We start from the raw sequence: 57,671 nt of genomic DNA, 5'->3' as shown, positions 1-57,671 counted from the left end.
GGCGAGCCTGCTGGTGCCGTCCCTCAGCGCCAGCGCGGCCATCCTGCTGGTCGGAATCCTCATGATCGGATATGTCGTGTTTGGCGGCATGACCGCGGCGACCTATGTGCAGATCGTTAAAGCTGTGTTGATCTGGTGCGCCGCAACACTTCTATTATTCTTCGCACTTCGGCATTTTTCATTCAGCCTAAACCTGTTATTAGGACAAGCGCGCCAAACCGCGAGGCATCCGGAGACCTATCTCGCTCCAGGCGCCTATTTTTCCAACCGATTCGACACGCTGTCCCTGGCTCTCGCCCTAGCTCTCGGCACAGCGGGCCTACCGCACGTCATGATGCGCTTCTATACCGTGCCCACTGCGGCTGCAGCCCGAAATTCGGCGAAGGTCGCGCTGATGGTGATCACCACATTCGCGGTGACCAGTTCGCTGTTAGGGTTCTGCGCCGCGGCAATGGTCGGCTACAGTACTATTCTCAAAGCCAACCCCGCTGGAAACAGCGCAGTCGTGCTGCTTTCAGCCGCCGTCGGCGGCGGTCAAGGGACTCTGGGCGGCGAGATCGTATTGGCCTGTGTCTCGGCAATCGCCTTCGCAACGATCCTCGCCGTCGTTTCCGGCATCATGATTTCGTCTGCCTCGGTCATCGCCCATGATATTTTGGCAAGCGTGGTCTTCGCACACAAAGGCAAAACCACCGACCAAGTCAAACTCGCCCGTATCGCCACGATCCTATTCGGTGCCATCGCGATCGCTCTAGCGTTGCTCGTCCAATCGCTCAACGTGGCGTTTCTGGTCGGGCTAGCCTTTGCCGTCTCTGCCAGTTCAAATCTGCCCGTGATTCTTTATACGCTATTCTGGGAGCGTTTCAACAATACCGGAGCAATTGCAACCGTAGTCACGGGGGTTGCCAGTTCGATCATCTTAGTCGCGTTGGGTCCGGCGGTAATCGGCCCCAAGGGCCTACTGTTGCACAACCTGCAGCCACTGGTGCAACTGGCCAATCCGGGGATCATCAGTATCCCCTGCGGATTCCTCGCCGGCTGGGTGGGTACCCTGCTAGGAGGATCACATAAGATCGACAGCACTGCATTCCAGAGCCACAAGCTGCGCATGCTAAGCGGCCACGGTGCCGAAGCGGCAGTCCAGGAACATTGAAAGAAAGAACGGAAGGGGCCAACCTTGCCGGGGCCTCACCAAGTCACAGCAGGAGGGACACCCCGGTTTTCTCCTTCATCTCGGCCGACGAAACGCCCGGTGCCAACTCGACCAGGCGCAGGCCATCTTCGGTGACGTCGATCACGCCCAGTTCAGTGATGATGCGATCGACCACTCCGACACCTGTGAGTGGCAGCGAGCACTCCGGTAGGATCTTGAACTCCCCTCCTTTAGCAGTATGCTCCATCAGCACGACCACACGCTTTACGCCGGCAACGAGATCCATTGCTCCGCCCATGCCTTTCACCATCTTGCCAGGGACCATCCAATTGGCCAGATCGCCTTTTTCCGATACCTGCATGGCACCGAGGATGGACAGATTGATGTGGCCACCGCGGATCATGGCGAAAGAATCGGCGCTGCTAAAAAAAGAGCTGCCGGGCACGGTGGTGATAGTCTGTTTGCCGGCGTTGATCAGATCGGCGTCGACGTCATCCTCCTTCGGAAACGGGCCGATACCGAGCAGGCCGTTCTCGGATTGCAGCCACACATCCATCCCTTCGGGAATGTAGTTAGCGACCAACGTCGGCAATCCGATGCCGAGATTCACATAAAAGCCATCCCGCAGTTCCTTAGCCGCGCGAAACGCCATTTCATCACGAGTCCAAGACATTGCTATTTCCTCACGGTGCGCTGCTCGATGCGCTTTTCGGGTACGGGATTGTGCACCAGCCGATTAACGTAGATGCCCGGCGTGTGGATTTGGTCCGGATCAAGCTCACCCACTTCGACCACGATCTCGACCTCGGCCACGCAAAATGCGCCAGCTGCTGCGATCATCGGGTTGAAGTTCCTCGCCGTGCGGCGATAGACGAGGTTACCAGCCGTGTCGGCCTTCCAGGCCTTTACCAGCGACACATCAGTCCGGATCCCCCGCTCCATGACGTACCACTCCAGGGCGCCATCCTGGGCCGGAAATTGGCGAGTTTCCTTACCAGTTGCGACGATGGTCCCGTAGCCGGTCTTGGTATAGAAGGCTGGGATGCCGGCTCCGCCGGCGCGCAGCTTCTCGGCCAGCGTACCCTGGGGCGTGAATTCTAGCTCAAGCTCGCCAGCGAGATACTGGCGTTCGAACTCTCGGTTCTCGCCGACGTAGGACGAAATCATCTTTTTGATCTGGCGCGTCGTCAGCAACTTTCCCAGGCCGAAGCCGTCGATACCAGCATTATTGCTTACGACCGTCAGATCCTTCTTGCCGGACGCCTGCAACGCATCTATCAGAGATTCCGGGATACCGCATAGGCCGAAGCCACCAACAGCCAGCACCATGCCATCTTTGATTTGGCCTTCGATTGCGGCCGTAGCGTTAGGGAACAGTTTGTTCAAGAGGACTCCATTCCAGTTATTTCGATTCTGCGAGTTGCATACTCAACCAAAAAAGGCCGGCTCGATGTAGAGCCGGCCTGAACGCGATGCGCACAAGGAGGGAGGAGACAAACATGCACACGCGGCTCTGCTTTAAATCATTACAACAGCACAGCAATAAAACAGGATCCAGGGCCCCTAATCTTTATGGCACTCCATTAGGCAGCCCGATTCGATTCCACCACCTTCAGTTCGGGCGCGCTAAACTCCTGCGACGAACTCGTCGGCTTCTTCCCCAATGTCGAGTCGAAGAGCAGTGCGCCAGATTCCACCGCTGACTCGATCTCAGCCTGGCTCATGCCCATCTCGGCAAAGACTGTGCGATTGTGTTCGCCGCGAAACGCTGGGTCACCGATCGGCACCAATGCGTCCTTGGAGAAGCGCCACGGACGACCTGGCAGGCGGTACGTTCCGCCGTTGCGATCAGAGACTTCCTGCGTAGCCCCCCAGTACTCCGACCACTCGGAATCGGCGAGTGCATTGACGCCGCGCAGACGCCCCATCGCGATCTTCGCCTCGTCGAGCTGAGCATCGAGGTCTGCCAGGCTTCGGAACGTAAGCATCCACTTCTGGATGATTGCGTGAAGCTCCTTGATGTGCTTCTTGCGCAGAGACGCCGAGCGGAAACGAGGGTCATCGCCGATGTCGAAGCGGCGCATGGCTTGCAGATAAAGAGGGAAGGTAATCGAACCAACCAGACTCATCGACAGGACGAACTGCTCGCCCTCTGGCCCGACGAAGAACGGGGCATCTGTCGCGCCAAGAATGGCCGGCTCATCGCCAAGATCGAAGTTGTTGAGATCTACGTGAGCCCGTTCATTGATGGCCAGCAGCGTCGCCGCCATGGACACATCGACGTACTGGCCCTCACTCGTCACCGAACGGCGATTCAGCGCCGCGAGCACCGCGATGACCGCCTGCATGCCGGTGTAGACATCAGCATGGGACAGGCTATCCGTTCGTGGCTCGACCAGAGCGTCGCCAAAGTGGCGCAAGGAGTTGGCGGTAAATCCGCCCTCCGCCTGTACCGTCGGAGCGTAGGCCATGCGTCCCCGCCAGGGACCACCTTGACCATAACCGGTAATTGAGACATAGACCAACTTGGGGTTACGCTTGCTGAGCGTTTCGTAATCCAGGCCGAAGAACCTAAGAGTTCCGGCGCGGAAGTTCTCGACAATCACGTCAGCTTGATCGCAAAGTTTCAGCACCATGTCCCGCGCACCGGGAACATTGAGGTCGACACTGACGTTACGCTTGCCAGCGTTCTGCTGGGCGTAGTAGCCCGACATCCCCTCGTTGAACGGAAATGCCGAACGCGACAAATCCGGATTCGGTGGCTCGATTTTGACGACGTCGGCACCGAGGTCCAAGAGAGTGCGGGCGCAAAGCGGACCCGCTAGTACGCGGGAGAAGTCCACCACGCGAATTCCAGCCAGCGGACCGCTCATGTCAGCACCCCTCAAATTTTGCCGCGCCGACTCCAGTCTGCCGGTACGCGATCAGGCCGGTTTTGAGATCCTGTGATGCCCAGATCGACTTCTGGATATCCGTCATCGCCTTGTCTGCGGCGTCGACTCCCTGGTTCACCGCCACATGCGCGAGCTTCTTGGTAGCAATATGGGCCACCGTCGGACCATGGGCCAACTCCTCGGCAATCGTAAAGGCGGTCTGGTCCAAGTCAGCATCAGGCACGACTAGGTTGATCAAGCCCCAGCGCTCGAGGGTCACCGGATCGTAACGTCGGCCCAGCAACGCCATCTCCTTGGCACGCAGAATGCCAGCGCGCTGCGTGGTGCGCTGGATAGCACCCATCAGGGGATGCAACCCCAAAGTAGCCTCAACGGAGCCGATCTTTGACGACGCCGCAGCGACAATGTAGTCACACGCCAGCGCCACCTCGAAGCCGCCACCCACGCAGACGCCGTGGATACTGGCCACAATCGGCAGCGGAAAAGTCTCGAACTCGTGCAGAAACTGCACAAAGTCGCAAGGCAACTCGGCGCCATCGTTGACCACCGCTTCGAACATCTCAATCTCGGCGCCGGCGGAGAAGTGGCGCAGGCTGCTCCTGAGCACGATCGCGGTCGAACCAGAATCGTTGGCCTTCTTTAGAGCGGCGATGAGTTCCTTGAGGAGCGTCGGTCCAAGAAGGTTGTGCGGACGGTAGTTCATAGACAGGACCGACACACGGCCCTGCTTGGTATGCTCGATGATTTCCTGCTGTGCCATGATTGTTCTCCTCAGCCCTTTTAGCGAATGGTCAGATATCGACGTTGGCGGCGCCCTTGAGGCCCAAAATGGAGCGCGCCTCGTCGGGCGTCGCGATTTCCAGCCCCATGGTCTCAATCAAGCCGCGCACCAACACGACCTGCTCGGCGCAAGAAGTGGCCAGCCTGCCCTTCTTGAGCCACAGTGAATCCTCAAGGCCGACGCGAACATTGCCCCCCAGGGTAATGGCTTGAGTAGCGACGGGAATCTGGTTGCGGCCGGCGCCGAGAACCGACCAGACGTAGGTATCGCGGCCGAACAGACGATCGGCGGTGCGGCGCATGTACATGACGTCTTCCGGATCACCACCGATGCCGCCGAGAATACCGAACACCGACTGGATGAAAAGCGGTGCTTTGATGAGGCCGCGATCGACGAAGTGCGAGAGCGTATATAGATGCCCGATGTCGTAGCATTCAATCTCGAAGCGGGTGCCGTACTCGGCGCAGCCGCGGAGGATGTATTCGATATCGGCGAACGTATTGCGAAAGATCCGGCCACGCGATCCTTCAAGGTACTCGTATTCCCAGTCGTATTTGTATTCCTTGAAGCGCCCCATCATGGGGTACAGGCCGAAGTTCATCGAACCCATGTTGAGTGAGGCGATTTCAGGCTTGAAGCGGAAAGCAGGCCGGGCGCGGTCTTCGATCGACATCGCGGGTGAGCCACCAGTGGTCAGATTCATGACTACATTCGAGCGGCTGCGAATTTCCTTCAAGAATGGTTCGAACAGCTCAGGCGACTGATCCGGGCGCCCATCCTTAGGATTGCGGGCATGCAGGTGGACGATCGCGGCGCCCGCTTTGGCGGCGTCGATGGCATTCGCAGCGATCTGCTCGGCGGTGACGGGAAGATACGGCGACATCGTCGGCGTATGAATCGAGCCGGTCACTGCGCAGGTAATGATGACTTTACGTTCTTTGGACATGATGTTTCCAATCGATCGGCTGACCGAAGCCGGCTTTTAGGTGCCGACGTTCGCTGCCCTTTGTTATTCCCGTCTCCTGAATCGGATGCAACGCAGGACACTTCGATCTACCCCCACGACCGGCCGGGATCAGCCGTTCGTTCAGGTGCGGCCGACGCTTGATAGCGCCGCGTTGTATTCCTCGAATGAGTCTTTCTATCGCCCGACTACAGCATGTGGATGGAGCTTACAGGCCAAATTTTGATAAATGAAACTCTTTCTTTTTATTCAGCCTATCAATTGCGTATATGCAAGCTTCTTGAGCAATCCAGCTTTTCGCAGGATTGCCATTTTGATCGCTTTTCGGGAACCGCGAGATGTCCGCTGGTTGCCATTTCACATCTCATGCAAGCAATATCGCGGACTGAGTCATTTGCCAAGTTCCCTGAAAAGCTCGCCAGCGACTCGGATGGCGTCCATTGCAGCCGGCGCTCCGCAATAAGCCGCGACCTGCAGAAATACTTCGCTGATTTCCTGCTTGCTAACTCCGTTGTTGAGAGCGCCGCGTAGGTGAATCTTCAGTTCATGCGGACGGTTCAGGGCGGCGAGCATCGCCAGATTGAGAAGGCTACGCGTCCTAAGCTCTAAGCCTGGCCGGTTCCACACGTCGCCCCAGCAATATTTCGTAACGTATTCCTGCAACGGCTGGCTAAACTCGTCCGCTCCCTTCAAGACCGAATCAACATACGCGTCACCTAGCACTTTCCGGCGCATGGCGAGACCTTTCTCGAACATTTCTTCGGACATATATGCAATTCCCCACATATTCGGCAGAAAAATCCCGCTGGTTAATATTCAGGGGCTGAAATGAAGTGTCTATTGAATAAGATCAGTCCAGTACAGAATCGAGCCGCTTGGCATCGGCTTCTCATCCGAAGGGATCCAGGCGATCACATCTCGAAGTGCCAGCGGATCGATGTCTGAATCTGGGTTGTCAGGGGCAGGGAATAGGCGAGTCATCCCAGCTTCGTTGACGTATAGACGCATAAGTACAAAGCGGACCATATCGGAGGGAAACTCGATCCCACTTGCCAGCACGCCGGGCGACCACACCGGGCCCGCCGGCAGCTGTCCTTCGAGGCAGTCCAGAACATAGCGGACGTGCAGAGCCATCCCCACCAGGATGCCGCCGGAACTTTCCGGTAGGACCATCAATGCGCTAGAGCCTTTAGTACCGAATGAGATCGAGGAACCTGGCGTGTGTTCGATGCCTCTGAAGATCAACTTGACCCCGACGCCTTGCGCCGAGGTCAGAAGTGCATCGTGGGCGCCGTTTAAGGTGCCGCTGGAGATAATGACAAGATCGGCTTTCCGCATCGAATCATCCAGCAGGTTCTCCAATAAAGATTCGCCGTCGGCGACGTGGGTGACAGCAGGCGGCTCGTAGCCCCACTTCTGCAGCATCGCGGCGATCATCACACCGTTACTTGATCGCACCTGTTCCCACCGAACTGAATCCCTTTGCGGCTGCGACACGTTGCCGACGGCGATGACCCGGATCTTTGGACGGCGTACGACCTCGACCAAAGCCAAGCCGGCGTCGATGATCTCCCGTAGCTTGTCGGAAGTTAGCCGGCAACCTGGTCGAGTCAGCGCGGCGCCCCTCTTCAAGGCCATGGGCTTGCTCAGAGAAACGGGCATAACTTCGGCAGAGAGCCATGAATAACTGTCCATTCCGTATCGAGAGACTTGTGGCACATCGCAGACAGCACGCACGGTCTCACTAACCACTCGAGTGATCGCCATATCGATGGGAACAGATTCCACTGACAGCGAGCATAAAATCTCGCGGTACGTGGCATAGGCCTGCTCAAGCGTCGTCATGCATTCCGATGGTGCGGAAAGCGGAACGGCCGCTTGGTTGCCGACATGTCTGGCGTCGACGCTAGGCAACCAGCCTGATCAATCGCTTGCCGGCGTTATCCCCGCGATAGAGGTCCCGAATTGATCCGGGGGCGCCCTCCAGACCATCAAGAATGTCCTCGCGATGTTTCAGGCGGCCCTTATAGAGCCAGTTTTTCAGGCAGATGACAGCCTCGTTGTAACGGTGCTCGTAATCCATTGCAAGAAAGCCCTGCATGCGCGCCCGTTTCACCAACAGATGCCGCTCAACCCGAGGTCCCATGGGCCAGGGCGTCCAGCTGGAAACCGAGGCTGTGCCGCAGACCACAACACTTGCACCGTTCGCCAGCAGAGGCATCACCGCATCGGAAATGGCACCGCAAGTATTGTCGAAAAAGACGTTCACTCCATTCGGGCAGAGCGCAGCGAGCTGAGAACTGAAACCGGCTCGTTTATAGTCCACCGCGTCATCGAAGCCGATGTCCTTGCACCAGCGGACCTTTTCCGCTCCACCTGCAATTCCGATCACACGGCACCCCTTGATCTTGGCGATCTGTCCCACCGCAGATCCAACCGCTCCGGCAGCCGTGGACACTACGACGACGTCGCCGTCCTTCGGCGCGCCAATGTCGATCAGACCGAAATACGCCGTGAACCCATTCAGCCCGAGGATGCCTAAGGACAGCGACAACGGCTCGTCCTTGTCCTGAATTCTTCGCTTGATTTCAGAGCCATTGCAGACGGCGAATTCCTGCCACCCCAGCATGCCCATGACGCGTGATCCGACTTCATAATCGGGGTGGTGCGAAAGAACGATCTCGCCCGAGGCGTAGGAAGGCATCACCGCACCAAGTGGAACTGGGGTCGAGTAGTTGCCAACGGCGCTGACCCACCCGCGCATCGCGGGATCGACGGACAGGTAGTGGTTTCTGACCAAGAATTGTCCCTCCGACAGTTCCGGCATCGGCACGGTGCGGATACCAAAATGCTCCGGCTGCGGAATGCCATCCGGACGCTGCCGGAGAAAAATCTGACGATATTGCGAAGGAACTGCGGGGAGCACGCTTATACCTCGGTCCGGAATGATTGATGTCATCTGACCCGGCATACGCGGCAGCGAAGTCACGCTCCGGATACTTTATTTTGACTGCGTCGCACCAAGCGCCGGGCCAGATCGCTTGTGCCCCTAAGAACAGCGCCGTCCCTCCCTGTGGAGAAGGACGGCGCCCGTGCTCGACTTTACACCTGGCCCAGGCGCTGAATCGCTTCCTGGGTGCAGTACTTCTGGTAGATCGCCATTGGGTCGGCTTCGAGCTGACTCTTATGACCACCGGTCACCTGCGGCTTGTACTCGATAAGGCTAATGCGGCCGGTCTGCACATCGTAGATATGCACGTACTGCCACGACCACTCGGTGTTGCCGTGGGAATCCTTCCAGACCGTGGAACCGTCAACCATCTGGCCGGAACCCAGCTCAAAGTTCACCCACGGCTTGCCCTGGCGATCGAAGCGGCCGCAGTTGAAGTAATTGCCGGTACGCGCATCAATCCACGCCCGTTTCTTGCTCACCGGAGCACGCGGATAACCGGTCGGCTCGAAATCTACCACCAGCATTTCGGGCACCATTTCCCACTCCGCATCAAAGAACTGGGTGCCCTTCGGCCCGCCGTGCACTGGATGATCCCAATTCGGCTTGGATCCCGTCCAGTTGCCTTGGAACGGACCGAGCATCGGCTTGCGCTCGACGATCTTGAAGTTGCCCCAGGTCAGCATGGGGTCGCCTGCCCCCCACGGATCTGTCAGCTGCCAAACCACACCCGGCACCAGCGGTTCGAAACGCTGGTTGGTCGGGAACTGCCGCACGCGGCGAAACTGAGGCAGATAGCCGTACAGGTCGTTGAACTTGCGTTGGTCGTAGTGCCAGATGTCGAGGAACGACGTGCCAGCCTGCTCCGACGGCGAGGCAAAGGCGAATACGTGATAGCGCAGCAGATCATTCTTGTTCTGGAATATCTGGCCGTCAAGACGTGCCGTAACCTGCAACTCGACCTTGATGAATTCGTAGCTGTAGTCGACGTCGCCAGCCGGCGAGACAGACCGCTCATGAATGGCATGACCCGAGTAGTCGTGCTTGCACCAGCACAACGACATATTGGCAAGCGCTTCGGCACCTGTGCGAATCTCAGGAAATGGCTGACCGCCAGTCCAAGTCTTGCCGTCCTTGGTGTAGACGTTACCGTCCGGTCCGAAGACCGCCTGGCCCTTGCTAGCGATGGTCTTCTCAAGCCACTTCACCGGATAATACTTGGTGAGGTCCTTGGTCGGGGCACGCAGCTTGATCTTGCGACCCTGGGTAGTAATCTGATGATAAGTGAAAGGATCGAGTAGCTCCTTGACGATCTCGACGGTGTTCACGTCGATCATGTCGCCCGGTTTGAGCTTGCCCTTGGTGAACATCTCGATCGACGTCAATTCGTCGGGATAGGCCTTGGTTGAGTCCGCAGCGTCGGCGACCATGGGCCAGATCGGAGCGAGCACACCGGCAGCTGCGGTGCCCTTCACCACCTTCTCCATCAACGCCCTTCGGCCGTAGTTGAAATCGTACTTTCTAATACGCATCTTTGGCTCCTGTTCCCGCACGTGCCCTTATACGGAAGGGCGACACCGGTATTGCATACAAACGTCAAGCGATTCTTTCTGCCACTAGAAATCCACCAGCCTGGCCTTCATCGGCACGGCGCCGTACTCCAGAACGCCGATGTGGCTCGAATGGATTAACCCTATACGGGTATCTTTTTGATGGATCGATTCAACGGCAATGGATGCAGCTCGATCCACTAAATACTGGCGATAGTCGCGTTCTCACTCCTGTTGCAGTGAACCTGTGCGATCCGGTTTCTGCTAATCAACTGTCGATTGCCGGATCTCAGTGACACCGGCATCGTAGTCGTCCTTACTCGCATCATAGGAAGACGCGCTCCATAACTCCAATCGATTGTGTTTATCCATTTCAACAGTGTCGCTTATAGTTAAAGAAGCTGTCCGGTGCGCTAACTACATGCCGCTTTCGGGGAACTCACTTCGATCAGGCGGAGGCGCCCCCGAGGCGCATGAGGGCCTGTTGCGTCATGTAGGTCTCGTAGATCTTCGGGTCGTTGGCCTGACTCCTGTATACCATCTCCAGCACTTGCACCTGCTGCAGACGTGTAATCGCACCGGTCTGGATATCCGATGCGGTGACGTGCATCCAACTCCAATATGGATGCTGTCCATCCTTGACTACGGCCTTGCCATCGTCGTACACGCCGTACGCACCATCGAAAGAGCGGAATGGCAGTCCCTTACGATCGAATGTGACCATACCGAGTACGACCTGGTTGCGCGCATCGAACCAGACGCGCTTTTTTGAAATGGGCGCACGCGGGAACTTGAGCGGTTCGGCCTCAACGATGATCGCCTCCGGGACAAGTTCCACGGTGCAATCCCAGAAGCAGGCACCATGGGTACCACCGTGGGTCTTGTGCTCCCAGTTCGGCGACGCGGAGTTCCAGTTGTCAGATAGGCCGGCCAGGAATGGACCGCGGCCGACAATTTTATAGTTGCCCCACGTATAAAGAGGGTCTCCAGCGGCCCAGGCATCGGACAGGTATAGACACGAACCCGGCACCAGAGACTCGAAGCGTTGGTCGGTGGGATATTGGCGCACGCGGCGGTATTGCGGCAGGTAGCCGTACAGCTGTGGCAGATTGTTCTGATCGTAATCCCAGACATTCAAGAAAGAAGTGCCACGGACGTCGCTGGATTCCAGAAAGAACACCGTCTGGTAGCGCAGCTTATCCTTGTGCTCGGGCCAGTATGGCTTCGGATTCAGGACAGTGCGCGCGACAGGGGACAGTTCGGCCCAGCAACCCGTATAGGAGAATGGTACGGATCCATCCGGCGCAACTTCATCCTCCTTGAAGGCGTAGAAGGATGCATCGTGACGCCCCCAGTTGAGGGTTTGCGCTGCAAACAGTTCTATCGCAGTCTTTGGGTCAGGAAACGGACTGCCGCCAATCCAGGGTTGACCGTCCGACTTGTTAACGATGTTGCCCTTGGCATCGAATCCTGCCTTGCCGGCGTTCTTTAGCGTGGCCTCGATATATTCCCAGGGTGACAGGCGCATGACGTCGTGAGTCGACTTGCCGACCTTGAGACGCCGTCCCATCTTCAGAATCTGCTCGTAACGCACCGGCTCAAGCAGATCCTTGACGAATTCAACATTGTTGGCGTCGATATAGTCCCCGGTCTTAATCTTCCCCCTGGTATATCCTTCGATCGACAGAAGCTCTTCCGGGTACGCCTTTTCGCTGCTACCGCTCTGAGCCATCGCCTCCCACACTGGCATCAGCACGCCCGTGGCCAGGATTCCGCGAGCGGCGTCCTGCATGAACTTGCGGCGCGAGTAGCCACGATCGAAGCGAGTGATATACATGCCCGCGCACCCTCCATATCTTCCGAAGATTCCATGCGTAGCATGGACGGAACGGCTTACCCGATACGATCTCAAACAGGCTGGATTGGGACGCCCACCTGAAAATGACGCTTTCCATCGACGAAGAAATCCTCCTTCCAGATAGGAACTGATTTCTTGATCGTATCGACCACCCAGCGGCAGGCATCAAATGATTCTCCACGATGACCGCCTTGGACATGTACGAGGAGACTTGCTTCACCGACCTCCAGATGTCCAACCGCATGTGCCACCATCGCCTCAACCCCAAAGTTCTTAGCGGCCGTGGATTCAATGTCTGCTAAGAGCTTTTCCGCCAACGCAATATGTGCGTGGTAGCGAATTGCAGCGACCTTCCTGCCATCTTGGTTGTCACGAACAATTCCGACAAAGACGACGAAGGCCCCATTTGATGGCGCCGCCGGGACATGGCCCCACTCATCCAGTTCGATAGGACGATGCTTAAGCCGGGTACGTACAGTCATCTTCGACTCCGTGATCGGCGGCATGAATCTGCTTCCAATACGTTGGACAACAAACACCGGAAACAAAATGCGGGAGAGGGCGTCCTGCGACACCAACTCCCGCCAACGTCTCGGTAAAACTGGACTTCAGAATTTGTAGGTTAGTCTCAAATTGACGTCATTGGTGTAGCCGTACGAGGAGAAGAGATTGTTGCCTTCCCCGTTATACAGGTGACCGTTGACGTAGTTATAGAACGCCTCCACCGTGATGTGGCCGGAAGGATGCCAGCGGCCTGTGGGCTGCGCCAACAGGCCGCCACCAGTGTCGATCAGCGTCGCAAATTCGAGCTCATAAACTTTGTTCGGAAATGGCTGGCTGAAGCCGAACACGACGTAGGTAGCATTAGAGCGCTTGCCCGGGGTGTCACGATCAGTAGAGACACCGTAGCCCTTCAGGACGCGCCCGGTCAGGTCGCTGCGATTCTTGGTTTCGACCTCGAGAACTAGGTAGGTCGCCGGAATGCTTTCCCAGAAACGATGCCACTTATCCATTGTCGCAGTAATCGTGTATTCGTCTTCCTGCTGGAAGTTGACGTTCAGATCGGCGGCGGTGAACACGCGATGCGGTGTGTATTGGCCCTCGAGGTTGAAGATCATCTCGTTCAGGAAGTTGTTTTCGCTTTCGATGGTGTAAGTGCCACCCAGCATGAATAGATTTTCCTGGAAGTAGTCGCGGGCGATGTGGCCCCGCAGGCTTCCGCCGCTAACAATAAAGTCAGTATTGAGTTCCGCCTTCAGTTCATCCATGGTTTCTACTGGTGTTTGATAGACGTCAGCCAAGGCCGGGAAGTCCTTCACAGCAGCATTCCAGGTGCCGATCGCCGTCAGCCGGTCAAGTTCGCCGTACTTCTTCCACTCATCGAAGGTATAAATGCCGGCCGGAGCCACTTCAAACGGCGTGTGCGAGAAGGCTTCGCCGGTGTTCGCGTATTGACGGCACAGGGTCGGGTTGGTGCAGCCCGGTAGTTTGAGGGCGTACAGAGTATTCACGACCGAGCCAAGGCTGAGCGGCGCAGGGTTGAAGCTCTTGACGACCCCGGACTCGGTCCAACGAAAAGCGCCGTCCGGGTTGAAACGCCGCACGAATGCGGCTTGCCAGCCCCACTGGCCATGTTCGTCCTTCAAGCGGATACCGTAGTCGAGCTTGTTCCAACTGTCATAGCCGTTCTTGGAGTACAGATCGTGGATCGTAAACTGAGACGCGATTACGTTGTACGGAGTATTCGGGTTGGGGTAGACCGTCGGCTGGAATTTCGAAACGAAGCCGTCGATCAGCATCGTATCGGTAAGCTGATCTGTGGCACGGATAGAAAGCTGCGGAATACGCTTATCCGAGAACTCCTCCAGTGCGCGGTCAGTGATCAAATGGCGACGGAAGTCCAAACCATTTGGCACGTCGAAGGTACGCAGGTAGATTTCCTGGCCCCACGCAATCTGCTGATTACCGGCACGCACGTCCAGGTCGCCGATGTGATATTCGGCGAATAGGGCCGGAAAATACAGCTGATAGTTACGGCCGGACCATTCCAGCGGATTCGGATTCCGCTTGCCCTCGACTTCGTAGCCCATATAGTTGGGCTTGCCGTGATAGAGGCTCGGAATGCCGCCGGTGATGCCGCCCTGTTGCTGATCGCCGACGGACGAGGCGTTGAAGTCGTCGTAAACGTCGGGCTGGTAGATGCCGCGCAAGCGCCCCGTGATGTTGAATTGTTCACCGAACTTGACCGCAAACTCTGTTTCGGAGCGTAGGATTTCGTAGTTCATTCGATTGCCGGACGTCGGCACAAAGTCCCCACGACGCACCGTGTCCCCATACGGCAACGGTACTTCGCCCCACTTCACCAGATTGACACCCAAAGTCGGCGGCAGGAATGCCTGGCGGGCAACCGTTTGGTCCTGGAACACATTGGTATTCTGATTGTATGGATTGCCGGTTGGGTTGGTCCGATACGCCGTTTCCTCGCGGAGCATCTGGCCAAATGCAAAATCGACTCCGCTCAACCAGCCCGTACCAATTGGCGAACCGTTATCCTGTGCGTCAGCAAAGGGAGCAAATCCCAGCAGCATGCCGGCGACTAGGGCTCCCGTTCCCACAGTCTTGAACTTCATTCTTCTATCTCCAGATATCTTGGCTTGGTCCAACCGCACCAGCCGGCGCACCTTTAACCGGCTGGCCCCACCCCCAACCGCTAAGGATTGACGCGTAAAATCGTCCCCGCACGGCCCACGACGATGCTTCCGCCGCCATCGATCGGCGCAATGCCGACCGACCAAGACGACTTAATCATCGGATCGACGACTGAGTACCAACTCTTGCCACCGTCCTTGCTCACCAGCATCGAATACATGGCGGTCACGAGAACGGTGCCATCCGGCGAGGAGGTGACACCAAGTAGGATCGACTGTGTGCCGGTCTCCTGGACGCTCCAACTCAAGCCGTTGTCGGTACTGTGAAGGATTGCACCGTCCTGCCCCACGGCATACCCCACTCCATCCGATCGCATATTGATGGCCAGAAGCGAGGCGTTTTCTGCCTGCTCGTCGGGGTTACCCTTGTGCACGATTTTCCAGGAGGTCCCGTCATCCACGGAACGGGCAATAGTCCCGGCTTCGCCGACCACCGTCATGGTGCCGCTATCATCGATATTTGCTGCGTAAAGATGCGGCTGAAAGGACAACCCCTGCCCGGAGATCAGGGCACCCCAGTCAGGTGAAATCAATTTCCAGGTCTGCCCTCCGTCCTGCGACACGACGATGGTACCGAACGAACCAACAGCTATCGCATGATTGTTTTTTCCCAGGCTGACATCGAACAGGCGTTCCGTGGTGCCGCTATCTGCCTGGGTCCAGGCCGAGTTGCCGTGTCGGGCGAGTATCAACCCACTCTGTCCCACCACGAGCGTAGTGCCGCCCTTCTTCGTCACGCCCAGAAGTGACATGTTGTTGAATGGTTTGCCCGACCGCCAATGACTACCGCCGTCATTGGATTCCTGGATCTCGCCGTTGAACCCAACCGCTATGCCATCCTTGTTTTCGAAGGCCACCGCCAATAGGGCTTGGTGGGGAATTCCTTCTTTTAAGGTGGTCAGGGTCAGAGCGGGGTTGGCACCCGCTTTGGGCGTCATACCCAAGGCCCCCCCGAGCAGCAGCACCGTTGCAAGTATTACTTGTCCGCTTTTCACTTGAACTCCTCCGAAGATTCTTGCCTGGCTCCGTCAAGCGGGATCAGGGTTCGCGCTGCTTCTTCGCTATTTATGCCACGTCCCTTTTCGGCCTCAACTATCGCCCACGCCCACGGGGTGGCCGCCGATCAATCTCGGTGCGACCACGCCGGGCTTCGGCTCGTCGCCTTCGGTGAATAAGGAGAGGTCCACGCCCTCGCCGACCAGGAGATCTTTTCTCTTCACAAAGCTCGGCTTGATTAGCCACACGAGGAGTGGCAGGAACACTAGGGCCAGCACCATATTGATGATCATAGTCAGGGTCAGTAGCAGCCCCATGTCCGCCATGAACTTCAGAGCGGAAAGGAAGTACCAAGGGGCGATGCCGACGAACATGATCGACGCCGTGAACAAGATCGCTTTACCGGTAGTGGTGAGAGACGCTTCGATCGCGCGATCCCAATGACCGTCATGCGCGTGGTACTCCTCGCAGATGCGCGAGAGCAGGTAGATACCATAGTCAATACCGACGCCGACGCCGATGGCTGACACCATCAGGGAGTTAATGTCCAGCCCCAGGCCGATCAGGTGCATCGTTCCGTTCAGGACGAAGTTGGCCATGTTTACCGGGAGCAGCAAGATAAAGCCAGCGATCATTGAGCGATACGCCAGACTAGTACCGATGAAGATGATCAGATTGAGCAGGCCGATAATCACCCAGTGGTAGCGTTCGACCACCACGTTTGTAGCGTTCTGCAGAGCGATCGTTCCGGTGCCGAGCCGGACGTTGAAGTCTTTGTGCTCAACACCAACCTGCTGGACGGCGGCTCTGGCCGCCGCGAGTGCGGCGATGACGGTTTCCTCCTTATTGTCCTTGTACCAGAAGGACACAGTGGAGTCCTTGAGCTGGAAATCCGCCACGTGGGAGAAATTCTTCAGGTTCGTACCCAGCGTCACAGCTGTCGCCGCCGCGATTACGGCCTTATCGTTCTGGTCTAGCGGCATCCACTTCGGATCGCCACCGGAGAACAAACGGTTGCCTTCCATCAGGTAGTCAGCGAACGCCAGATCGGCGCGTGGCGGGGCGACGCTGCTCTCCATGAGCTCCTGGAGCTTTAGCGCGGTCCGAATGGTTTCGGCCTCGCGCGCGACGCGGACGATGTGGCTCGGATCGCGGTCCTTGGCTTCGAGCACAATCTCAAGTGTGTTAACGCCCGGGAAATTTCTGTTGATCTGCCGAACCGCAGTGTTGAACTCCGAATCGTCCCACAACAAACCAGTACCTTCGACCGGATTGCCGATCTTGATGTGCAGCGCAGTGATCACGGCCACTGTGCCGACAACCAGCATGATCGCGGTGGTGATTCTGGCCGGACCGCCGTATGTCGCCTTGGAGGTGAGTGTCAGGGCCTTCTGTAGGGCGCGATGGACGCCGCCGGACTGGCCATCCTTGCCTGTCAGCCGGGCCACGTTCTTCGGCGCCGGCAACACGGACAGCAATAGGGAAATCAGAATCACGCCTGTCGGGATCAGCCACACGCACCAGAAACCACAGAACAAGGCGAAGCGCTGCATCGCAGGAATCGGCGCGACGGCGATCAAGAAAATGCCGACGATGTCGGTGAAGATGCCCAGAATACTGGGTGCCATCATCACCCCCATGGTGATTTCGGCAGCCTTCACGCGGTCCTTGACATGCCAGTAGACCTCGTAGAAGCGCTCGGTGAACTGCACGCAGTGGGAGAATGATCGCGCCACCAGTAGCAATGGAACCACCATCAGCAGCGGCTCAATCGGAGAATGGATCCAACCGGTCAGGCCGAAACCCCAAATCGCCGCGACGATGCTGGTTACGATCGGCGTCACCACGCCGACGATATTGCGCATGTACAACGTCAGCGCACCGACCAGGCAGAATAGAGTAATGCCGAAGATCTTGTAGGTCTGGCGCTGGAGGTGGTAAACCCAACCGGTCAACATGGGCTGGCCGGCAACATAGACGTCGTGATGCTCGTCTTTCGCCTTCGCAGCAAGGTTCTGCATGAATTCGAACGCCTCGCCATAATCCAGTCGGGACTCGACGAAGGTCGCATTGATCAGCGTCGCCGATGCGTCGCCGGACACCAGGAAGGTACGGGCATTCGGGGAGCGGTCGACACGGCTGCGGAATTCCTGCACTTCTTCCGGGGTGCTCGGCACCTTGTCGCCCATCAAAGGGCGCATATCGATTCCCATCGGGGTGGCCTCGGCGTAACGGGCCTTCTCGGTTGCGATCGACAGGATCTGGTCGTGATCGACGCCGGGAGCGAGATCGATTTCGCGGGTGATGTTCCAGATCTTGGCCAAGGTATCGGAGTTGTAGATGTCACCGTCCTTCCGCTTGATCATCATCGTGATCGTCAGCGGATTTCCAAAATTCGGGTGATCCTTAAAAACCTGCACAAAGGGATCGTCCTTCGGCAGTAGATCCGAGAATATTGTCTTTAGCTCGACGTTACGCAGGCCGATGCCGAAGAACACGGTGACGACAGCAAAGAATATTCCTGTCACCAAGCGGTGATGGGTCACCCACTTCGCAATCCTGAACCGCAGCGATTGGTTCATCAGACTCCTCGCATTTAAGATTTAATTCCCTCTATGAGGGGAATTGGCGGCGAGCTTAGCCCAGCCACTTCTATTACTGAAACTCTTTCTTTTTATTGTCGCTATCAGTTCTATGTATGTACTTGCGGGCTCTTACCCCCTTGGCTCCGCAATGACACCGAGCCCGCAAAACCTCAACAAATCGGGTGATTGATGCAGACGTCCAGCAGTTCCCGCTGGCGCATCAAAGGCGACCCCTTGTGAGAGATATGCGTAGTTGTGGACTTTGACTGGAACTGATCGCGCTTGGTCGTTTCGCTTGTTCCGCTGCAACGTTCCGCTATTGATGTACTAAGTCGCGCTCGATCCAGTGTCACTGGAACAAACAGCACACCACCATTTCCGTCCAAGATGTACGTCGGCGCAGCAGAGGTGAGTGGGGCGTGAGACTTGATCATGTGTAGCTCGCGTTGCATTCTCCTCGGCGCGGATGCGCATCCAAGCAATAAGGTTGGCCATCCGCATTTTCTTAATCTGCTTCTACAAGGCTAATTGCCTTTCCGGTAGAGAGCCAACTCTTTCTATTTATCGCTTCGATCCGTTTTATCGATGCAAGGAGAGCAGACAAACCTTCGATCAGCCATCCTTGGAAAGGCGGGCGACCGTATCGATGGCATTGCGTAGTGACGATACCTTCTCGGCGTCCTCATCCGGAATCTTGATCGAGAATTTGTCTTCGAGCGCCATGATGAACTCCGTTGCATCCAAAGAGTCTGCGCCCAAGTCTTCGAAATTGGCATCGAGCGTGACTTCCTTCTCGTTGACGTCCAGGTGCAACACCACAATCTCGCGAATCTGCGCTTCGATATCAGCCACCACAACCTCCTTTTTGCTGCTACTGTGCTTTTGATATTGCCATGCCCTAGCTCTGCACCGATGATTCCGGACACGCAAGCACCGCCAGGATCTCGCAAGACGGCGCTCGCATGGCTGACCGGTGCATGGCTTACTTGGGTTCAGAGTTTTCAGCCGGAGAGACTGGCGTATCGCCACCGGGTGCCACCGGCGCAGTCCCTGTTTCGGACGCGCTTCCGCCGTCGCCCGGTGCGGCGCCAGAATCAGGCGCACCGACTGCGGGAGCTAAGGTGCCTGGTTGGTCTTTGGCACCCGAGTCGGTCGGAACTAGCGATGTGGCCGCCACCGCATCGGTCGGTGCCGCAGGGGCTTGTGCCGCCGCCGCTCCGGAATCGGTAACGCGCAGCTCTACGCGGCGATTCTGCTCACGACCCTCGTCGGTGTTGTTGTCGGCGATTGGCATGGACTTTCCAAAGCCCTTTGCGGTCAAGCGATCAGCGGCGATGCCACGTCCTTCGATATATTTCTGCACGGACTTGGCGCGCTCTTCCGAAAGCCGCTGGTTGTACGCTACGCCGCCTACGCCGTCGGTGTGTCCATCGATCTCCACCTTGATATCGGTGCGCTGAAGCAGGGCATCCGCCACCTGATCGAGCAAGGTCTTTGCGTTGAGTGTCAGCACTGACTTGTTGAACTCGAAATTCACGCCGTGCAGGACCAGGGTGTCGCCCGTTTTGCAACCTTCCAGGCTGATGGGCTGACCCGGCGAAGGCGGCTGGCACGTCGTAGCCGCAGGCGGGGGGGCTTCCGTAGCAGGAGCAGCATCGGCAGGCGGTGGCGGACTCTCCACTGGAACCACCTCGACCGGCGCTTCCGGCAGGGGCTCGGCGGGCTTCTGAGTCTGGCCGAAAGGAATTCTCACGCCCAGATGGAACAGGGGCTCGGGGGTGAAATCTGCTTCGTGGTGATAAAGAAGCTCACCGCGGATGTAAAGGGCGTGATCCCATAGGGGGTAATCGAGGCCAATGCCTGCGTTATAGACGAAGCGGCTGCCAGCTTCAGCATCCCCATGCACATAGACGCCGCTGTTGGTCGATAGCACGTAGCCATTCACGCCGAGGCCGCCACCGTACACGTGTGTGCTCGGGCTGCGGACGTTCTGGTCGGGGCAGCTCGACAGCAGGCCGCAGAGTAAGCCAGTGCCAGACACCGTCTCGGACTCGCCGTGATAACGAAGGTAGTCGCCACGCAACTCGAGGGTTAAGTGCGGCATGATGGTCTTGCCGATGGCCAGTCCGCCGCCGATAGCATCCGTATCACTACGATCATGGCGGCTGATTGCCATGGATGCCATAGGCGCGACGTAGATGCGCGTGTCGAGAACCGGCTCCTCGTCTTGAGCTCTGACTGCGGTGCTAAGCAGCGTGATCAGCGCCGCGAGCAGCAGTCGGTATTGCAAAGTCCTTCTCATGTCTGATAACTCCCCTCCGGTTAAAACAGGTTTTCAACTACACTAGGGCCGCGATGCACGCCGGTCCCGGTGTCGCGCTACTCCGATCGAATTCGTTGGTGTGTCAGTGGACGTACACTGGACCTTGCAGGCTGTTGCCGAGCTTCTCGCCGGCGGAATCGGAAAGCTCCGCCGCGATAGAAACGAGGTAGCGCCCCGGCGGAACCTTGCAGATCAGCATCTGTGGGTTCTTCGGGCTCACCGACCAATTGCCCGTTACAACCTTGCCAGAGCCGTCCAGCATTCGGATCTGGCCTCCGGCACCGGGAGACACGGTTCTGGAAAAAAGAAGGACGATCGCCTTGTCGAATGCAGCTTCGCCGGCGTAGACCAGAGAGAGCTTCGCGCTATCGCGCCCGACGGCCGGCCACCAAGAAGCCGCGGCGTCGAATGGCCGACCAACCGCGCTTGCGGCTTTCATGGTGTTGAGGGCCGCCTTCTCATCACCTTCCTTCTGGACTGGCTTCACCTTTGCGGCGCTGGGCGCTTTCAATGACTTCTGCCTCTCGGCAGGCGCCTCCTGGGTGGCTACAGGCGGTTCTGCGACCGAAGAATCTGCTTCGGCCGTGGCGGATGGCGGTTGCTCGGCACCGATGCTGCGGCCTTCATTTGAAGCTTGGGTCTCGTTTACCGGCGCCTTGGCGGGGTGCTCGCTACCGGAAGCCAATAGAGTTGTTTGCGCGGTGCGCGAGTCGGCGGAATTGTATTCGGGGGCTGCCCCCTCATCCCTAACCGAGTCGCGTTGAGCAGGAAGTTGCGGCGCCGACTCCTGGCCAGCTGCCACCTCCGACGCAAGAGCAGCCGGTTGAGTCGGACTCTGCTCGGCCGTCGGTGCCAGCGCGCCCTCGCCCTCCCCATGCGGGGGCATAGCTTCCACAGCCGACACCACTTCGGCTTGTCCACTGACGGGATGTTTGTCGCTAGGCCAGGTCGGCACAGTCTGGGCGACGCGGCTTACCGGTGGCTTATTCGCACTCTCGTCGTCCGCTTTGGCAGCCGATTCCGCCGCGCTCCCCAACGCGCTCGCGGTCGCCGCGGCTAAGGCTGCATCGCCATACTCGTACTGATACACGTAGTAGGTGCCTAGCCCCGTCAATACGATCACGGTTGCCACCATGCCGAGGTGAAGACGTTTCATCACTAATATCCTGAGGTTCTTGGTTATCCGCTAACGGCTACCGATTAAGGCAGGGCCAGCGTCCTGACCTGCCGCTCACTGCTCATGTGCATTGCCTTAATCGCCCGGTCATAGATCGACGCCTTGCGCAGCACGGTGCCAACATAATTGCGGGTTTCAGCTGGGGTATTGCCAAGCACCCACTCCATCGCTTCAGAGGCGTCCCAGGTTTGCGCGCGCTTGAACGGGAGTCGACGATCCACCGCGTCGGGGCCACAGTTGTATGCAGCCACGGCCAGAACCCCGCGCGCCAATTGCGAGTTAACGAAGTAGTAGTGCCCTTGGAGGGCTCCAATGTAGGAGACGCCCAGCTGAATGTTGATGCGGGGATCATGGAGATCCGCCTGGGTCGGTTGCCGATCCCTACCATGTAGGTAGCGGTAGGCTTCACGACCACCGTACTCGGGAATCAACTGCATCAGACCGCGCGCCCCGGCGGACGAGACTGCCTCTCCGCGGCAACCCGACTCCGCCTCGATCACCGCCGCTACCATGGGGGGCGCTACATGCAATAGTTCGGCGGCCTCCCACGCCAATTGATACATCCGCGCCGTACACGGCCCCCCCAGCAGTTGTACGGTTTGCGCTTCACGTAAGCCGTACCGCCCCTCATAGGCGAAGTCGCGGTGCTCGAAACCGGCGGAGATCATCGTCACCAGCGGGGGTCGCGGGCGTTCTTCTTGCGTGAGGATGACGGCGGCGCGAGCACCCGTACGCGGCTCGGACCTGATTGGGGCGGCGACGCCAGGTAACGAGCAAACGGTGTACCAAGCTCCGGCTGCGCATAGGAATGCGAAGCGAGCAAAGCCGCCGTGACCGTCATGTCGACGGATCCTCAACCTCATCCCGAGCTCCTCGTATCTTCTTGTAGTGCTCTTCCGGGGGCGCGCAATCTCTGAAATGTCCTTCGTCATACCCACCGGCGTCCGACTTTAGCCCGATGAATTGAGTAAATAAAACGAATTGTACTTATGCCTTCCATCAATTTTATGTATCGACACGCCGAGACCCTTACTGAGTCCCCTGTTGCACAGGATGGAGCCGCGGCGCGTGCGGTCCGCATGGTTCGTGCGATTGGACGATTCGGCGTAACGCGCTTGTACTTAGAATCGATGCCTCAGCATCCGGATCCTGAGAAGGATTAAAAATGGTCCACACAGGCGATCGCACATGAATGCACCCCAATACGAAACCGAAGAACCAGTGCTCTATCACGTCGATGGACCTATTGCCTGGGTCACCATGAACCGACCGCGTTTCCACAATGCGCAAAACAGCCAGATGACCTATGCGCTGGACGCCGCATTCAAGCGAGCGGTCGATGACGAGACCATCAAGGTGATCGTGCTCACCGGTCTTGGAAAGCACTTCTCCGCTGGGCATGACATCGGTAGCCCTGGCCGCGACGTGCAGCGGATATTCGATCGCAACCACCTGCTACCGGATCACACGGGCAAGCCCGCCGCCGAACTGCTGTATACCCGTGAACAGGAGGTCTATCTGGGCATGTGCCGGCGCTGGCGCGACATTCCGAAGCCGACAATTGCAATGGTCCATGGCGCCTGCATTGCCGGAGGGTTGATGCTGGCCTGGGTATGCGATCTAATCGTCGCGTCTAAGGATGCGTTCTTCCAAGATCCTGTTCAGCTCATGGGTATACCAGGGGTCGAATATTTCGCCCACCCCTTCGAGCTGCCGCCGCGTGTGGCAAAGGGGTTTCTGATGCTAGGCGAACGGATGTCGGCGGAACGAGCCTATAGCTTCGGGATGGTGAATCGTTGTGTCGCGCGGGACCGGCTCGAGCAGGAGACAATCGATGTCGCCTCCAATCTCGCAGGTAAGCCTGGTCTCGGACTCTGGTTAACCAAGCAGGCAATCAATCATGCCGAAGATCTACGAGGGAAGAGAACAGCGATGGATGCCACCTTCCATATGCATCATTTCGCTCATGCTCAGAACACTCTTGTGACCGGCAATACCTTGGGCGGAATGGATGCAGCGACGATGGCAAGCGCGAATCGCGGACCGAAGGCGCCGACTGGTTAAAAGGCGATGCCAAGCATCTCAGCCAACGATGGCCGCGGTTCGCAGCAGCTGGAGTTCCATTACTCGACCAGATAAGACTTGCGCTTGCTGCAGAGACTCCAACGGGCGCAATGGCTGCACGTAACCACCTGCATTGGCGCAACCTTACTTGTCGGTAAAACTATTCCACGAACCGTGGCAGACATCACCTACTACAGCATCAGGGGCGGCGTCATTCTATATTCGATACCGACTTCAACTCTACTTCATCGCCGAACAAGGCGAGCCTAAGGCCGGAGAAGACGAACGTTATGCCGCGCTGGTCCGCCCCTCACGGCATCGGATATCAAAGTCGTTGGCTCTATCGATAGAAATGCTAATACGTGCGCTTGAGCGACGGTCAATCAACCGATTTGAAACAGATTAGGCTCAGAACTCCATGCTGAACCACTATGCCGACATTGTGGACTAGTACTTACTGGCAGGCTCGGCTCTAATTTTGAACCAAATAGCATATAAAGCCGGGAGAAACACCAGCGTCAATATCGTCCCGCCAATGGTCCCACCTATTAAGGTGAACGCTAGCGAGCCCCAAAATACCGAGAACGTAAGGGGGATAAAGGCGAGCACAGCGGCCAGTGCGGTCAGTAGCACCGGGCGTGAACGCTGAACCGTCGCTTCAACCACCGCGTCAAAGGGTGACAAGCCATCGTGCTCATTGCTATGGATCTGGCCAATCAGAATCAGGGTATTGCGCATGATGATTCCGGCCAGCCCAATCAATCCGATGATGGTATTAAACCCGAATGGCTGATGAAACAGCAGTAATGTCGGCGCAACGCCTACTAGCGCGAGTGGCGCCGTGAGAAGCACCATTACCATAGCAATCATCGAACGAACCTGAAACACGATCACAATCATCATCAAAATGATCATGACAGGAAAGACAGCTGCTAGAGCGACGTTCGCCTTGCCTGCTTCTTCAAGTGCGGCCGCCGCTTCAATACGGTAACCAGATGGTAACCTATCGACAATCGGCTGGATTTGCTTTATGACCTGCAACGAGATGTCGGGTGGTTGAAACTCCTCACCTATATCACCGCGGACGGTAATGGTTGTAAGTCGATCACGGCGGTGAAGAATGGGGTCTTCCATACGAATTTCACTGCGACCAATCTGATCTAGCGGGACATTTTGACCATCCGTCCCGGCCAGACTGAATGCACTCAACTTCAGAGGATCGAGTCGTTCGGTTCCGGCGCTGCGCGCGACCACTTCTACAGAGCGTATGTCCTCGCGCACCTGGGTCACGGGCACGCCGGTTAGCAGAAACTGAAGCTGCTCCGATGCATCGTGCGAACTGAGTCCGATCGACCGAAGTCGATCCTGATCTAGCACAAAGTGAACGACGGGAACACGTTCTGTCCAATCCGTATTCACTTGCCGCAACGACGAGTTCTTCAACATAACTGCGCGCACTTGCTCAGCGAGTCCGCGCACGCGATCCTCGTCCGGCCCCATCACTCGAAACGCGACCGGAAATGGCGAGTACGGCCCGAACACAATTTGAGTAGCGCGAATACGCGCTTCCGGTACGAATCCTTCTGCTACTGCTTCGCGGACCTTTCTCTTGAGCGCTTCCCGAGCTTTTTCGTCTGAAGTGAGAACGACGATCTTCGCGAATGCGGGATCCGGTAGCTCCGGCGAGATCGCAAGATAGAAGCGCGGTGCCCCCTGACCAATGTAGCTCGTGACAATAGTGGCTTCAGGCTGGTTCTTGAGCCACGTCTCGACCTTCGAGACGGCGGAGGACGTCTCCTCGATGCTTGTCCCTTCCGGCATCTGGACTTCGATCAGTACCTCAGGACGATCGGAGACCGGGAAAAACTGCTTCTTGACCAGACCGAGTAACACGAAGGCACCAAAAAACGCCGCTACGACGATGGCCACCACCATCTTCTTATGTCGTACGGCTCCACCGATTATCGAACGCAGTCGGCGATAATTCGGTGTGCCATAGATGCCCGCGTGCCCACCTTCAATCGGTTTAATGCTCGGCAAGAGCACAACACCGAGGTATGGCGTAAATGCGACGGCAACGACCCAGGATGTCAGCAACGCGAAGCTCACCACCCAAAATATATTACCGGCGTATTCGCCCGCACCGGATTTAGCAAAGCCAACGGGCATCAGGCCGATCGCAGTCACCAAAGTACCAGCAAGCATCGGTGCCGCCGTGTGGCTCCATGCATAGGTAGACGCAAAAATGCGATCCCTTCCCTCTTCCATCTTCACAACCATCGTCTCAATGATAATGATTGCGTCGTCCACCAATAAGCCGAGGGATAGGATAAGTGCGCCTAGCGTGATGCGATCAAAGTCTCGGCCGGTTGCCAGCATAATGACGAAGACGCCTGCCAACGTCAGTGGCACAGCCAATGCCACGACTATTCCAACGCGCCATCCCATACTGATCAGGCTAACTGCAATAACTACGGCAAGGGCTACGAAGAACTTCAGCATGAATTCGTTATAGGCCTCTTTGATGTTTACGGCCTGGTCGGTGATTTTAGTAAAGCTTAGGCCTAAGGGCATGTCTGCCACGATCGCCGCGGCTTCCTTCTCCAAATCTTTGCCGAGTTGCAAACCGTTGTAGCGTTCCTTCATGACCACGCCGAGTTCAAGCGCCGGCTCTCCCTGATTGCGGATCAGGAATGTCGGCGGATCTTCGTAGCCGCGCTTGACGTCTGCGATATCTGACAATTTCAACGTGCGCCCCGCAGCCACAATTGGCGTATCGCGGATCTTTTGAAGATCATCAAGGGCACCATCCAGACGCACGACTATCTGTGGACCAACCGTTTCAATAGAGCCGGCTGGCGTGACGGCATTCTCGTTGTCCAATGCCGCGAAAATGTCGCGTGCCGAGACTCCAAGTGTTGCCAGGTGCGCATAAGAGAACTCGACAAAGATCTTCTCCGGCCGCTCTCCAATTATGTTGACCTTCTTCACTCCCGGAACCTGCAATAAGCGTTGTCGAAGTAGTTCCGCCTCACGCACCAACAATCTCTGAGGCTCACCCTTAGCTTTCAGTGCGTAAAGGGCGAATGAGACATCGGCATATTCATCGTTGATGAATGGACCCAAAGCACCGTGCGGAAGCTTCAGAGCTTCATCCCCAAGCTTCTTGCGAGCCTGATAGAACTCCTCCGGGACCTCACCCGGCGGAGTGGAATCCTTCAGTGTGAGCGTGATGAATGCCAGCCCTGGGCGTGTGAACGTTTCTGTTCGGTCATACCACTTGAGTTCCTGCAGCCGTTTTTCGAGTGGCTCAGCAATCTGATCCTGCATTTCCTCAGCAGTTGCGCCAGGCCAGGCGGAGATGATGGTTAGAACCTTGATCGTGAAATTTGGATCTTCCGCGCGGCCAAGATTACGGAATGCGAAAATTCCAGAAACTGATATGGCAATGATCAGGAATAGCGCAACCGATCGCTCGCGAACTGCCAAAGCCGAAATATTGAAGCCACTCATTTTGCTGCACCGTCCGAGCCCGCTATGCGCACGCTGTCTCCCTCGTGCAACAAATGCGCGCCGAGTGTGACAAAGCGATCGCCACGGCCTAGACCGGAAGATAGGGTCGCAGTTTCGGTGCCGACCGCCGCCAACGTGACCGGCCGCCAGGAAACCCGGGACGCATCCCCACCAACGATCCATACCCCGGGTCCTCTGCCGACGTCGTATATTGCGCTCAATGGGACGATTGTCGACGATCCTTCGCGCGCATCAGCGAGCAGGATGGTGACCGTGCTTCCGAGTGGCGAATTTGCCGCAGCGCCTTCAAGTACGTAGCGTGCATCAAATGTCCGCGTACGCACATCTGCGGAGCTAGACAACTGCCTTAGTTTCGCAGTTCCCATGGCCCCAGAGCCGTTATAAAGGCTGGCGCGCGCAACAGAGCCGATCGCCGGACGAAGTGTTTCGGGAAGACTGATTGTCGCCTCCCGAGGCCCGGCATGCGCGAGCTTAATAACTGTCTGCCCCGCAGCCACAACTTGACCAGGCTCCGCCAATGTCTCGACAACCACACCGTCAGAGTCCGCACAAAGTACCGAGTAACTTGCTTCGTTTTTCGAGACATCATTCTGAGCCCGTGCGGCGTCCAACTCCGCTTTGGCGGAAAGCGCAGCGGCCTTGGTTAGATCGTAGGCCGAGGCAGAAACCGCACCTTGGTCAACCAGTCCTCGATAACGCAGTTCATCTGCGGCTGTTTGCAAGGCTCGAGCTTGGGCTGCTGCCACAGCTGCTGCGCGCGCCGCAGTAGCCAGCGACAAATCTGTGCGGTCAATCCGCATGAGTGGCTGCCCGAGCTTGACGGAGTCGCCGGTATCAACTAGACGCTCAACGATCTTGCCTGGAATTCGGAAGCCCAGATCGCTCTGTACGCGTGCGGAAACAACACCAGTAAAGGCGCGCTCTGGCTGGGTCGTTTCACCGACCATTGCAACACGAACTAGCGGTGTTTTCAGCCGCGCATCCGGTTCCTTGTGGCTACATCCGATGACGACGAGAGAGCTGAAAAGTATCGCGGCTGCTTTAATTGAGGGCGCCATCTATGCTCGCTCACGGGGGGTGAGTACACAGTGTCACCAGTTATGACCAATGTGTCAATTGGTCATACGTCACAAGTTTACGGTGCGAGACTCCGGAGAATAAGACTTACCACTTCGGTCGCGCCCTCAGGCAATTTTTCGAGATTCTGCTGCAGCATCAGCGGATTTAGGAACGGCTGCATGGCCTGGAGGATCGCTCGACAGGATTCATCTACCGCGGTCTTACGCTCGAATTCACCAACTTTACGCCCCTCCTTCAATATGTCCTGCAGGAGTGTAAATATCCGCTGCTCATAGGGCTCGATCGAGCGCCATTTCTCTGAGGCCGAGTGCGCCGCTATGTCGTAAAGCTTTCTCTCAGTGAAGAACAAGGCAACACTTGACTCTATGGCTGTTTTGAAAAGAACCCTAATTTTCTCTATGGGAGACTTGCATCGCGCAAGCGCGGCTTCGACATCATTCGCAATTGAGCTTAAGCACTGCGAACAGATAGCTTCTCCGATAGCCTGCTTGGATTCAAAGAAACGATAGATGTAAGCCTTCGAGAAACCGATCGCTTCCGCTAGGTCGGATACAGTGGTCTTGTCGTAGCCGTATCGCGAAAAATGCTCCTTGGCGGCAACGACGATCTGATCGCGGACCGCGTGATCAGTAGGTCCGCGAAGAGGTGGGTCAAGTTCTGATTTTTTACTCATTGTTCAAGATACCCCTCCGCGCTCCGCCTTGACAACTAGTGACTAATTCGTATTATGGTCACAGTCCGCAACTGCTTGGTGAAACACTATGCGCTCCGTATTCCACGGATTTTCGCTGTTGGCAGCCAGTTCATTTCTGACCGCCTGCGCAGTCGGCCCCGACTATCAGGCACCGGCCTTGACGTCCCCAACAGCGTTCCTGGGCAAAGAAGTTATCGACCAGCGTCACGCTGGGGCTTCCATACCAATGAGCACTTGGTGGGTTGGTTTCAATGATCCGGTTCTGACACGTCTGGTGTCGCAAGCGCTCGCCAAAAACTTAGATATTGCGCAGGCCGAGGCCCGCATAACGCAGTCTCGGGCGGCCTTCCGGTCCGCCACTGCCAACCTGCTCCCAAGCGGAAACGTCAGCGGGGAGGCAAATCGTTCGCACATGTCAGTGGAAACGCCTGAAGGTAGATTGCTTAACGCCACACCGAATTTCGACCGAAATGGAAATTCTTTTGAAGCTGACCTAGGCGCGAACTGGGAAATAGACTTCTTTGGTGGTCTGCGACGGGACCGGGAAGCAGCGCATGCACTCTATCAGGCGTCACAGGCGGACGTTGTTGCTGCACGACTCTCAGTTGCGGCGCAAACAGCGGACATATATGTCACTTTTCGTGGCCTCCAAACACGTCTCGCCATTGCCATACAACAAAAGGAAATCCAACGTCGATTGCTGAATACCATCAGACTGCAGTTCGACGCCGGTATCGCAGCTGAGTTGCAGGTGCGCCAGGCCGAAGGCGCATTATCTCAGGTAGAAGCAAATATTCCAGTATTCCAGGCGGCGCTGGACTCGACACTGTATGCTTTGGATGTAGTTCTGGGGGAGCAGCCGGGCAGCAATCGCGTACTTCTTGACGAACCAATGCCCGTGCCAGCCGCCCCATCAATTTCCGATGCAGGTGGCCCCGCAGAATTGCTTCGTCGGCGCCCGGATTTGATCGTCGCCGAGCGCCGCCTTGCGGCCTCGAATGCGCTTATTGGATCCGCGATCTCGGAGTACTATCCAAAGTTCTCTTTAAGCGGTTTAGCAGGAACCGCGACGACTGTCTCTGGAAATCTCTTCCACAGTGGAGCAGATCAAGCTTTAGCAGTTGCTGGATTGCGGTGGAGACTATTTGATTTCGGCCGCGTAGAGGCCGAGATTGCGTCGGCGAGAGGGAAGAAGGCAGAGTCATTGGCCGCCTATCGATTGGCGGTCCTGCGTGCCTCGGAAGATGTTGAGGATGCCTTCGCAACCCTGGTGCGCCGAGAAGCGGAGGAAGCGACCCTCGCAAACGGTGAAAAATCGCTAAGAAGAGCGAGTGACGTCTCACTCGTAGCCTACAAAGGTGGCGTAGTCAGCTTGATCGAGGTCTTAGACTCCAATACCCGCCTCCTGCAAACCCTCGACGCGCGGGCGCAGGCACAAACCGATGCTGCACGTGCGGCGATCGCTTCGTTCCGTGCACTCGGCGGCGGCTGGAATGCAGACGACTTTAACCAGTCCTGATTTGTTGATGGTGGCGGACCGGATCGGCTTGCACCAGACGATGCTCGGCTCGCTGGCCGTCCTCGCTGGGCTCAAGGCTCTGACGGCGACGGTGGTGTCAGTTGAGCAGATTGTTGCCCGGCAGGTGATTCCCCTTCTGAAACCATCGAATCAGCATCTACCTCCGCTGATCTGCAAGGCCCGCGAGCGCACAGGGATCGTCGGCACCGCTTTCGAACTGCGGCTAGGCATCACCCTGACACACTTTGAGCCCATTCCGTTCCACACATTCCAGATATGGAGAATCCAACGATGAGCGAAGTAACATCGGCCGCAGCGAACAAAGCTTTGGTCAGCGAGGTGATGACGGCGGTCTTTATCCGGCGCGATCCCAGTGTGGTTGAGCGGCATTTTTCCATTGCCTACGTGCAGCACAACCCGCTCATCCCGAATGGTCGCGAGGCCATCCCAGCCCTGATTGCAGCGTTGGCCCCGACGTTTAAATATGAGCCGGGTATGATCGTAGCCGAAGGCGACCTCGTCATGATCCATGGTCGATATACCGGCTGGGCGCCGAAGCCAATGGTCGCAGTCGACATCTTCCGGGTGGTTGATGGTAAGTTGACCGAACACTGGGACATAATGCAAGAAGAGGTGCCTGCCGCACAGACGGTAAGCGGCAATGGCATGTTCCAGCCGTAGTTTCCGCTAGCGAATTTAAATGCTGAGAGGAAAATACCCTAGGCAGGCCAACAGCTGGTGGCGCTCCGCGGAGGGTCACTGCGTTCTGGTAGGCGGCCACACCACAGGCAAGATCGATCTGGTACTGAAAAATATCAAGGTGGGCGGCGGCCGCGCATAGGTTGCGGCGGCGGATACCTGTTACCGTGTTTCTTACGCGTCGTGGCGATCCATGGCTCCATTCCATTGTTTGCGCTCGAGACTTAGTCAATTAAGCGTTAGCACGCCCTCCCTTGCGCTCAATCGCAGTATTCGTACAAGCCCCCGTTGGACCTGTCGCCAAGCGCCGCGGGAGCCGAGTAGGTCTTAACTGTGCTTCACCGGGTCAGGCTCGGTCATCGTAACCAGCCGCCTAATATCCGCCAGGTCCTTTTCTCCTAAAACCTAGTAATCGGCTGGTTCATTTCATGATAGGAGATCCTTTCAACCATCATCTGGACTACTGGGAAGATCTTGAGTACCTCAAGCTCCTGAAAGGTCGGCAGTTCGCCGACAGTGATCAATGAAACGACTTCCCCGATGCCCAGAAGGGGGCTTAGCTGACGTCATGCGCCTCAATGACGGCTAGCGTCCCCCTTCGTTGTCAACCGACCTACGCCGGGTCCAGGTAGGATGCCCGTTCGCGAGACAGCCCCTGCTTCAGTACCTGCGTGCCTTCGTCGGCAAGTGCCTCTTCCATATTCGCCTCCAAAGCATCTAGTGTACGCCGCACCACCGTGGCTGGATTCGATTTCGGTACGTTGAAATCCTTCGTGAGATCCGTATCAACGACACCCACGTGAAGCGCTAGAACCTGTGTGCGCTGCTCTTTCAGCAGCGGGCGAAGCGTATTCGTGAAGCTCCAAGCGGCGGCCTTCGATGCACTGTAGGCCGAGAGTATCGGCACCGGCCTCCAGGTGACATCCGACAGCACATTGATGATTGCGCCGCCGTTATTTTTTGCGAGCACTGGAGCGAACGCCTGCGTCGTTCGCACCAGCCCGTAGTAGTTGGTCTCGAACACCTCACGGGACAGCGCCTCCATGGTGCTATCGAGCGGTAATCCGAGTCGACCGATACCAGCATTGTTTACCAGTAGTGTCGTATCACTACACGCCGCGGCTGCAGCGCGGACCGACTCGAGATCAGTGACGTCAAGGCTGACCGGAACAAGGCCGGGAACATCGAAGCCATTTGTGTTGCGCATGCCCACATAGATCTTTGCTGCACCGCGATGCAACGCCTCTCGCGCGAACGCGAGGCCGAGGCCACGATTGCCGCCAGTGACGAAAACGACCGACTTCTGAACTTTCATAGGGTATTCTCCGGAAATCTAAGGTTGCGCAAAAGCGCTGTGATGTGTGGTGACGACTTCCTGGACGTCATCGTGGGCTTGCCGGTAACTCCAGCGATAATCTTGTCCGCGCCCAAGAAGCCGCTGTTTTGATAGTCAATGGCAATGACGCGGAAAAAGCTGGATCGGGAACTCAAGCAGGCCGAAATTCTTGAACCGCCTCCGGTACTGGGGGTGGTCGCCGGCTGATAACTGACTTTCCAACCAAGCAATTCGCCAATGGCTCACGCGATGCGTGCCTCCCTGGTCGCACTCAGTCGGTCATGGAGCGTATAGGTGTTGCCGATATACGCGGCCAGCTTCTCCAAGATCGCTGCGCTAAGCCTCGCCAGATCCTCGGCAGCGATCTGGGCATAGCGTCCATAGCCGCAAGGGAGATCGATGACGCCGTCCTCAACAATGGTCCAGCGCGCGAAGGGGGTGATCCTCCTTGTGAGCCATTGCGCGAATAGCATGCCCCTTGTCGAGGGGGCGTTGGCCCATGTATCGGCCCGTCTCACCGATTGCGGCCTGTTACCGAAAGCGAACTCATCATTGAACTCTTGCGTAAAAGCTTGTCTTTGGGTTAAACCTGTCCCATTCCTCCATCGACAAATAGCTCAGTTCCAGTGACATAGCTGCTGTCGTCGGAAGCGAGAAACAGGACCGCTCTTGCGATCTCATCCGCGTGCCCCAGACGTCCGATCGGAACAATCTGCGCGAAACCCTGCTTGCGTTGCTGTCCTTCCGGAGAATCGCCCAGAAGCTCCCTCAGTCCAGCAGTGTCGACCGGTCCGGGACTGACCACGTTCACCCGTATCTTTCGGGCCTTGAGATCTGTGGTCCATGTCCGCGCAAAGGATCGAATCGCGGCCTTGGTGGCTGCATAGACGGTGTTTGCGGAGAGTCCCTTGCTACCGACGACCGAGCTGGTCAGAACCACCGCCCCACCATCCGGCATCAAGGGTAGCGCCTTCTGCACGCTAAACAACAGACCCTTGACGTTGCCGTCGAACATCCGGTCAAAGTGTGCTTCGTCGACCTGGCCGAATGGGGCGAACTCCGCCGCCCCTGCATTGGCGAATACGATGTCGAGCCTACCCTTCTCCTGCTTAACCTGGCTGAATAGCCTATCGAGATCGGCAAGGCTGGCGACATCGCCCTGTACGCCAGTGATGCCAGCGCCAACCTCCTTTACCGCCGCATCCAGCTTCTCCTGGCGACGGCCTGTGACATAGACATGCGCGCCTTCGGCCACAAAGAGCTTGGCCGTTGCCAGGCCGATGCCGCTGGTGCCGCCGGTGACCAGCGCCACCTTACCGTCTAGCTTTCCCATGATTTCTCTCCTATTCATCCGCGAAGGAACATGCTGTTGTGCTTGATGATGTCAACCCTCTATTCGGTTCGCTTCCTCTCGCCAAATCAATCACCCATAACGCGTTCGGAAATGGCTTGGTGTAACCACCGCGGCGAGGACCAGAACGAAAGCACGAATAGTTTTGCGATCCACCCAGGCACAACACTGATGCGTGCGGTTCGCAAAGCACGAATCCCGGCCCGAACCACCGGTGCCGGCTGGCTCATTACTAGCTTCAGAATGAACGTCATCTTCTGCTGAGCGACAGCAACAAATCCGGTGTTCGTCAGTCCTGGGCAGAGGGCGGTTACCGTAATCCCATCGCGTCTGAACTCGCGATGGAGCGCTTCGGCAAAGCGAAGAACATAAGCCTTGCTGGCGGCATAGACGGCATAGTTCTTCACCCCTAGATAGGCCAGAAGACTGGCAACCAGAAGGATCTCCCCACGTCCTCGAGTCCGCATGTCCTCCGCGAACAAGTGTGTCACGGCAGTCATGCTCACGACATCGAGATTCAGCATCCCCAAAGCATCATCCAGTGAACGATCGAGAAACGGCCCTTGAATGCCGTGCCCTGCATTATTGATCAAGACTTCGATCGTGACGCCGCGCTCGCGCAAGCGCTGGCGCAAATCGATGGCCGCCGCGACGGTCGATAGGTCAACCTGCTCAACGATCACGTCGATGCGATAGGCCGCGCTTAGTTCCGCCGCCAATGCTTGGAGCTTCTCGAGACGACGCGCCACTAGCACCAGCGGCCGCCCCTGCGCCGCGTACTGCCGTGCAAATTCCTCTCCGAGACCGCTGGATGCTCCAGTGATGAGGACCCAGGACTTTTCTGTAGACGTCATGTTATTCACCTTTTGCGGGAAGACGCTTTCGCAACTCAGAACGCCGATGATGCGATAGCCCCGGAAATGCCGTGGGAAACGAACTGAGATCCTGCTGATGGGGATTGAACCGCTTTGGGACGGAACTGTTGCTTCATGAGGAACCGAGTTGCGGGACAAAATCAATGCGCGGACTCGGTCTGAGGCAGGCATCCATCGGCGAGCGCCCAGTTAAGGACGGGGATTGCGTGTCCTAGGGGCCTGCGTCGAGAGTCGCCTTGTCAGCCACCAGCAATCGTGCTAGATGGGCTTCAAGCTGGTTTACTCGGCACTCCAAGCGCTCCGGATAGCTCTCTTCGAGGCCCTCCAGGGCCTCGAAGAAACGCTGAACATTGGTCCAGAAGCCCGGACCATTCCGTTGAGTCTTCGACATGGCCTTAATCATTTGTGCGCCTACCCAGTAAAAGAAATGGGAACGATGCCGCATAAGAGCTACACAATATGTATAGTTCATGTACTATACATATAGTATAGTTATTACGCAACATGGCTACCGTCCTCTAGGTGTAACTTCCTAGGACGATGTTCACGCTGTTTAACGCTGGAAGGCTGAGCGGTATTGACCGACTAACTTCCGGCAAGGGCCTCTCACTAAGATGCGACTGACACGCAACATCTTCTTACACACGTTAAGCTTGTGTCGGTCATAGGGCCGACAAAAAGTACCCGCCGAGTTCCGTATGCACGCACTAACCCTCGATAGCTACTTGGATAACCCCGTTTGGTATAGCCTTGCCGGTGAACACAGCGATATAGCGGAGGGCGAGGGGCAATTGCGCGGATATCGCGCCGATCACGCCCCGTTCCTGGCCGTTGAGTCCAACGACGTCGTCGTGGCGTCCTCACAGGGGGCGGTCGGCCGACGTTATTTCCTCGGACCGAGCCCAAAAACTCTGCCCTCTACCTGGCGCTTAGTTTCCTCATCTAACGTGTTACAGATGTTTCGCCAGATTTGCTCCGATCCCCTGCCGCAACCGAATCGCGCGATACCGCTGACGATGTCTCACCGCTCAGCGATGGGCAAACTGACGGCAATCGCCTTTCCCGATTTCTTTCGCCAAAACACTGCGGATCTCGGCACCTACGTCGGCATCGAAGCCGATGGACACCTAGTTGCGATGGCGGGAGAACGAATGTCCGTTCCTGGCGCCCGCGAGATTAGCGGCATTTGCACCGATCCTGCGTACACTGGACGCGGCTATGGGCTTGCGGTGACAACCGCCTTGATAGCCCAGCATTCGCGGCAGGGCGTCGCCTCGTTCCTGCATGTCTCCGAATCCAACGCAGGCGCCATACGGTTATACGAGAAACTCGGATTTCAGCGTCGCGCCGTGCTTAAACTGACCGCCGTTGAGATTTCCGAACGCTGAAGCGCAGCCAACCGTAGCCGCATAGTTAAGGGGCGTCTGCGCGATCTGAAGCCATATTAGCAAGAGGGCTCTCCTCCCGCGGCACTTCGTTCCGCACGGAAATGATCAACGTGAACACGCTGATATTGAAGACCTCGATTGCGACAGCGCTAAGTCTTCGCAGTCTTCTCTGGAAGAGATCAGCGGCGGAATTCCCTCGTTGGATTGTGCGCTAGGTCCGTGGCCGACACTTCACGCCATGCTTCAAAAATTTCATGGGGATCACCCTAAGAGCAACTCACGCCTTCGCGAGCGTGATTGTTGGACAATTTTCTGATTCCAGTGCGCGTTCCAACGCGGTTATAGGTTAATCCACTACGGCAACAGACCGGCGCCACGATAGGCGTCGAGGGCATGATCGAAGGCAGCTACGTCGCCGCGTCCTCGAGCGATAAGCTGAGCGCCCTCAATGCTCGAGAAGATAGCCAGCGCGCGGCGCTCCGCCTTAACGCGGCTGCGCTCAACCTTGGCCTTGAGCAGCCTGTCGGTCAGCCATTCCACATTGACGTCGATAAAGCGATTTACTGCTTTGCGCACCTCCGGGGGAAGTTGATCGTGCTCCGAGGCCAAGATGCCGCAAAGGCACATACGGTTATCGTTGATCAGTGGCGCGCGAAAAATAGCCGCATATTCTTTCAGCATTTCACCGATGTCCTCGTGCTTTACCTGCAGCTCCTTCAAAAACCTGGCCATGTCCTCCGCGTAACGATTAGCAAGCGCCTCTCCCAGGTCACCCTTCGTCGGGAAGTGGTAGTGAATGCTCGCGCTCTTGATTCCAATCGCCGAGGCAATATCACGAAAATTCAACGCTTGGTATCCGCCCGCCTGGGCCATCAACCGGCCGACATGCATGATCTCTTCTTTAGTATCCATAAGTTACCTCCAACTTCGCGAAACTATCTACTGATAGATATTGACATAAGAAAGTAGGCAGGTCTACTATCTATCTATCACTTGATAGGTATTCTCCATGAAAATTTACGACATTCCCGGTTTCCCCAATCCTTTCCGCATACGAGTAGTCCTTGCGGAGAAGAATCTGGGTGACCAGATTGAATTCATCAAGATCGACCTGCCCGCGGCCGAGCACAAGCAACCGGCCTTCCTCGCAATAAATCCGACCGGTACCGTACCGGTGCTTGAGCTTGATGACGGCCTGCAAATTTCTGAGTGCACGGCCATCACCGAATATTTGGACAACCTAGACGGCATGCCAGTCCTCACCGGGAAGAGCCCCCGCGAGAAGGCGGTGATCCACATGATGCAGAAGCGCGCCGAGATCCTGATCGATTCGGTGGGTGATTACTTCCATCATGCCACTCCGGGTCTCGGGTCGGCACTTCAAGCCTACAAGAGCCCAGAATGGGTAGGTCGCGAGGAATGGGGCGAGCGTCAGCGCGATAGAGCCGTGTCAAGCATGCGTTACTTCAATGAGGTCCTGAAATCCCAGCCATACATTGCCGGCAAGACGTTCTCGATGGCGGATATCACTGTCCTGGGTGGCTTGATGTTCGCTGGGTTTGCTCAGATCGCGATCCCCGAAGAATGCACTGTTCTCGTCGGCTGGGCAGCCCACATGCAGGATCGACCGAGCGTTAAGCAGCCCGTGTAGTTGCCTTTTCACCTACTTCCAATATTTGAGATAACACAAATGTCAACAAATTCGTTTAGCGATGATGTCGGGCTTCTAGCCCGCCGCAAGATTCTGGTGGGCGCCAGCACCACGGCCTTGGCGCTTGTCTCCAGTGGGATGGCAGGGGGCGCCTTCGCCAAACAGCCCGATGCCGCCACAGGAGGTGCGCTCAGCCATGGGCGCGGCGCGCCGCGCCGCGCCGCCAACACAATCATCATGACAGATGGCACCGTCATCTATTACAAGGATTGGGGCACCGGCCCGGCGGTGGTGTTTAGCCACGGATATCCGCTCTCATCCGATGCCTGGGAAAATCAGATGTTTTTCCTCTCGCAGCACGGATATCGCGTCATCGCCCATGATCGCCGCGGATTCGGTCGATCGAGCCAGCCCGGCCATGGCAACGACATGGACACCTACGCCGACGACCTCGCGGCACTTGCCGAGGCCCTCGACCTGAAGGACGCCACGTTTATAGGTCACTCGATGGGTGGCGGTGAGATTGCCCGCTACATCGGTCGTCACGGACAGAAGCGCGTCGGTAAGATTGCGCTGGTGGGGGCGGTTCCGCCATTCCTGCTACAGACCCCTTCCAACCCAGGAGGCGCGCCTATGTCCGTCTTTGATGACATGCGGCAGGCCGTCTTGGCCGATCGTTCACAATGGTATAAGGACGTCACGATGCCGTACTACAGCTATAACCGCGCCGGGGCCAAGGTATCCGAGGGCATCCGAGATGAATTCTGGCGTCAGGGCATGGTGACCGGCATGCCGGCGGCCTATCATGCCATCGGAGCCTTCGCCGAGACGGATTTCACTGACAATCTGAAGTCAATCACAGTTCCCACGCTGGTTATCCACGGCTTGGACGATCAGATCGTGCCATTCGAGCTTTCGGGCAAGCGTTCGGCAGAGTTGGTGAAGAACGCCAGACTAATCACTTATGAGAAAGGTTCACACGGCCTGATCCTGACCGAACGGGATCGCGTCAACGAGGATCTGCTGGCATTCCTGAAATCCTAAATCTCAGCACACCTCCGGATAGGCGCCGAGAGAAACCCGGGTCTCGCTGCCGTCATCCCGACAATAATTTCAGACGCCAGAGCTTGGAGCCGTTGGGGAAGACTTCCGGGTATAGTCCGCCACCATCGCAAGCTTGTAGGTCTTTTCCTTGGGCCTTGCACCCTTGGCCACAATATTTGTGAGTTTCACGAATCGTGCCCCCCCCCCCCCGACTCTGACAGGCCGGCCCTTTCTACGATCACCTCGACGCCATGGGCGGAGGTCAGTTCCGCTGCGAGCTCCTGAAGCTTCTCCAGTCGGCGCGACCAGCACCAATCGCCGCCCGCGAGCCGCGTATTGCCTGGCGAATTCTTCGCCCAGACCACTGGACACGTCGGTCACGAGAACCCAGGATTCTTCAGCCGTGGATGTCACTTTATTTGCTCGTGAGTAATTTCTATTAGGCTAAGGGAATGCCGGCCTCAGCGCTGCCCAGTAGAGATGGCAGATGTGCATTCAGCCTACACTTGCAATTGCCACAGCACTATATAAAATATATAGTCATGGCAATGCAATTGCATGGTGGTGGGTAATCTGGCTTGAATTGCGTCCTGATACGCGCGCAACCCTTGCGGAGCCTGAATTGGGGCGCCAGAGCCGCGGCTTTTAGCTGTGCTTATCGGGCTCCGGGCTCTCTCGAAGTTTGAGTAGTCTGGTGCAACCAATGCCGCTTCGCTTTGTAGTCATCCTCCGCGCAACCGCCGGGCGTGCGGGCCGCGCAGGCTTTGCCTGCCCGATCACGAGCGACCAATGCGGCCCCGGGCATTGTTTCGATAGGCGATAATCATTCCATGCCGAACAAGACGTATGGACAAATGTGTCCCCTTGCGCGCGCTCTGGACGTGCTGGGCGAGCGCTGGACCATGCTCGTAGTGAGAGAACTGTTGCTCGGTCCAAAGCGATACAAGGACCTTCTGGCCGTTTTGCCGGCTATGGGGACCAATCGTTTGGGGGAACGCTTGGCGTCACTATCGACCGACGGTGTTGTGCGGAAGGTCATCCTCTCTGCACCAGCCGCCGTACCCGTGTATGAGCTCACCGAGTACGGAGAGCAACTCAGGCAGCCCCTCTGCGCGCTGAGCAGGTGGGGACTAAACCTCCCGACAGATAATCGAGTGGATCCCCAAAGCGGCCGAGGTGAATTGATTGCTTTGGGCCTGGCCGATGCCGCCGCGCCGGCGGCCAGTGCCGGAATCCAGGAGACGTACGAATTTCGTGTTAGCGGCGAGGTATTCCATTTTTTGGTCAATGACGGAAAAATTCTTCCCAGATCCGGCGCCGCGCCTGCCGGCGTCGATTTGGTCGTGGAATGCAATCTTGGCACCTTCACGGCATTAGCACTTTGTGAAATAACTCCGACGCAAGCTCGGCGCCAAGGCTTGGCCACTGTTTTGACAGGGACCGCGTCATTATTCTCACGCGCTTTCGCGATTCTCGGATATAGGGGGGAAGCACCCACAATCCGAGAGGATCTGCGTCGCTCCCGCGCCTGACGCCAGAGAGGCATCGAAAGGGCTACCTCTAGGAAGCGGCAGGGCCATCGAGTTCTGAATAGCTCCTGCCGCCTGCGCTGACTACGCCCGGAGGAAAGCAAGCAGGTCAATATTCAGCTTGTCTTTGTTGACGTGGAGCAGGCCTTGTGAGGCGTCTTCGTACACCAAGAGCTTGGATTGGGGGATGAGCTTGGCGGTTAGCTGGGCCGAAATTTCCAGCGGAACGATCTGATCGTCGCTCCATGCACCACAAGCGCCGGAACAGTGTTTTGGCAAGATCGTCGCGAAAGTCGGTTTCGGAGAACACGCCCAGGGCATGGTAAGCCGCTAGCATCCCAGTTGCCTGACCTTGCCTCCAATAGTTCTGCCGCAAACCCGATACCCATTCTGGGACAGGAACAGCATCGGATATTCCCAGTCGTCGGAGGAAAAGAGGCGATCTGATAAGGTATCAGAGCGATGGCGAGATTTAAGGAAGCCGGCGATTCGCGGGAAGGTCAGGAGGCCAACGCAGCGCTGGGGTGGAAGGTGGCCCGCCGTTATAGTGCGAGCAGAATCGGAATATCTCTTATTCTTTGGCACCATTTGGTGGCACGCAGGACATTGCATGCTCGGCCAAGGCAGTGATGGTGAGGCTCGGATTTACCCCCAAATTCGCGCACAGGACTGAACCGTCGCAAACCAAGAGGTTCTGATAGCCGAAAAGGCGATGTTGCTGATCGATCACGCCATGTTCTGGCGTCGCCGCCATAGCACAGCCACCGATGCAGTGGGCTGTACTAGCGATGTTGAACAGCACCTCGCCCATCATCGCCATTGGGATGCCGCCTAGCGCTTTTGCCCCTTTTTGCGCGAATTCGTTCCCTTCTGGTATGAAGGTTGGAATTGGCTCGCCTTCGCTGCACAACAGCTTCCCGAAAGGCCAATACCAGGGGCGTTTGAGCCGTAGAGTGATGGAAGTATCGATTGCCTGCATCACGTTTAACAGTACGGTCTGGCGAGCAAAACCGAAAGGATTGTGAGCGCGAGCAGCCGAGCGCGGGTGGGTTAACAAGGTCAACACCCAGGTGAGGAGCCGGGCCATACCGGCCCGTGGACTCGATAGCATGGTCATCATTAACCCCATCGCATCCGAGCCTTCAGGATACCGAACGGCTTGGATATTGGTGTGCTCGTCGAAGTAGACTCCCGAACCGCCGGCCACCCCAGATGACATGCTGATGTCTCCTGCCGGGAACCGAATGCCAACAACAGATTCGGCATTTGTTCGAACGCCTTTGCCGAGTTCGTTGCTTATATTTGGCAGGGAACCACGATGCTTGAGCTTGAACAGCAACTCGATCGTGCCCAGAGAAGATGCTGCAAAGACCACCCCGCGACACCGGTATACCCGGCGCTGGCGTCTGAACCAGGACGTGGACCGCTCGACGGTTACGGCGTAACCGTCCCGGCCCTCGATCTGATCGTTTAGTGGCCGGACGTCCACAACGCGGGTTTCGGCAAATACCTTCGTGCCCTTTTTTTCAGCCAAATAGAGGTAATTCTTGTCCAGAGTGTTCTTAGCGTCATAGCGGCAACCGACCATGCATCCACCACACCCAACGCAGGTCGATCGATCCGGGCCTTCACCGCCGAAATAGGGGTCTGGGTAACTCTTGCCGACAGGTTCGCCATCGGGCGCAAAAAAAGTAGCGGCCCGGCCTACGTAGTAATTGGCGCCAAGTCCCTGTAGATCAGCCATCTTCTTGAGGCGTCGATCGGCCTCCCCGAGGATCTTTACTTCCGTGACGCCAAGCATGTGTTCTGCTGTGGCGAAGTGCTGGGGCATAACGGCCTTCCAGTCCTTGAGCCCGGCCCAGGAGCCTTCGTCCCAAACCTTTTCTGGGGGCGTAAAGAGGGCGTTCGCATAGGTAATTGAGCCACCACCCACGGCGTTTCCTGTCAGCACCAGAACATGGCGAAAGAAGCGGATATTGAAGAATCCGAGCATCTTCAGGCCTGGCCGCCAGATGTAACGACGCACATCCCAGTTATTCTTCGGCAGGTTTTCTGGCCCCCAGCGACGGCCCATTTCCATTACGCCGACGGAATATCCCTTCTCCGCGAGCCGTAAAGCCGAGACGCTTCCTCCAAAGCCTGACCCGATGACGATGAAGTCGAAGTCGAAAGTCATAGACATGGACGGATTATTCAGCGAAATAGGGGGCAGATGCGCGTAATGGCGTGTTAAGTGAATTCTAAAGCTCTCGACGAGCTTGCCCGACACGTCTTGCGTCACGGGCGTCTTCACCAAGGAGGGCATCACGGAACACACGTGGATTCCTTCGGATTCCCATTCAAGGTTGAGGGCTTCGGTGAACCCTCGCACCCAAACTTTGCAGGCCGAATAGATCGCCATTCCCGGAATGCCGTATATGGCGGACGTTGATCACAAGTTAACAACCTGGCCACAGGCCGCCTTCAGGTGCGGATAAGCTAAGTATGTGCAGTTCAGGACGCCCTGGGTGTTCACTGATACCAGCAAATTGTGGAATGCCAGCGGCCTTCCCTGGAATGGCTCGATATAGGCCAGGCCTGCGTTGTTCGCCAGCAAGTCCAGGCACCCAGCATCGCTGCTGTCCGCGACCGACTTCAGGCTAGCCACAACTGCCTCCGAATCGTTGACATCCAGTAGCACAGACGCCGCCAAGTTTGGACCGAGCTCGGCGCCCAGAGAGTTCAGGCCATCGAGATGAACATCACTGATTGCTACCCGCCAGCCGGCGCGGGAGAAGCGCCTAGCTGTGGCCTGACCGATTCTGCCCGCAGCGTCGGTAATGAATATGAGCTTGCCCACGCGGTGGCTCAGGCAAAATTGGGCGGTACACGGTAGCCGCCCGCCAACCGGGTGATCTGGCGGGCAAATTGCAGGGTCGTCAAATCACCCGCAGACGGTCCCATCACCTGGAGGCCGACAGGTAAACCATCGGATGTGAATGTCACGGGAAAGGCCGTGGCGGGCGAGCCAGCGATATTTGCCAGTGCATTCCACTTAACTTGGTCCCAGTAAGAGCGCCGTTCGCCATCTACTTCGATATAGCGACCGAAGCGATCATTCATTTTGTTGTGCGGTGGCGGCGCCGCGGTCGGCGTCACCGGGAGGAGCAATACATCGAAGTCCTGGAAGAACTGCGCCCAGTTGTCGCGCATCAACTGTCGCGTCGCGTCCATACCCAGCCAGGCTTTGTGACTTTGGAAAAGCCCGCGCACGGCACGGGCCGGTTCGCCGCCCAGCTTCGTGAGCATTCTGGTTATGGTCGCAGCAACGACCGGAAGGGTCTGCGTCGATTTCACATTCGAGACAGCTCCATAGAGCAATTGCTCGAAGAGCCTGAATGATTGCTCAAGCTGAACAGGCAGCTGCTTCGGATTCCGATGGACCCTTGCTCCAATCCCTTCCAGCAACTGGATAACGCCCTCCATGGCCCCGCGCACGACAGCGTCTACGGGGCAACTTTCGTCATCGAACCATGCCGCGATCCGGAAAGACCGCAGATCCGTCGCTCTAGGAGGAGCAAAAGCGAAGCGCCAGCCTTCGTCGCGATCCAGCGGTCCAGCAGCCGCACTGATAAGCGGAAAGATGTCGTCGGGACTTCTCGCCAACACACCTCCGCAGGCCATATCGGGCTGAGCGCGGCGACCTGGTAATTTCGGCCCGTACCCGATGTGACCAGTGAGAGGTATCGCCCCAAAGGTCGTTTTATGGCCATAAAGGCCGCAGAAGTGAGCGGGTACGCGTGTCGATCCACCGATTTCTGAGGCAAAGTCGACGCTAGTCAATCCTGCAGAGACGGCCGCCGCGGCGCCGCCGGCAGAGCCGCCCGGGGTGCGCGTCAAATCGAAAGGGTTATTGGTCGCCCCAAAAATTGGATTTGCCGTCTGCACATCTAGATTGCTGGTCGGTACGTTGGTCTTTCCGAAAATTATCGCGCCTGCGGCACGGAGCCTTGACACCGCTTCGGCATCGATGTCAGGAATGTAGTTGGTGAGCTCAGGTTCGCCACAAGTCGAGCGAAGGCCTGCAGTCATGAAGGAATCCTTGACAGTGATCGGCAAGCCGTGGAGCGGTCCCAAGGACATACCTTTGGCTCTAGCCACATCAGCTGCCTGCGCTGCAGCTCGGGCGCGCTCCTCGTCCAAGGTAACAATGGCGTTCAGCGCTTTGTTATGGAGGGCAACCCGTTTTAAATAAAGGTCGAGTAACTCTACGCTTGAGATATCGCCTTTGCTCAAGGCGACGAGCTGATCCGATGCCGACTGGAATGGTAGCTGCATGCCGGGCTCGTCAGCTACAACGTTCTCTGCGATATTCATGTTACTCCGTTTGGATTTGCTATTTGAGTGTCGGCGGCCTGATTAGGCACGTGCGCGCATACGGCGGGTACGGAAAGTGCCCCAACCGCTACCCAGAATGGTTTTGATGAACGCCCACAAACCGCTTTCGTTGGGGCGAGGTGCGCGACCTTTGGCGATGCGTTTCAATTGCAAGGTGTACCACAACACCTCCATTATCCCGAGGCCATCAATTGCCTTGATGCCGGTCTTCACTGGTCGTACGAGATGCGTGCTGTTCCGCCCATTTAACAGAGCCCTGGGTGCATCGGGATCAATGGCAAGGAGGCGTCCGACGCCGACAATATCGAGCGCTCCAATGCCGAGCGCTGCGTTCATCCCGGCTGCGGTCCGGAACCCACCGGTCACCATCAGGGGGACTCTGACTGCAGCGCGTACTTTCTCCGCAAAGTCCAGGAAAAAGGCTTCGCGTGCCGCCGTGGTCGGCTTAACGGGCCGGGCTACACCAGATTCATAAGTGCCACCGGATATCTCAATTAGATTGATACCGGCATCGGCAAGTGACTGGATCGCCGCGAGTGAATCTTCTTCTGTGAACCCGCCGCGCTGGAAGTCGGCGGAATTGAGTTTTATTGCGACAGGGTAATTGGGGCCGACTTGGCGCCTGACTTCAGCATAGACGGCTTGTAGGAAGCGCCGCCGCTTTTCAGCCGTACCCCCCCACTTGTCTTCGCGCAAATTGTGATGGGGCGACAAGAACTGATTTATGAGATAGCCATGTGCGCCATGAATCTGAACTCCGGTGAAACCAGCCTTCTTGCAGATGGCCGCGCTCCGGCCGAACCGGTGAATGATGTCATCGATTTCAACGGCGCTGACCTCTCGTGGTGTCTCGAATAGACTGGCCATTTCCTTCGCGAAGGGAACTGCGGAGGGCGCGATTGTTCCAGCGTTCAATCCCTTCATTGACTGCTTGCCCGGATGGTTGAGTTGGGCGAAGATTGCGGCGCCAAGATCCGTTGCTGCCCGCGCCCACGCTTGAAGCACCAGCATGTCGCGCTCATCCTCAATGGCAACGTTGCCGGGCTCACCGAGTGCTCGCCGATCAACCATGATGTTGCCCGTGATGAGCAGGCCAGTTCCAGAAGCTGCCCAGCGTCGGTACAGTTCCGCAAGCCTCATGGTCGGGCGGTTATCATAGGTGGCGAGCGTTTCACTGGTTGCAGCTTTAGCCAGACGATTGCGAAGCACGATCGTGCTGGTCAGCTTTAACGGCGTAGCGAGCAGGTTCGCTTCAATTGCGGTGGAATAAGCCATATTGTTCTTCCCTGCGGCTTCTGTGGTGCCGATGTGGATGGATTGAATGCGGCGCATAGCGCCGGTTGTGTACATTTGTCAGGCGGCGTCGACGCGGCGCTCGCTCGCCTAGAGTCGCCTCAAAGCACAGAAGCTATATGAAATGTATAGTGTGATACTAACTATACGGTTTATATAGTGTCAAGTGCGACGCCGTCGAACGCCCTAGACCAAGCTCTTGTGAGCCTTTGTTGAACGCCGCCCACTCCTCCGCCAGCCGGACTAACCGGCCGAGCACTCTGGGAATTGCCCAAGTAAGGGGTGGCTATCCGAGTTTTATCGCCTAGCTGGCGACTCTGTGCGTTCAAATATTTTGAGGAGGGCCTGATTCAGCAAGTTCATACGCTCTCGGCCTGTCCGATACAGGTAAACCCGTTTGGTCGCAATTTACCCATCGAGCTTCTTCTCGAACAGCAACGCCTGCTGCAGCTCGACAATCTGGTCTCGAACCTCAGTCAGTTTGTCCTGGACCTGTTCGAAGTACTCGTCCGGCGACCAGGCCTCACTGACCTCGTCAGCGACCGCGGCAAACTTTGCACGGAGGCTCTGCACCTGTTCCGCGGCTGCGGACTGCTCCTGCGCAACGCTTTCAACCTCGCTGCGAATAGATGCTCCCACCTACCATTGGGGGGATACTGATGTAGGCGGTGTACGGGTGCTGGCCAAGATCAATTCGATGGCACGCCATAGCGGCAATGCCATACGGCCCTGGCCGATGGGGACGCAGTCCGAGCGCTCACGGAAGCCGCTGACCAACCGTAAGGTCTATTACATCACGCGGGTCTGCGCCGAAAATGGCTGGGACGAGCTAGCTCATGCGGTCAAGGCGGGGCGGCTGGCAATCGAGCAGGAATCGCAGACCCTTCGCCTGCCGCAGTAAGATCGCTCCGGACTCACCCGAGTCGCGCCGGACTCCTCCGCCGAAGCCAATAGGCAATTGACCATTTCTTGTTTTAAAACAGCGCCACCCCCGCCGCCAGCAGCAGATTATTGTAGTGCTGTTCCAGCAGCATCAGCGCAGCGCGCCGCTCCTCGAAATACTTGTAGACGTTATAGACACCCTTGGTGCCCTTGATCGTGTGCCCCAAGGACAGCTCGGCCACGTCGTCGATCACTCCAAACTTTGCCAGCAAGGTGCGCGAGGTGCGGCGCAGATCGTGGACCGTGAACGGTTCGCGCTTGCCGGCCAGATTTTTCAGCGCCAGGTTCAGGGTGTCGGGCGACACATGCGGGAAGCGCCGCTTCTTAGAAATGCGCCGCGCCGGAAACACGTAATCACTGCCGCAAGACAGAATCTTTTGCTCCTTCAACAAGCGGATCGCCGTGGGCGGTAGCGGAATCACCGGCCGGCGCTTGCGCCGGGGCGTTCGCACGCGCTTGCCAGCGGGCTCGGCGATCTTCTGCCCCCACTCGCCGCTATCCAGATCGAACTCTACCCACTTCGCCCCCAGCAGCTCCATCTTGCGGTTGGCAACGCGCAGAATCAGGTGCACCGAGATCTCGTTCTGGCGCCCAAAGCTCTCCGACTTGCGGATGGCCTTGAACAGCTCCACCAGTTCCTTGTCGGTCAGCGCGCGCTCACGCGGCTCCTCAGTACCACCAGCATCCTTCAGCCGCAGCCCAACGGTCGGATTGAAGTCGATGCCCGGCACCCGCTCGCGCGCGGCTTGGTCGTAGATGCGACGGACGTAGCGCAACACCTCGTTGGAGACGGTGGGCCCGGCATGCTCGCGCACCCAGCGCAGCAGCTTCTTCAGCTCGTCGCTGCGAAACTCGTTCGCCGGCCGCGCACCGACGCGCGCAATGATGTAAGTCCGAACGGTGGCCTCGACCTTCTTCTCCGAGGCGATCACGCCGCGAATGTCGGCGTCGAGCCACTCGTTGGTGAGGAAGGCAACGGTGTTCTCGCGCGCCTTGAGCTTGGCCAGCTGATCGTTGACCCGCTCGCGCCGCGCATCGGCCGGATCGCTGCCCTGATCGAGCAGCACACGCGCCTTCGCCGCTTCCACCCGCGCCGCCGGCAGGCTCATCTCCGGGTAATGCCCGAACAGCATCACGCGGGGCTTGCCGTAGGTGTAACGAAACAGCCAGTCCTGCGAGCCGCTGACGTGCAGCCGGATGTACAGACCCTTGGTGTCGGCGATCGACTTCGTGCGCTGACTTTGCGGCAGCTTGGTGGCCTGCTTCAGCCAGGTCTTGAGCTGCTTGTCGCCGGTGATCCGCTGCTCGCCTTCATCCGTGGCTGGACTTTCCTGGACGTCTTCCATCGCAACACCTTCTCATCGACTCAATCGATATTCAGATTGGCTACTCGATGTTCCGGTGCGTCTGGATACAGCTCTGGATACAGCTGTGAGGCCGAACCGCCCCGGAATCCGCTGGAAATCGCTGGACTTCCAAGTCCTTATTTTACAAGGTTATCTTGTTGATTTCAAAGCGGAAGATAGACGGCAATGGACGGCGAAAAACCTCACTCGATGTTCTGCACCTGCTCGCGCATTTGTTCGATGATGACCTTCATCTCCACCGCGCAGCGGGTCATCTCGGCGTCCTGGGATTTTGAGGAGAGGGTGTTGGCTTCGCGGTTGAGTTCCTGCATGAGGAAGTCGAGGCGGCGGCCGATGGCTTCGTCGCGGACCAGGGTGTCGCGGACTTCGGTGAGGTGGCTGCCGAGGCGGGCCATTTCCTCGTCGACGTCGGCGCGCTGCGCGGCCAGGGCCACTTCCTGGGCCAGGCGGGCGGGATCGACTTCCACACCGAGATCGGCGACGCGGGAGCGCAGACGCTCGAGCCAGGCGTCGCGCACCTGCGGCGCACGGACGCGCACGCGCTCGACCAGGGCGGCCAGGGTCTCGATGCGCTCGCGCAGGAATTCGGCGGTGCGCTCGCCTTCACGGCCGCGGGTGTCGCTGAAGTCGGTCAGGGCCCGCAGGAACAGGGCGGTGGCCTCGGCCAGGGGCGGCGCGACTTCGCCGCCGTCCTGACGGATCACGCCGGGCCAGGCCAGCACGCGCATCGGCTCGGGCTGGCCGATGGGGCCCAGCTCCTCGGCCAGCACATTGAGCGCGTCGCGCAACTCGCCGAGGCGGACGCGGTCGGGCTGCGGCGCGACGGTGACGGCGGAGTCGCGGTTGAAGCGCAGGCCGGCTTCGACCTTGCCGCGCCCGATCTTGCCGCCGGCCAGGGCGCGCAGCTCGGCCTCGAGCACGCGGAATTCGTCCGGCACCTTGATTTGCAGGTCCAGATAGCGATGATTGACCGAGCGCAGCTCCCAGCTCAGTCGTCCCCAGGGGCCCTGCTGTTCGACACGGGCATAGCCCGTCATGCTGCGAATCATATGAACCACTTCTTCAATTGAGATAGACGGCATGCGAATTGTAACGGCACTGGCCCTCCTCGTCGCCGCGCTGGCCAGCGCGGGCGCGACCGCCGATCAGGCCGCCGGGGCGGCGCCGCTGCTGCGCTGGCACCTGGTGAAGGAGCTGCCGCACGACCCGAAAGCCTTCACCGAGGGGCTGGTGCTGGACGGCAAGGGGCGGCTGCTGGAGAGCAGCGGCAGCTACGGCGAATCCGAGCTGGCGCTCCGCGACCTGGCCACGGGGAAGAAGCTGAAATCGGTGCCGCTGCCGGCGCGGGACTTCGGCGAGGGGGCGACCGTCGTTGGCGACCGCATCGTGCAGCTGACCTGGCGCGAGGGGACGGGCTTCGTCTACGACCTCGATCTGAACCCGATCCGGCAGTTCAGCTTCACCGGCGAAGGCTGGGGATTGACCTGGGACGGGAAGCAGCTGATCCAGAGCGACGGCTCGGCCGTGCTGTATTTCGTCGATCCGCAGACCTTCGAGGATACCGGGCATGTCGGGGTGCACGATGGCGATACCGACATCTATAACCTGAACGAGCTGGAGTTCGCGCGCGGGCGCATCTACGCCAACGTGTGGCACAGCGACCGCATCGCGGTGATCGTGCCGGAAACGGGTGTGGTCGAAAGCTGGATCGACCTCGCCCCGCTGCAGGAGCGGTTTCCGAAACCGGCGACCTGGGACCCGCGGGACAATGTGCTCAACGGCATCGCCTTCGATCCACGCAGCGGACACTTCTATGTGACCGGGAAGCGCTGGCCGAAACTGTTCGAGATCGCGGTGGACGGGGTGGCGGCTGCGCAGAAACCGTGAGCGCCGCGCGGATACCGGAGCCCGGCGTTCGCAGCGCCGCCGTTCCAGCCCTTGTCACTCAGTATTCCGTACATACCATTTCCCATTCACCCAAACCCCAAGGAACCCATGCCCACCCTATTTGACCCGATCAAGATCGGCAGCCTGAATTGCCCGAACCGCATCTGGATGGCCCCGCTCACGCGCGGCCGCGGCACCCGCGAGCATGTGCCGACCGAGCTGATGGCGACTTACTACGCGCAGCGCGCTTCGGCGGGCCTGATCCTCACCGAGGCCACGGGCATCACGGTCGAAGGCAGCGGCTGGCCTTACGCGGGCGGGCTGTGGAGCGCGGAGCAGGTGCAGCACTGGAAGACGGTGACCGATGCGGTGCACCAGGCGGGCGGGCGGATCTTCGCGCAGCTCTGGCATATGGGGCGGGTTGTGCACCCTTCCCTGCATGGCGTACAGCCGGTTTCGGCGAGCGCCACGACGGCGCCGGGCAAGGCGCACACGTATGAGGGCAAGCAGCCTTACGTGGAGGCGCGGCCGCTGGGGCTGGAGGAGATTCCGCGCCTGATCGGCGACTACGTGACGGCGGCGCGCAATGCCATCGATGCGGGCTTCGACGGCGTGCAGCTGCATGCCGCCAACGGCTATCTGATCGACCAGTTCCTGCGCGACGGCAGCAACCACCGCACGGACATCTACGGCGGCCCGATCGAGAACCGCATCCGCCTGCTGCGTGAAGTGACGGAAGCCTTGATCAAGACCGTGGGCGCGGACCGCACCGCCGTGCGCCTGTCGCCGAATGGCGACTCGCAAGGCGTGGACGACAGCAACCAGGACGCGCTGTTCCCGGCGGCGGCGGCGGCGCTCGATGCGCTCGGCATCGTCTTCCTAGAATTGCGCGAGCCGGGGCCGGACGGCACCTTTGGCAAGTCGGACCGGCCGCCGGTGGCGCCGCTGATCCGCAAGGCGTTCAAGGGCGTGCTGGTGCTCAACTCGGATTACGATTTCGCGCGCGGCCAGGCGGCGCTTGCCAGCGGCGCGGCGGACGCCATCACCTACGGACGGAAATTCCTGGCGAACCCCGATCTGCCGCATCGCTTCGCGAAGGGCATCCCCCTCAACGTCGACGATCCGAAGACCTGGTATTCGCAGGGTCCGGAGGGGTACATCACGTATCCGGCGGCGTAAGCCGAAAGCGGCACACCGCCCGGGCCATGGGGCCTAGGCGGCGGTGGCGCTGCCCCAATAGTTGTAGGTGAGGGGGCGCGGGCCGGGGAGGTAGAGCTGCTCCATGTCCTCGATGTGGAAACCGCCTTCGCGCAGCAGCGCGGGGATGTCGCGGTTGAGGTGGCAGCCGCCGGCGAGGGGTTTCCATAGCGGGGTGAGGCGGTTCTGCCATTGGTGCACCGAGGCGTCCGGGGCCTTGCCGTGTTCGCAGAAGAGCAGGCGGCCGCCGGGCTTGAGGACGCGGCGCATTTCGCGCAGGGCGGCGACGGCGTCGGGGATGGTGCAGAGGGTGAAGGTGGTGACGACGGTGTCGAAGCTCGCATCCGGCATCGGAATTTTTTCCGCGGGGAGATCGAGCATCTCCACTTCGATGCCGGCCTCGTGCATGCGCTCGAGCGCCTTGGGGTGCATTTGCAGGGCGGGGTCGAGGCCGTAGAGTTCGGACAGGCGGGTCTTGTCGTAGAACGGCAGGTTGCGGCCGGTGCCGATGCCGATCTCCAGCACGCGGCCTTGGGCGCGCGGCACGAGCTTGGCGCGCTGGCGCTGCACCGGCTTGATGCCGCAGAGCAGATCGATCAGGGTAGGCAGCAGGTAACGGTCGTAGAGGTTCATGATGAAGCCGATCTCGTTGAGTGCGTATTCACGCGTGGTTTTCTTTACTGGCGCCGGCATGTCCGCCGAGAGCGGCGTGCCGACGTATCGCGGGCGCGGCGGCATCTGGGCGGAGTACCGGTGGGAAGAATACGCCTGTCAGGACGCTTTTGACGCCGATCCTAACAAAGTTCTGGATTTTCATGAGCAGCGGCGCGGGCGCGTCTTGGCCTGCCAACCGCATGCGGGGCATATGCACCTGGCTGCGTTGCAGGCGGCGCACCCGGGCTTGAGCATCATCACGCAGAACACGGACGGGATGCACCAGCGGGCCGGCGCGCGCGAGGTGGTGGAGTTGCATGGGAGTTTGTGGCGGATGCGCTGCGCGCGGCATGGGGCGGTGGAGGACCTCGGCGCTGCTGTCTATGAGAACCGCGATTGTGGATTGTGCGGCGGATTGCTGCGGCCGGATATCACCTGGTTTGCGGATGCGGTGAATGCTGCCGTCTTCGCGCGGGCGCAGCAGCTGATCGAAGAGGCGGAGTTGTTTGTGGCGGTGGGGACTTCGGGGATTGTGTATCCGGCGGCGGGGTTGGTGCCGGTGGCGGCGCGCAGCGGGGCGCGGATGATCGAGATCAATCCGGATGAGACGGAGTTGTCGGGGATGTTCGGCGAGCGGGTGCGGGAGACGGCGGGGGTGGCGGTGCCGCGGGTGTTTGAGATTTGAGGTTGTCACGCAGACCGGATGCGTTGCACTCGTTCGGTGAGTTCAAGGCAAAACTGGATTCCCGCCTGCGCGGGAATGACGAGATGATGGGTTCCGTGTACGGGAGTGGGCCATATTCTTCGCTGCGCTCAGAATGACAGACGCTCAATCGCGCGCTGGTTGCTTGTCGAATTCGGCGATGCGGCGGGTGAGCAGTCTGCGTTCGGGTTCGAGCCTGGCGGATTTGAGGGCGGCGCGGTAGGCGGCCAGGGCTTCTTCTTTGCGGCCCAATCGCTGCAGGAGTTTGGCGCGGGCGGCGGAGAGGAGGTGGTAGTCGTCGATGCCGCCGCGGGCGGCGAGTGAGTCGAGGAGGTTGAGGGCGCGGGCGGGACCGTCGACCATGGAGACGGCTACGGCGTGGTTGAGTTCGACCACCGGGGAAGGCTGGATGTGCAGGAGCACTTCGTAGAGGCCGACGATCTGCGGCCAGTCGGTGGCGGACTCTCGCGGGGCGCGGGCGTGCAGGGCGGCGATGGCGGCCTGCACGGTGTAAGGGCTGACCTTGCCCTTGATGCGCAGGGCGCGCTCGACCAGGGCGAGGCCTTCTTCGATCTGGGGCCAGTTCCACAGGGTGTGATCCTGATCTTCCAGCAAGACGATGTCGCCGCTCGCGGTGACACGGGCTTTGCGCCGCGCGTCGTGCAGGAGCATCAGGGCAAGCAGGCCCTGGATGGCGGCGCGGTTCGGCAGCAGCGCATCGAGCAGGCGGCCGAGGCGGATGGCTTCGCTGCACAGGTCTTCGCGGATGAGATTTTCACCGGAGGTGACGGCGTAGCCTTCGCTGAAGACGAGGTAGACGGCGGCGAGCGCGCCGGCGATGCGCTCGTCGAGCAGGTGCGGCGGCGGGGTTTCGTAGGGGATGCCGGCGTCGCGGATTTTCTTCTTGGCGCGGACCAGGCGTTGCGCCATGGTTTCTTCGCCGACCAGGAAGGCGCGGGCCACGGCTTCGGTGCTGAGGCCGCAGATGGCACGCAGGGTGAGTGCGACCTGCGCTTCGATGTTCAGGGCGGGATGGCAGCAGGTGAAGATGAGTCGCAGGCGGTCGTCGCCGAAGGCGGCATCGTCCGCTTCATCTTCGTTTGGCGCGGCGGCGGCCTGTTCGACCGCGCTCATTTCCAGGTCTGGATACTTGCTGCGGAACAGGGCCTGGCGGCGGATGAAGTCGATGGCCTTGTTGCGGCCGACATCGACCAGCCAAGCGCGCGGATTTTCCGGGATGCCTTTGATGGGCCACTGTTCGAGGGCGGCGGTGAAGGCTTCCTGCCTGGCTTCTTCGGCGAGTTCGAAATCGCCGATGAGGCGGATGAGGGTGGCGAGGACGCGGCCGGCTTCTTGGCGGAAGACGGCTTCGGCTGTTGCGGTTGCTACTGCCGTTTGCGCTTCAGCGTGCTGTGTCATGGGGCTTCGCGTCCACGACTAAAAACCACCCTTGATTCGCATCGCATCCTTGGTCCCTCCCTCGATACAAATCGCTTCGCGATTCACTCGGGACATTCGGAAAAGCACACCGCGCTGCGCGCGGCACTCGGGACGAACGGGGTTGGGTGGTGGATTCCGGGAACAGCACAAGACGACACCGCGTTGTGCGCAGCGCTCGGAATGAACAGAGTGTTGCGATGAATCCATGACAAGAGACAGCAGAACGCAGCGCCGCATGGCGCGAGTTATCGCGTGCGGCGCTGCGGGACATTGCGCTAGGACATCGGCCAGATGGGGCGCACTTCGATGCTGCCGTGCCTGGCGCCGGGTATGCGGGCGGCGATGGCGGTGGCTTCGTCGAGGTTCTTGGCTTCGATCATGTAGAAGCCGCCGAGTTGTTCGCGGGTTTCGGCGAAGGGGCCGTCGGTGATGACGGTCTTGCCATTGCGGATGCGGACGGTGCTGGCGGTGGCGACGGGCCTGAGGCGTTCGCCGCCCTTGAACTGGCCGCCCTGGATGATGCCCTGGGTGAAGGTGCCGTATTCGGCGTGCACGGCCTCCAGGGTGGACTTGTCCATTTTGGACTCGTCGGATTCGCTGACATAGATAAGCAGAAGGTATTGCATGTGCTGCTCCTGATGCGTGGTCGGCGTGGATTGCCGACTTACAGTCGAACGGGAGGGCGGAAGATCGACAGGGGTTTTGATGGGGCGGCGAAATATTTCTGGGTGGGTTTTATCTTAGACCTGTGGTTTGGGATTGGGGGCGGAAAGAGCCGGCGGCCATAGGCCGCCCTACAAAATCGGGGGCCGGGATTTGGTGCGGAGGCAAATTGTGCAAGCCCTCTCCCGTCCCACGGGAACTCCCTTGGCTTATTACGGCCTACAGAGGGGCGCCATGCCGGGCTTCATTCTCTGATTGAGTTCAAAGCAGAACTGGATCCCCGCCTGCGCGGGGATGACGGGGTGATGGGGGCCGTCCAGGGGATCGGGCCAGATCCTTCGCTGCGCTTGGATGACAAACGGGGCGTGGCGCAGGTTTTAGGAATGGATGTGGTAGGTGCCGCCGGTGGGATAGACGTAGAGCTCGCGGGAGCCGTCCTCGTGATTGATCACCTGGGTCTGGGCGCCGTCGGCTTGCAGGGTCGCATTGAAGGACGCCGGGATGAAGAGGACGGTGGCGTGGGTGGTGTCGCCCGCTGTGACTTGCGGGGAGGTGGCGACCATGTCGAAGGAGGGTTGGTCGGGGTCGTAGGTGAGGCTCTGGATGGTGCCGGCGGTGTAGAGGGGATAGACGCGCGCGGTGAATTTGATGCGGCTGGGGAAGGGGGCGCCCGTCGGGAACGGGCCGTGCATGACGGCGAAGCCGTCGGTGTTGTCGGCGTTGCCGTCCTGCTTCCACAGCCAGAGGGAGCTGCCGATGGTGTACTGGTCTTCGAGCTGGTAGTGGCCGCGCAGGATGGTGTCGTCGTCCGATACGCCGTTGCCGAATTCTCCCACCCATAGCGGCAGGCCGAGGGCCTTGGCGTCGCCTACGGCGTTGGCGTAGCCGCTGGAGAGGGGGAACAGCGGGGCGAGGATGGCGCTGGGGATGAGGGAGGCCAGCTCCGCATCCAGCGTGAAGACGTGGGTGTAGACGTGCGGGGCGTAGACGACGTTGGGATAGTTGCTGAACAGCGACCAGGGGGTGAACTCGCTGCGCTGGTCGGTGATGTTGCGCAGGGCGTCGGGCTCGACGAAGAAGAGCTGGGTGAAATCCGGCTGCGCGGCGAGGACGGATTTGATGACCTTGGCGTAGAAGGGGAAGGTGGAGGTGAGGTCCACCAGCTCGGGCACCACGAGCAAGCCGGGCAGCGGCTCGTTGAACAGCTCGTAGCCGGCGACGGCGGGCTCGTTGTGAAAGCGGCTGACGAGGGCGACGACGACCTTGGCGAAGTGGTCCTGCAGGCCGGTGCCGTCCGGCGCGGGGAGGTTGGCCCAGAAGCGCGAGAAGTCTTCTTCCACGGCGGGATCGATTTCGCGGATGCCGGCGAGCGCGCAGACGGGCGTCAGATGATTGCTGGCCCACTGGGGTGCGCCGTCCGCCTCGTGCGCACCGCTGACGGCGGTGAAGGGCGGCGGGCAGATGGCGCCGGGGGCGGTGAAGACGTATTTGCTCCAGGCGTCCTGGTGCATGTCGATGACGGTGTAGATGCCGGCCTGCTTGAACCAGGCGACGATCTGCGCGATGCGCTCTATATAAGTCTGGTCGATCTGGCCGGGCTGCGGTTCGAGCAGGGACCAGGAGACGGGCAGGCGCACGGAGTCGTAGCCGAAGGACTGGAGCTGGGCGGCATCCAGCTCGCAGATGGGGATGGTGGGGACGCCGGCGCCGCGCGCGGGGCAGGCGCCGTTGGTGTAGGCGCCGGGGTCGATGGGATACGGGGTTTGCAGCGGGGTGGCGGAGTCGACGTAGTCGTCGCGGATGCCGTTGAGGTTGACGCCGCGCAGCAGGACGATGCGGTTGTTGGCGTCGACGATTTGCGGGAGTGCGGCGGGGCCGCTGGCGGGGGCTACGTGGAGGAAGCTGAGCTGTGTTGCGGCTTCCGGCGTGTTTGAGGTGCTTGCCGGGGTGCTGCCGGTGCAGGCGGAGAGGGTGGCGGCTGACAGGGACAGGCTTGCCAGGAAAATGCGGTGTGACTGGTCTGGTTTTGGTTGCATGGCCACCCCTGGATTGGCTGCGTGCACGCTTGGCCGGCTTTTGCTGTTTTGCGTGGCGGAATTTTTGATGTTGGTTATCTAATCAGTGCGGGCTTGGGCGGGCTTGACACTTGGTGCCAGGGGGCGGGGAAAAATGGCTTATGGGTGGGGGTTGCGCGGGGCCTCTCCCCTGCCCGCTCGCGGGAGAGGGGTTTAACGGCGGGTTTGCTTTGAGGGTGGTGCTGGCTCATCCCTCGATACGAATCGCTTTGCGATTCACTCGGGACGAACGGGGGGTTTTTGTTGGCTTTCAGGTTTACGGCGGCGGGTGCGGCCCGCCCTGCGGGTGCTGCGCTCGGGATGACAAGTGAAGGGGCGACACGCGCGGAAGGCGGGATTCGCTGCGCTGCTCCCGCCCTACACGGGCTGC

General features: G+C 58.6%; 49 protein-coding genes and 2 pseudogenes (1 of these 51 running past the window's edge). 13 read left to right on the top strand and 38 right to left on the bottom strand.

Annotation, left to right across the window (positions count from 1 at the left end; translation table 11 throughout):
- Positions 1 to 1,153, top strand: the 3' portion of a protein-coding gene (locus BP26_RS0115340; RefSeq protein WP_211254937.1) for a solute symporter family protein. The gene continues 410 nt to the left of window position 1, outside the view; 1,153 of the gene's 1,563 nt are visible here — the last part of the coding sequence; the start codon falls outside the window, past its left edge; its stop codon occupies positions 1,151 to 1,153.
- A 43-nt stretch (positions 1,154 to 1,196) separates the two neighbouring features.
- Here BP26_RS0115340 and BP26_RS0115335 read toward each other — a convergent pair whose 3' ends face one another.
- The 18 genes from BP26_RS0115335 to BP26_RS27700 form a co-directional block, all read right to left on the bottom strand.
- A complete protein-coding gene (locus BP26_RS0115335; protein ID WP_029921450.1) occupies positions 1,197 to 1,826 on the bottom strand; it encodes a 3-oxoacid CoA-transferase subunit B in 630 nt (209 codons plus the stop codon).
- A gap of 2 nt (positions 1,827 to 1,828) precedes the next feature.
- Positions 1,829 to 2,539 (bottom strand): CoA transferase subunit A, encoded by a 711-nt coding sequence (locus tag BP26_RS0115330; protein WP_029921449.1) that lies wholly within the window; start codon positions 2,537 to 2,539, stop codon positions 1,829 to 1,831.
- A 197-nt stretch (positions 2,540 to 2,736) separates the two neighbouring features.
- Complete coding sequence (locus BP26_RS0115325) at positions 2,737 to 4,026, bottom strand: CaiB/BaiF CoA transferase family protein (RefSeq protein WP_029921448.1); 1,290 nt, start codon at positions 4,024 to 4,026, stop codon at positions 2,737 to 2,739.
- Position 4,027: 1 nt separating this feature from the next.
- Entirely contained in the window at positions 4,028 to 4,807 is a 780-nt protein-coding gene (locus BP26_RS0115320; protein WP_029921447.1) for an enoyl-CoA hydratase/isomerase family protein, read from the bottom strand.
- Positions 4,808 to 4,838: 31 nt separating this feature from the next.
- The gene (gene kce, locus BP26_RS0115315) at positions 4,839 to 5,774 is read right to left on the bottom strand and encodes a 3,5-dioxohexanoate:acetyl-CoA acetone transferase (protein WP_029921446.1); all 936 of its coding nucleotides are present in this window, start codon (positions 5,772 to 5,774) and stop codon (positions 4,839 to 4,841) included.
- 408 nt (positions 5,775 to 6,182) lie between these two features.
- Complete coding sequence (locus BP26_RS0115310) at positions 6,183 to 6,560, bottom strand: carboxymuconolactone decarboxylase family protein (RefSeq protein WP_029921445.1); 378 nt, start codon at positions 6,558 to 6,560, stop codon at positions 6,183 to 6,185.
- A 69-nt stretch (positions 6,561 to 6,629) separates the two neighbouring features.
- Positions 6,630 to 7,637, bottom strand: a complete 1,008-nt coding sequence (locus BP26_RS0115305) for a molybdopterin-binding protein (protein WP_029921444.1) — start codon at positions 7,635 to 7,637, stop codon at positions 6,630 to 6,632.
- 61 nt (positions 7,638 to 7,698) lie between these two features.
- Positions 7,699 to 8,751: an NADP-dependent oxidoreductase gene (locus BP26_RS0115300; protein ID WP_051749022.1), complete on the bottom strand. Its 1,053-nt coding sequence runs from the start codon at positions 8,749 to 8,751 to the stop codon at positions 7,699 to 7,701.
- A gap of 143 nt (positions 8,752 to 8,894) precedes the next feature.
- The gene (locus BP26_RS0115295; protein ID WP_029921442.1) at positions 8,895 to 10,274 is read right to left on the bottom strand and encodes a DUF1329 domain-containing protein; all 1,380 of its coding nucleotides are present in this window, start codon (positions 10,272 to 10,274) and stop codon (positions 8,895 to 8,897) included.
- Between the two features lie 466 nt (positions 10,275 to 10,740).
- Positions 10,741 to 12,129, bottom strand: coding sequence for a DUF1329 domain-containing protein (locus tag BP26_RS0115290; protein ID WP_029921441.1), 1,389 nt, complete (start codon positions 12,127 to 12,129; stop codon positions 10,741 to 10,743).
- 71 nt (positions 12,130 to 12,200) lie between these two features.
- Entirely contained in the window at positions 12,201 to 12,725 is a 525-nt protein-coding gene (locus BP26_RS28690; protein ID WP_157572550.1) for a molybdenum cofactor biosynthesis protein MoaE, read from the bottom strand.
- Between the two features lie 33 nt (positions 12,726 to 12,758).
- A complete protein-coding gene (locus BP26_RS0115280; RefSeq protein ID WP_157572549.1) occupies positions 12,759 to 14,780 on the bottom strand; it encodes a DUF1302 family protein in 2,022 nt (673 codons plus the stop codon).
- 80 nt (positions 14,781 to 14,860) lie between these two features.
- Positions 14,861 to 15,853 (bottom strand): WD40/YVTN/BNR-like repeat-containing protein, encoded by a 993-nt coding sequence (locus tag BP26_RS0115275; RefSeq protein WP_157572548.1) that lies wholly within the window; start codon positions 15,851 to 15,853, stop codon positions 14,861 to 14,863.
- Positions 15,854 to 15,946: 93 nt separating this feature from the next.
- Positions 15,947 to 18,436 (bottom strand): efflux RND transporter permease subunit, encoded by a 2,490-nt coding sequence (locus BP26_RS0115270; protein ID WP_084183128.1) that lies wholly within the window; start codon positions 18,434 to 18,436, stop codon positions 15,947 to 15,949.
- Positions 18,437 to 19,051: 615 nt separating this feature from the next.
- Positions 19,052 to 19,291 (bottom strand): acyl carrier protein, encoded by a 240-nt coding sequence (acpP, locus tag BP26_RS0115265; RefSeq protein ID WP_029921437.1) that lies wholly within the window; start codon positions 19,289 to 19,291, stop codon positions 19,052 to 19,054.
- A gap of 130 nt (positions 19,292 to 19,421) precedes the next feature.
- Positions 19,422 to 20,741 (bottom strand): OmpA family protein, encoded by a 1,320-nt coding sequence (locus BP26_RS27705; RefSeq protein ID WP_051749012.1) that lies wholly within the window; start codon positions 20,739 to 20,741, stop codon positions 19,422 to 19,424.
- Between the two features lie 103 nt (positions 20,742 to 20,844).
- Positions 20,845 to 21,918: a hypothetical protein gene (locus tag BP26_RS0115255; protein WP_029921435.1), complete on the bottom strand. Its 1,074-nt coding sequence runs from the start codon at positions 21,916 to 21,918 to the stop codon at positions 20,845 to 20,847.
- Positions 21,919 to 21,962: 44 nt separating this feature from the next.
- On the bottom strand, positions 21,963 to 22,607 hold the full coding sequence (locus BP26_RS27700; protein WP_245611814.1) for a transglycosylase SLT domain-containing protein: 645 nt from the start codon (positions 22,605 to 22,607) through the stop codon (positions 21,963 to 21,965).
- Positions 22,608 to 23,127: 520 nt separating this feature from the next.
- Here BP26_RS27700 and BP26_RS0115245 point away from each other — a divergent pair.
- Positions 23,128 to 24,003 (top strand): enoyl-CoA hydratase, encoded by an 876-nt coding sequence (locus BP26_RS0115245; RefSeq protein WP_029921433.1) that lies wholly within the window; start codon positions 23,128 to 23,130, stop codon positions 24,001 to 24,003.
- 447 nt (positions 24,004 to 24,450) lie between these two features.
- Here BP26_RS0115245 and BP26_RS0115240 read toward each other — a convergent pair whose 3' ends face one another.
- From BP26_RS0115240 to BP26_RS0115230, 3 genes are all read right to left on the bottom strand, one after another.
- Positions 24,451 to 27,516 (bottom strand): efflux RND transporter permease subunit, encoded by a 3,066-nt coding sequence (locus tag BP26_RS0115240; RefSeq protein ID WP_029921432.1) that lies wholly within the window; start codon positions 27,514 to 27,516, stop codon positions 24,451 to 24,453.
- Positions 27,513 to 28,595: an efflux RND transporter periplasmic adaptor subunit gene (locus BP26_RS28685; protein ID WP_084183127.1), complete on the bottom strand. Its 1,083-nt coding sequence runs from the start codon at positions 28,593 to 28,595 to the stop codon at positions 27,513 to 27,515. The genes BP26_RS0115240 and BP26_RS28685 overlap by 4 nt, the downstream gene beginning before the upstream one ends.
- Positions 28,596 to 28,672: 77 nt before the next feature.
- Positions 28,673 to 29,290 carry a TetR/AcrR family transcriptional regulator gene (locus BP26_RS0115230; protein WP_029921431.1) on the bottom strand — a complete coding sequence of 206 codons (618 nt, stop codon included), beginning with the start codon at positions 29,288 to 29,290 and terminating at the stop codon, positions 28,673 to 28,675.
- A gap of 88 nt (positions 29,291 to 29,378) precedes the next feature.
- On the opposite strand from BP26_RS0115230, the gene BP26_RS0115225 reads away from it, so the two are divergent.
- From BP26_RS0115225 to BP26_RS0115215, 3 genes are read left to right on the top strand one after another with little or no spacing between them, the layout of a single operon-like run.
- The gene (locus BP26_RS0115225) at positions 29,379 to 30,830 is read left to right on the top strand and encodes an efflux transporter outer membrane subunit (protein ID WP_029921430.1); all 1,452 of its coding nucleotides are present in this window, start codon (positions 29,379 to 29,381) and stop codon (positions 30,828 to 30,830) included.
- Entirely contained in the window at positions 30,805 to 31,125 is a 321-nt protein-coding gene (locus BP26_RS0115220; protein WP_157572547.1) for a hypothetical protein, read from the top strand. Before BP26_RS0115225 ends, BP26_RS0115220 begins: the two co-directional genes overlap by 26 nt.
- On the top strand, positions 31,122 to 31,511 hold the full coding sequence (locus BP26_RS0115215) for a nuclear transport factor 2 family protein (protein WP_029921428.1): 390 nt from the start codon (positions 31,122 to 31,124) through the stop codon (positions 31,509 to 31,511). Before BP26_RS0115220 ends, BP26_RS0115215 begins: the two co-directional genes overlap by 4 nt.
- Positions 31,512 to 32,142: 631 nt before the next feature.
- Here BP26_RS0115215 and BP26_RS0115205 read toward each other — a convergent pair.
- The 5 genes from BP26_RS0115205 to BP26_RS0115185 all read right to left on the bottom strand — a co-directional run bounded on the left by BP26_RS0115205 (position 32,143) and on the right by BP26_RS0115185 (position 35,482).
- The gene (locus BP26_RS0115205) at positions 32,143 to 32,844 is read right to left on the bottom strand and encodes an SDR family oxidoreductase (RefSeq protein ID WP_029921427.1); all 702 of its coding nucleotides are present in this window, start codon (positions 32,842 to 32,844) and stop codon (positions 32,143 to 32,145) included.
- A 263-nt stretch (positions 32,845 to 33,107) separates the two neighbouring features.
- Entirely contained in the window at positions 33,108 to 33,338 is a 231-nt protein-coding gene (locus tag BP26_RS27695; protein WP_051749010.1) for a hypothetical protein, read from the bottom strand.
- Between the two features lie 110 nt (positions 33,339 to 33,448).
- Entirely contained in the window at positions 33,449 to 34,198 is a 750-nt protein-coding gene (locus BP26_RS0115195; RefSeq protein ID WP_029921426.1) for a glucose 1-dehydrogenase, read from the bottom strand.
- 86 nt (positions 34,199 to 34,284) lie between these two features.
- Positions 34,285 to 35,070, bottom strand: a complete 786-nt coding sequence (locus BP26_RS0115190; protein ID WP_029921425.1) for an SDR family NAD(P)-dependent oxidoreductase — start codon at positions 35,068 to 35,070, stop codon at positions 34,285 to 34,287.
- 232 nt (positions 35,071 to 35,302) lie between these two features.
- A complete protein-coding gene (locus tag BP26_RS0115185) occupies positions 35,303 to 35,482 on the bottom strand; it encodes a hypothetical protein (protein WP_157572546.1) in 180 nt (59 codons plus the stop codon).
- A gap of 307 nt (positions 35,483 to 35,789) precedes the next feature.
- On the opposite strand from BP26_RS0115185, the gene BP26_RS0115180 reads away from it, so the two are divergent.
- Positions 35,790 to 36,479 (top strand): GNAT family N-acetyltransferase, encoded by a 690-nt coding sequence (locus tag BP26_RS0115180; protein ID WP_051749009.1) that lies wholly within the window; start codon positions 35,790 to 35,792, stop codon positions 36,477 to 36,479.
- 354 nt (positions 36,480 to 36,833) lie between these two features.
- Here BP26_RS0115180 and BP26_RS0115175 read toward each other — a convergent pair whose 3' ends face one another.
- A complete protein-coding gene (locus tag BP26_RS0115175) occupies positions 36,834 to 37,391 on the bottom strand; it encodes a TetR/AcrR family transcriptional regulator (RefSeq protein WP_029921422.1) in 558 nt (185 codons plus the stop codon).
- Positions 37,392 to 37,488: 97 nt separating this feature from the next.
- On the opposite strand from BP26_RS0115175, the gene BP26_RS0115170 reads away from it, so the two are divergent.
- The 3 genes from BP26_RS0115170 (at position 37,489) to BP26_RS31125 (ending at position 40,706) form a co-directional block, all read left to right on the top strand.
- Positions 37,489 to 38,130, top strand: a complete 642-nt coding sequence (locus BP26_RS0115170) for a glutathione S-transferase (protein WP_029921421.1) — start codon at positions 37,489 to 37,491, stop codon at positions 38,128 to 38,130.
- Positions 38,131 to 38,169: 39 nt separating this feature from the next.
- On the top strand, positions 38,170 to 39,174 hold the full coding sequence (locus tag BP26_RS0115165; RefSeq protein ID WP_029921420.1) for an alpha/beta fold hydrolase: 1,005 nt from the start codon (positions 38,170 to 38,172) through the stop codon (positions 39,172 to 39,174).
- 830 nt (positions 39,175 to 40,004) lie between these two features.
- Positions 40,005 to 40,706: a winged helix-turn-helix transcriptional regulator gene (locus BP26_RS31125; RefSeq protein WP_029921419.1), complete on the top strand. Its 702-nt coding sequence runs from the start codon at positions 40,005 to 40,007 to the stop codon at positions 40,704 to 40,706.
- A gap of 589 nt (positions 40,707 to 41,295) precedes the next feature.
- Here BP26_RS31125 and choxAB read toward each other — a convergent pair.
- The 5 genes and pseudogenes from choxAB to BP26_RS0115130 form a co-directional block, all read right to left on the bottom strand.
- Positions 41,296 to 42,906 (bottom strand): annotated as a pseudogene (choxAB, locus tag BP26_RS31120) (cholesterol oxidase); the annotation flags it as partial.
- Between the two features lie 72 nt (positions 42,907 to 42,978).
- Positions 42,979 to 43,542 (bottom strand): annotated as a pseudogene (locus BP26_RS26760) (SDR family NAD(P)-dependent oxidoreductase); the annotation flags it as partial.
- Between the two features lie 8 nt (positions 43,543 to 43,550).
- Positions 43,551 to 45,059 carry an amidase gene (locus BP26_RS0115140; protein ID WP_211254936.1) on the bottom strand — a complete coding sequence of 503 codons (1,509 nt, stop codon included), beginning with the start codon at positions 45,057 to 45,059 and terminating at the stop codon, positions 43,551 to 43,553.
- Positions 45,060 to 45,101: 42 nt separating this feature from the next.
- The gene (locus tag BP26_RS0115135; RefSeq protein WP_029921416.1) at positions 45,102 to 46,355 is read right to left on the bottom strand and encodes an NADH:flavin oxidoreductase/NADH oxidase family protein; all 1,254 of its coding nucleotides are present in this window, start codon (positions 46,353 to 46,355) and stop codon (positions 45,102 to 45,104) included.
- A 426-nt stretch (positions 46,356 to 46,781) separates the two neighbouring features.
- A complete protein-coding gene (locus BP26_RS0115130; protein ID WP_029921415.1) occupies positions 46,782 to 47,012 on the bottom strand; it encodes a hypothetical protein in 231 nt (76 codons plus the stop codon).
- Between the two features lie 37 nt (positions 47,013 to 47,049).
- Between BP26_RS0115130 and BP26_RS0115125 the strand changes: the two genes are divergently transcribed.
- Positions 47,050 to 47,274: a hypothetical protein gene (locus BP26_RS0115125; protein WP_029921414.1), complete on the top strand. Its 225-nt coding sequence runs from the start codon at positions 47,050 to 47,052 to the stop codon at positions 47,272 to 47,274.
- 73 nt (positions 47,275 to 47,347) lie between these two features.
- Here BP26_RS0115125 and BP26_RS0115120 read toward each other — a convergent pair whose 3' ends face one another.
- The gene (locus BP26_RS0115120) at positions 47,348 to 48,661 is read right to left on the bottom strand and encodes a tyrosine-type recombinase/integrase (protein ID WP_051749007.1); all 1,314 of its coding nucleotides are present in this window, start codon (positions 48,659 to 48,661) and stop codon (positions 47,348 to 47,350) included.
- 203 nt (positions 48,662 to 48,864) lie between these two features.
- Positions 48,865 to 49,731, bottom strand: coding sequence for a YicC/YloC family endoribonuclease (locus BP26_RS0115115; RefSeq protein ID WP_029921412.1), 867 nt, complete (start codon positions 49,729 to 49,731; stop codon positions 48,865 to 48,867).
- A 31-nt stretch (positions 49,732 to 49,762) separates the two neighbouring features.
- Between BP26_RS0115115 and BP26_RS0115110 the strand changes: the two genes are divergently transcribed.
- Together BP26_RS0115110 and BP26_RS0115105 are read left to right on the top strand one after the other, a co-directional pair.
- A complete protein-coding gene (locus BP26_RS0115110; protein ID WP_029921411.1) occupies positions 49,763 to 50,569 on the top strand; it encodes a glutaminyl-peptide cyclotransferase in 807 nt (268 codons plus the stop codon).
- A gap of 108 nt (positions 50,570 to 50,677) precedes the next feature.
- Positions 50,678 to 51,748 carry an alkene reductase gene (locus BP26_RS0115105; protein ID WP_029921410.1) on the top strand — a complete coding sequence of 357 codons (1,071 nt, stop codon included), beginning with the start codon at positions 50,678 to 50,680 and terminating at the stop codon, positions 51,746 to 51,748.
- Positions 51,749 to 51,781: 33 nt separating this feature from the next.
- Here the strand turns inward: BP26_RS0115105 and BP26_RS0115100 are convergent, their stop codons facing one another.
- A complete protein-coding gene (locus BP26_RS0115100) occupies positions 51,782 to 52,399 on the bottom strand; it encodes a class I SAM-dependent methyltransferase (protein WP_029921409.1) in 618 nt (205 codons plus the stop codon).
- Between BP26_RS0115100 and BP26_RS0115095 the strand changes: the two genes are divergently transcribed.
- The gene (locus tag BP26_RS0115095; RefSeq protein ID WP_051749006.1) at positions 52,398 to 53,105 is read left to right on the top strand and encodes an SIR2 family NAD-dependent protein deacylase; all 708 of its coding nucleotides are present in this window, start codon (positions 52,398 to 52,400) and stop codon (positions 53,103 to 53,105) included. The genes BP26_RS0115100 and BP26_RS0115095 overlap by 2 nt on opposite strands.
- Positions 53,106 to 53,249: 144 nt before the next feature.
- Here BP26_RS0115095 and BP26_RS0115090 read toward each other — a convergent pair whose 3' ends face one another.
- The 3 genes from BP26_RS0115090 to BP26_RS27690 all read right to left on the bottom strand — a co-directional run bounded on the left by BP26_RS0115090 (position 53,250) and on the right by BP26_RS27690 (position 57,262).
- On the bottom strand, positions 53,250 to 54,542 hold the full coding sequence (locus tag BP26_RS0115090; protein WP_051749005.1) for an RNA polymerase sigma factor: 1,293 nt from the start codon (positions 54,540 to 54,542) through the stop codon (positions 53,250 to 53,252).
- 296 nt (positions 54,543 to 54,838) lie between these two features.
- Complete coding sequence (locus BP26_RS0115085; RefSeq protein WP_029921406.1) at positions 54,839 to 55,189, bottom strand: YciI family protein; 351 nt, start codon at positions 55,187 to 55,189, stop codon at positions 54,839 to 54,841.
- Positions 55,190 to 55,603: 414 nt separating this feature from the next.
- Positions 55,604 to 57,262 carry a cellulase family glycosylhydrolase gene (locus BP26_RS27690; protein ID WP_157572545.1) on the bottom strand — a complete coding sequence of 553 codons (1,659 nt, stop codon included), beginning with the start codon at positions 57,260 to 57,262 and terminating at the stop codon, positions 55,604 to 55,606.
- Positions 57,263 to 57,671: the final 409 nt, after the last annotated feature.

The sequence above is a fragment of the Nevskia soli DSM 19509 genome (genome assembly GCF_000711955.1).
GTDB lineage: Bacteria > Pseudomonadota > Gammaproteobacteria > Nevskiales > Nevskiaceae > Nevskia > Nevskia soli.
This window is presented reverse-complemented; position numbering and strand designations above follow the sequence as displayed.

Bases quoted from the DNA above. Each gene is read 5' to 3' on its own strand.
- BP26_RS0115335 (WP_029921450.1), bottom strand. From the start codon at position 1,826: ATGTCTTGGACTCGTGATGAAATGGCGTTTCGCGCGGCTAAGGAACTG.
- BP26_RS0115325 (WP_029921448.1), bottom strand. From the start codon at position 4,026: ATGAGCGGTCCGCTGGCTGGAATTCGCGTGGTGGACTTCTCCCGCGTA.
- BP26_RS0115320 (WP_029921447.1), bottom strand. From the start codon at position 4,807: ATGGCACAGCAGGAAATCATCGAGCATACCAAGCAGGGCCGTGTGTCG.
- kce (WP_029921446.1), bottom strand. From the start codon at position 5,774: ATGTCCAAAGAACGTAAAGTCATCATTACCTGCGCAGTGACCGGCTCG.
- BP26_RS0115310 (WP_029921445.1), bottom strand. From the start codon at position 6,560: ATGTCCGAAGAAATGTTCGAGAAAGGTCTCGCCATGCGCCGGAAAGTG.
- BP26_RS0115305 (WP_029921444.1), bottom strand. From the start codon at position 7,637: ATGACGACGCTTGAGCAGGCCTATGCCACGTACCGCGAGATTTTATGC.
- BP26_RS0115300 (WP_051749022.1), bottom strand. From the start codon at position 8,751: ATGACATCAATCATTCCGGACCGAGGTATAAGCGTGCTCCCCGCAGTT.
- BP26_RS0115295 (WP_029921442.1), bottom strand. From the start codon at position 10,274: ATGCGTATTAGAAAGTACGATTTCAACTACGGCCGAAGGGCGTTGATG.
- BP26_RS0115290 (WP_029921441.1), bottom strand. From the start codon at position 12,129: ATGTATATCACTCGCTTCGATCGTGGCTACTCGCGCCGCAAGTTCATG.
- BP26_RS0115280 (WP_157572549.1), bottom strand. From the start codon at position 14,780: ATGAAGTTCAAGACTGTGGGAACGGGAGCCCTAGTCGCCGGCATGCTG.
- BP26_RS0115270 (WP_084183128.1), bottom strand. From the start codon at position 18,436: ATGAACCAATCGCTGCGGTTCAGGATTGCGAAGTGGGTGACCCATCAC.
- BP26_RS27705 (WP_051749012.1), bottom strand. From the start codon at position 20,741: ATGAGAAGGACTTTGCAATACCGACTGCTGCTCGCGGCGCTGATCACG.
- BP26_RS0115255 (WP_029921435.1), bottom strand. From the start codon at position 21,918: ATGAAACGTCTTCACCTCGGCATGGTGGCAACCGTGATCGTATTGACG.
- BP26_RS27700 (WP_245611814.1), bottom strand. From the start codon at position 22,607: ATGATCTCCGCCGGTTTCGAGCACCGCGACTTCGCCTATGAGGGGCGG.
- BP26_RS0115245 (WP_029921433.1), top strand. From the start codon at position 23,128: ATGAATGCACCCCAATACGAAACCGAAGAACCAGTGCTCTATCACGTC.
- BP26_RS0115240 (WP_029921432.1), bottom strand. From the start codon at position 27,516: ATGAGTGGCTTCAATATTTCGGCTTTGGCAGTTCGCGAGCGATCGGTT.
- BP26_RS28685 (WP_084183127.1), bottom strand. From the start codon at position 28,595: ATGGCGCCCTCAATTAAAGCAGCCGCGATACTTTTCAGCTCTCTCGTC.
- BP26_RS0115230 (WP_029921431.1), bottom strand. From the start codon at position 29,290: ATGAGTAAAAAATCAGAACTTGACCCACCTCTTCGCGGACCTACTGAT.
- BP26_RS0115225 (WP_029921430.1), top strand. From the start codon at position 29,379: ATGCGCTCCGTATTCCACGGATTTTCGCTGTTGGCAGCCAGTTCATTT.
- BP26_RS0115220 (WP_157572547.1), top strand. From the start codon at position 30,805: ATGCAGACGACTTTAACCAGTCCTGATTTGTTGATGGTGGCGGACCGG.
- BP26_RS0115215 (WP_029921428.1), top strand. From the start codon at position 31,122: ATGAGCGAAGTAACATCGGCCGCAGCGAACAAAGCTTTGGTCAGCGAG.
- BP26_RS0115205 (WP_029921427.1), bottom strand. From the start codon at position 32,844: ATGAAAGTTCAGAAGTCGGTCGTTTTCGTCACTGGCGGCAATCGTGGC.
- BP26_RS27695 (WP_051749010.1), bottom strand. From the start codon at position 33,338: ATGCTATTCGCGCAATGGCTCACAAGGAGGATCACCCCCTTCGCGCGC.
- BP26_RS0115195 (WP_029921426.1), bottom strand. From the start codon at position 34,198: ATGGGAAAGCTAGACGGTAAGGTGGCGCTGGTCACCGGCGGCACCAGC.
- BP26_RS0115190 (WP_029921425.1), bottom strand. From the start codon at position 35,070: ATGACGTCTACAGAAAAGTCCTGGGTCCTCATCACTGGAGCATCCAGC.
- BP26_RS0115185 (WP_157572546.1), bottom strand. From the start codon at position 35,482: ATGTCGAAGACTCAACGGAATGGTCCGGGCTTCTGGACCAATGTTCAG.
- BP26_RS0115180 (WP_051749009.1), top strand. From the start codon at position 35,790: ATGCACGCACTAACCCTCGATAGCTACTTGGATAACCCCGTTTGGTAT.
- BP26_RS0115175 (WP_029921422.1), bottom strand. From the start codon at position 37,391: ATGGATACTAAAGAAGAGATCATGCATGTCGGCCGGTTGATGGCCCAG.
- BP26_RS0115170 (WP_029921421.1), top strand. From the start codon at position 37,489: ATGAAAATTTACGACATTCCCGGTTTCCCCAATCCTTTCCGCATACGA.
- BP26_RS0115165 (WP_029921420.1), top strand. From the start codon at position 38,170: ATGTCAACAAATTCGTTTAGCGATGATGTCGGGCTTCTAGCCCGCCGC.
- BP26_RS31125 (WP_029921419.1), top strand. From the start codon at position 40,005: ATGCCGAACAAGACGTATGGACAAATGTGTCCCCTTGCGCGCGCTCTG.
- BP26_RS0115140 (WP_211254936.1), bottom strand. From the start codon at position 45,059: ATGAATATCGCAGAGAACGTTGTAGCTGACGAGCCCGGCATGCAGCTA.
- BP26_RS0115135 (WP_029921416.1), bottom strand. From the start codon at position 46,355: ATGGCTTATTCCACCGCAATTGAAGCGAACCTGCTCGCTACGCCGTTA.
- BP26_RS0115120 (WP_051749007.1), bottom strand. From the start codon at position 48,661: ATGGAAGACGTCCAGGAAAGTCCAGCCACGGATGAAGGCGAGCAGCGG.
- BP26_RS0115115 (WP_029921412.1), bottom strand. From the start codon at position 49,731: ATGATTCGCAGCATGACGGGCTATGCCCGTGTCGAACAGCAGGGCCCC.
- BP26_RS0115110 (WP_029921411.1), top strand. From the start codon at position 49,763: ATGCGAATTGTAACGGCACTGGCCCTCCTCGTCGCCGCGCTGGCCAGC.
- BP26_RS0115105 (WP_029921410.1), top strand. From the start codon at position 50,678: ATGCCCACCCTATTTGACCCGATCAAGATCGGCAGCCTGAATTGCCCG.
- BP26_RS0115095 (WP_051749006.1), top strand. From the start codon at position 52,398: ATGATGAAGCCGATCTCGTTGAGTGCGTATTCACGCGTGGTTTTCTTT.
- BP26_RS0115100 (WP_029921409.1), bottom strand. From the start codon at position 52,399: ATGAACCTCTACGACCGTTACCTGCTGCCTACCCTGATCGATCTGCTC.
- BP26_RS0115090 (WP_051749005.1), bottom strand. From the start codon at position 54,542: ATGACACAGCACGCTGAAGCGCAAACGGCAGTAGCAACCGCAACAGCC.
- BP26_RS0115085 (WP_029921406.1), bottom strand. From the start codon at position 55,189: ATGCAATACCTTCTGCTTATCTATGTCAGCGAATCCGACGAGTCCAAA.
- BP26_RS27690 (WP_157572545.1), bottom strand. From the start codon at position 57,262: ATGCAACCAAAACCAGACCAGTCACACCGCATTTTCCTGGCAAGCCTG.